This is a genomic window from Paenibacillus massiliensis 2301065 = DSM 16942 (genome assembly GCF_000377505.1).
In the GTDB taxonomy this organism is placed as follows: domain Bacteria; phylum Bacillota; class Bacilli; order Paenibacillales; family Paenibacillaceae; genus Paenibacillus; species Paenibacillus massiliensis.
The window spans coordinates 1-57671 of sequence record NZ_KB898195.1 but is presented as its reverse complement, the minus strand read 5'-3'; the positions used below and the strand labels follow the sequence as shown (position 1 = coordinate 57671).

Genomic DNA, 57671 nt, shown 5'->3' with positions numbered 1-57671 from the left:
ACACGCTCCAAGCGGATGACGGTACATTGTACCAGACGCTGAAGGTAGCGCGGAAGCACGGAGCACTAGTCATGGTGCATGCCGAGAACGGGGATGTTATTGACATCCTGGTGTCTGAAGCGCTCTCGGCCGGGAAGACCGAGCCGATCTATCATGCGCTCACTCGTCCACCGGAGCTGGAAGGGGAGGCAACTGGCAGAGCCGCCTATCTGACGGAGCTTGCAGATTCACAGCTGTATGTAGTCCATGTGACCTGTGCGGAAGCGGCGTGGAAAATACAAGAGGCGCGCAAGAAGGGACTGCGTGTATACGGCGAGACCTGTCCGCAGTATTTGCTGCTGGATCAATCAGCTCTGGAGAAGCCGAGTTTTGAAGGTGCGAAGTATGTCTGGTCACCTCCGCTGCGCGAAGCCTGGAATCAGGATGTTCTCTGGTCGGCGCTCGCCTCAGGCGGTCTGCAGACGATCGGCTCCGATCAATGCTCGTTTCATTTCAAAGGGCAGAAGGAGCTAGGGCGCGGAGATTTTTCGAAAATTCCTAATGGTGGACCTATGATTGAGGATCGGTTCAGCTTGTTGTACTCGGAAGGAGTGCGGAAGGGACGGATTTCCCTGAATCAATTCGTAGATATGATCTCGACAGCCAGTGCCCGCCTGTTCGGACTATTCCCGCGCAAGGGGACTATTGCAGTAGGCAGCGACGCTGATTTGGTCATTTTCGATCCTAATCAGGAGCGGACACTCTCGGCGCAGACCCATCATATGAAGGTGGATTACAGCGCGTTTGAGGGGATGAAAGTAACCGGAGAGCCAGTATCTGTGCTGGTGCGTGGTGAATTCGTCATTCGTGACAAGCAATTTGTGGGCACTCCAGGATATGGGGCCTATCTGCGGCGTGACTCCTTTCGCATTGGGGAGCAGGTCAGAGTCCCTGAACGGATTCCGACAGAGGAGGGGATCATCTGATGTCTGCCTATGAGGAATTCGCAGCGGAAAGAGCAATATTAGATGACCTGCTGAATAGGGGATATGTGGTCCGAAGTGTACAGGAGGGGTTGGACGGAGCGGATGTGGTGCTCATTCAACCTGCACATCCAGACCAGCATGAGCCAGTACATCTGGGTACCGCGGATGCCCGCAAATATCTGGGCACATTGCTGGTGAGTGGGGCGGCCTGTGTACCAATAGTCTGATCCACCCGGTTCGATCAAATATGGATTAAAAGCTCGCACCGAGTAAAATGGGCATCTAGATGAAACTCCGAAACTCCATAGACTCGGAAACTCCATAGACTTGGAAACCAAAAGGTCGAAGATTTGCACTCGAACAGAGTCCATCTTCGACCTTTTGGTATGTTCCAGTTGTGGGTGTGCGGGTATAGCCAACTATAAATTCAAAAATTCAATCTTATTACTGAGTCTTCGGTGCAGCATTGTCTGGTCTGGCTGGCTGCTCGCCGTTCACCAGCTTGGTGACAAGGCTCTTCAGATCGTCAGCTGAAGGTGCTGGCTTGCTCTTGTCGGCAGAGCCGTTAGCTGTGTCGTTAGCCGGGCGATCAGCGGTCTTTTGCGACATTTGGGAGACTAGCAGGCTGATCACCTTGTTCACATCCACACCTTGGGCTGTGGCAATGCTTGCAAGGGATTTATCGGATTGCAGTGCTTTGCTTAGCTCGTCCTGTGTCAAGCCGAGCAATGCTGCCAGCTCTGTATTGTTGGCGAACATGCCTCCTTTACCACCTTCTCCCGGACCGTCAGCCTTGAAGCTTCCCTTGCTCTCCAGGAGCTTGCCAGCAAGCTCGGTATAGTTTGGAGCCTTTGCTGCGTCCTTCGTCGTCGTGTCTCCGGTCTTGTTCACATTTGCTGGACGGTCTGTGGATTGATTATTCTCCAGCCAAGTAGCGATCTTCGTCTTCAAGGCTGCACTGTCCACGCCTTGCTCTGCTGCAATCTCGGCCAGGGATTTGTCTTTCAGCTTACTTTCCAGTGTAGTGCTGTCAAGGGAGAGCCAGCCCTGCAGTTGCGTGGACAAGCCTTGATTGCCGAAGTGCCCCAAGCCGCCACGTCCTTCAGGTGCTTGAGCGCCTTGAGCCTGAGCCTGCTTGTTGCCGGTTGCGCTTGTGGCGCTGGCCGTCGCTGCCTGTGCTCCTTGAGCAGACCAGATCGTACCACCTGCGAATAGAGCAGCTGCCATAGTTCCTGCGAGGAGAATTTGCTTGGTATTTTTGCGCTTCGTTGTATGTTTGTTCATCTTTACTTCCGCCCTTCAGTCATGGATTGTCTTACAAGGTCATTCTAGCCTGTGTATATGAATTCTCTCTAAGTGCCCACTGAATATAAGCTGAAAGTGACAAGCGAGTAGGAAATGGGCTTAGAGCGTTCTGTGTCATCCTGAGTAAAAGAGGGAGAGTGTCTCGAGGAGAGCAAATATGAATTCAGCGACCTTGTGCGAATGACTTGAGCGATCTTGGACAGATGACTTCGTGACGGGTTTATTAACAGAGCAGGCTGCGCTAACTCCCGTTCTGCTCCAACTTACGGTACCGATTGGGAGACAGTCCTACCATTCTTTTGAAAGCCTTGGAGAAGGAGAACAAATCCGGATAACCTACCGTATGGGCGATCTCGGTTAGAGACAGCGTGGTCTCGTTCAGTAGGCGTCTCGCTTGATTCATTTTCAGACGCTGAATGTATTGCATGGGAGACAGCCCATAGCTCTTGCGGAATTGCTTCGTAAAATGGGTACGGTCCACCCCGGCATAGGTAGAGACACCTTCGACAGTAATGCCGCCTGCAAAATGAATATCCATGTATTCCTTTCCCTTCTGCAGCCATGGTGTTCCCTCGCCAGCAGGAAGGGTACCAGCTGGTGAATATTTGGTCATGCAGTCGAAAATGCCCAGAAAGCGCATGAGTCTCCCCAGGTCACGCTCCTGCTCGACAGTAGGTCTGGCTTCCTCCATGAATGAACGCATTCCGTTTGCCATCTCGGAGGTGAGCACACCGGTGCGATGAGGCGACTCTGGCGTTAGTCCGACTCGGGACAGCAGCTGTGGGGCGAGCTCGCCATCGAAGGCCATGAAGATTTTGCGAAGCGGAGCATCTGGATCAGTCACATATTCATGGGTCACATGCGGGAAAAGGCAAAATATATCACGCGGACGCAATGAATAGACCTGTCCGTCCTGATAGAAGGTTCCTGCACCCTCCAGAATGAAGAGCAAGTAATAGTAAGGACTGGTGCGTGGCCCGATATGATAATTGGGTTTGGCAATATTCTGGCCAATTCGTATGGGCCAGGCGCCACTAGCTTTCTCGAAGTCGGATGGAGTGAAGAAAATGATATCCAGAAACTCATGGTGATCCTCTTTCATCAGTTCTGTCATCAAGAGCACCTCTTCGCCGTGTTTTTATAACCAATTATACAGGTGGGTTTTGTAGATATTCAAGAATTTGTATAAAATCGAATTTGAATTGACCACAAATAGACAAAAAAAATCAACGCTTAATGACATGGATCATTGACAAATGGATTGCTATGATACTAATACTTATTATTCCAACTGAAATTATTGGTTTATAAAAAGAATGTTTCAGGAAAGGAAGCGTGTCATATGAACGTACATGTGTCTGAACAGGAGGAGATTCGTTTTGGCTGGTTTCTGCCAACGGCAGGAGATGGAAGATATGTAGGGATCGAGCCAGAAAGACAGCCTACGCTGGAGTATCTGATTAAAGTAGCTCAGGCAGCGGAGCAGGGTGGCTGTGACTTTGTACTGATTCCGACAGGTGGGGCTTGTCTGGATGCCTGGGTAGTGGGATCAGCTATAGCCAGTCATACCTCTACACTGAGGCCATTGGTTGCTATTCGACCAGGCTTGGTAGCGCCTGTACTGGCAGCTCGCATGGGAGCGGCGCTGGATCAGCTATCTGGTGGTCGTGCCATGATAAATGTCGTCACAGGCAGCTCGGTGCGTGATCTGGAGGAGCTGGGTGATCCGCTCGCCCATGCGCATGATGAGCGTTACATCCGTGCGGGTGAATATATGGAGGTCATCCAGCGGGCATGGTCAGCGTCCAAGGGGATGAATGATTCGGAGTTCGCGAAGTTAGCGAGTGCGGGAGAGCCTTCAACTGAAGACTTCGAAGGGAAGTATTATCAGTTCCATGGACCTGTCGGAATGCCGGAGACACTCCAGTCACCGCATCCGCCATTTTACCTGGGCGGCAGCTCCCGAATAGCCAAGCGCATGGCAGCAGAATATGCAGACACCTTCCTAATGTGGGGTGAGCCGCAGGATTGGATTCGGGAGCAGATTACCGAGATGGAGGAGATTCGGACAGAGCTGCAGCGGGAGACGGGACGTGCTCGCGATCTACGCTATGGCATGCGTGCACAGGTGCTGGTGAGAGATACAGAGGAGGAGGCTTGGGAAGCCGCTTGGGATATCATCAGCAAGGTACCTGCTGAAGCGATAGAACAAGCCAGTAAAGCCTTCAGCGAGACTGACGCCACCAACCAGCGTAGACAGAACGAGCTGCGGGAGATCACAGCGAAGCAACGTTTCATGGCAGGGCCTAACCTGTGGACAGGCCTGTCTGTGGTTCGATCAGGCGGGGCCATCCTGATTGTAGGTACTGCCGAGCAGATCACAGACCGCTTGCTGGAATACGTTGAACTGGGTGTGTCTACCTTCATTCTGTCCGGCTACCCCCATCTGGAGGAGGCGGAACGGTTCGGGGCATCGGTATTACCGCTCTTCCGCAGTCGCTTACTGGATCAGCAACGTGCACGAGCGAGTCAATCGGTCTGAGTTGCTTCTGGCCTAGCGTCGATTAGCGTCAATTACAGGACCAACAATGTCATGATCAAGACGCTTCCCCTACCACAAAGCTGCATAAATGCGTGCTTAACGAACTAGGCTCCTCGTCTGGAGCGTATCTGCACTACCCGTTCTGGCCGTTGATCCGGTCAAGGTGATAGTGGCATTATCATTCCGCACATGATTACTACAGGAGGTTATCCGTATGCTTCATAGACAACGTTACGCCTATTCATGGGCACTCGTTCTTATTTTATTCATGTCCGTGGTGCTTGCTGCCTGCGGAGGTCAAGGTGGTGCTACAGGTGGCCAAGATTCCGAGCAAGCAGATGCGTCCGGATCTGCCCCTGTGAAGCTCAGCTTCATTCACTGGCGAGGAGAGGATACGGAGGCCTTGAATACAGCGATTGCTGAATTCGAGCGCGAGAATCCCAATATCACTGTTGAAATGCAGACTCTCCCTTCTGATCAGTATCAATCCACGGTCCAGTCCAAGATTGGCGATGGGTCTGTCGGGGATGTGTTCGCTTCCTTCCCGGGCGCTCAGTTTGAGACCTTTGTGCAAGCAGGGCTGTTCACTGATCTGACGGGGGAAGGATTTCTGTCTTCATATAATCCTCAGCTGATTGCAGCCGGAGAGAAGGATGGACGGCAGTATGCGGTTCCTTATCAGCTTGTGTACAACGATCCCATCTATAATGTGAAGCTGTTCGAGAAATACGGTCTGACACCACCAGTGGACTGGGAAGGCTTCCTGGCGCTCTGCCAGACGCTCAAGGACAACGGGGTGATTCCAATTGCCTTTGCAGGTGCAGATATCGGTCCGGGGCAATTCATGAACACGATGGTCATGAACAATGCACCTACAGATGATGTCTTCACGAAGGTGGAGGCGGGCGAGGCCAAGCTTACGGATGAATTCTGGGTGAAGACCCTGGCGCAGATCAAGGAGCTGAACGACAAGGGCTACTTCCAGCCAGATGCACTGGGGACCAAGGACGCAGCAGCAGGGGCTCTGTTCATTCAGGAAAGAGCGGCGATGCTCGCCAGCGGTTCCTACCAGCTCGCTCAGAACAAGCTGCAGAACCCGGAGTTGGAGCAGCAACTGCTGGCCCCGATTACTGTAAGTGCCGATCAGGCCAGATACGAGGGTGTGCATACGACCACGTTCATGCTCGCAGTGAACAGTAAGTCCAAGCATCCTGAGGAGGCCAAGAAATTTATCGAATATCTGAGTCGTCCCGGAGTTGCAGGAGCCTATGCCAACGCAACAGGTCAAAATGTGACTGTAAAGGATGTTCAATATAATACAACTGAGCTGAAGGCTGCAGGGGCTTGGGCCGACAAGAAGACAGTCTTCCAGCCGCGGTTCACCATTCTGAGTGGAGATAACCAAAAGGCTGTTACGAACTCCATTCAGGCCGTTCTGAGTGGTACATCTCCAACGGAAGCTGCTCAGGAGGCGCAGGCAGTCATTGAACAGCACATAGCCAAGGCTGGGAAGTAGCCCATGAGGACACGGCTTCATTTACTGCTGTTCCTGCTGCCCGGACTTGCTTTGTATGGAGGCTTGTTCATTGTTCCAACCTTAACAGGCCTATATTATTCATTTACCAACTGGGACGGAGTATCTCCGTCCTATCAGTTCGTTGGTACAGCCAATTATGTCGATAGCTTCAATAGCATTGTGTTCCGCAAGGCGTTTGTCAATAACATTAAATTCATGCTGGTAGTCGTGCTCGCGCAGACCTTCATCTCACTGGTGCTGGCTCTGATACTGGTGCGCAATACGAGAACACATATCGCCCTGCGTGCATTGTACTTCCTGCCTGCGATCCTCTCTACGGTATCAGTGGGGATCGTCTGGTCGTTCATGTATGATCCGTCCATTGGAATGGTGAACACTGGGCTTCAGGAATTGGGGGCCTCGGCGGCCACCCGTAACTGGATCGGAGATCCGAAGCTGGCGCTCTACTCTGTCGCTGCGGTTCAGGTGTGGGCCCATGCGGGGCAGATGATGATCGTATTTATCGCGGGGCTGCAAGCTATACCAGTCGAATTGTATGAGGCTGCCAAAATGGATGGTGGTGGGCGCTGGGAGACCTTCCGTCAGATCACCTGGCCATTACTGGCCCCCTCTGCGACTATTGTTGTGGCCTACACAACGATTCAGTCGTTCAAGGCATTTGATCTCATCTTTACGATGACGGATGGTGGACCGAACTATGCTACAGAAATTCTGAGCACTTATATTTACCACACGGCCTTCGGCAGTTATTCGTTCGGACTGGCTTCAGCTGCCTCTATGATGTTCCTTGTGCTACTGGCTCTGCTGACATTTCTGCAGTTCAAGGCACTTCGAGCGGAGCGGGTCAGCGGGTAATACCGGCGTACAGCCAGAGAGGAGGTAAAGCTATGGTGATGCGCTGGTTCAAACGTGTGCTTCTGTCGGTCTATGCCCTGTTGATTGCGGCTCCCATGTATTTTGTGTTGGTATCCTCCTTCAAGACGAGCAGCAATTTCTTTACTAAGCCACTAGCCTGGCCTGATCCGTGGACGTGGGACAACCTGCATCAGCTATTCCGCAATCAGCCGATGTGGGGATATTTCCTGAATAGTCTGCTGGTTACCGCCGGAACTGTCATACTTGAGCTTCTGCTCGGCAGTATGATCGCCTATGCTATCGTCCGCTGGAAGGGGAGGCTGGGGGCTGTCATTTTTGGACTGTTCGTGGCTGGCTTAATTGTCCCCTCCCAGGTCAACATGCTGCCGATCTATGCACTGACTCGTTCGCTAGGCTGGTCTGATAGCCTTGCTGGCCTCGTGATTGTGACTACAGCCATGCTGCTGCCCGTATCTGTCTTCATGTTGACTGGATATATGCGTATGCTGCCGTCAGAAATTCTGGAGGCAGGTAGCATTGACGGCGCAAGTGAATGGAGGCTGTATGCCAGAATTGCCCTGCCGCTTGCAGCCCCTTCACTTGCCGCGACAGCAATCTTCCTGCTGGTCATGGTCTGGAATGATCTCTTGATGCCGATGCTCATGCTGAGCAGCAAATCAAAGCTGACCCTGCCATTGGTGCTGCTACAATTCAGGGGAGAGTATGTAACACAATATCCGATGCTACTGATGGGTGTACTGGTCACGGCGATCCCGATTGTGGTTCTCTTCGTGGTGCTGCAGCGATATTTTGTGGCAGGGCTTGCTGCTGGCTCGCTCAAGGGTTAATGATCTTCTGCACACCTCATTGCAGAGCAGTCTCTTAAGTGCCAAGATACAATGGATATATTAAAGGAATTGAAGAACCTAAAGTACTTAAAGAGCCTGAAGAGCCTGAAGAGCCTGAAGAGCCTGAAGAGCCTCCACCCGGACCAATGTTGGTTATCCAGGATGGAGGCTCTCTATGTTGTTCATGGAGTAGGCTCTGGCTATATTAACCCTGCAAGCGGGGAGCCCTGTCGATCACTACTAAGCTTGCTGTTCGTTGTGAATTAAGTTGATAAGCTGATGGACAGCAAGTCAGGATCATTGTAGGTCATTCCAGCCCGAGAGCGTATGCAGTCAAAAATCACTAGCTGTGTTCTCTGGCATTAGCCGGGTCCATAGCGGTCGCAGAGGCGCCTTTGACAAGGGTGACATAGATACGTTCGTGCTCCACGGCTGCTCCCGACAGAATGCTCAGCAGCTGATCGGCTGCGACAGCTCCCCATTTTCGCTTCGAATAATCAATGGTGGTCAGCCGAGGCTGAATATAATGAGCTAGCTCGATATTGTCGAAGCCAACGAGGTGAAGATCCCGTCCTATGACCCGATCAGTAGTTGCAATTCGGTTGTAAAAGCCTACGGCCATCTCATCATTCAGACAGAAGACGGCTGCTGGACCGTTCGTATGCTGGAGGATATATTCAGCTGCGTGCTCACCGCCAGACTTCTCGAAGTTCCCTGGAATCTCGATGAACGAAGCATTTCCACTGCGCTCAACGGTCTGCCGGACAGCATGGAGCCGCTGCCAGGAATCGTATGAGCCCTCGGGTCCAGTTACCACATAGAACTGCCGATGTCCCAGCTCTAGGAGATGCTCAACAGCCAGTGTAGCTCCGGCCTTGTTGTCCAGTAGCACCTGATTAATATTGGCATGCTGTAATTCCCGGTCCAGAACGACCATTTTGTGCCCGAGGTCGGCGTATTTCAATAGCTCATCACTGTCAAAGGTCTGATCCAATATGATCGCTCCATCAATCATGCGCTCTGGTAGCATACGGTGTGACTGTTTGCCACTACATACGATCAGGTCATAGCCCTTGCGATTCAGAATTTCCTTGATGCCATACAATAGATCACCATACACATCCCCACTGAAATCCGTCAGGAATACGCCGATAATGCGTGTCTCTTGTTTCTTCAGATTTCGTGCTGCGGCATTGGGCACATAATTCAGTTCCTTGGCGATGGCCAGAATGCGCGCGCTGGTCTCAGGGGTCACCTTGTCGCTTCCGTTCAGGGCGTAGGAGACAGTCGATATGGATACACCCGCTTGGCGGGCAATATCCTTAATGCTGACCATATCGCTTCCCTCCCTTATTTCTCTTCTTTATTTCATCCTGATATCCATCAGGTTGTTCTCTTCCCGACAGGCGGCGATAACATCCTCCCGGCAGATACGAATACCGCCAGTGCGATAACGGTTCGACAATGGAGTAGTCGGTAGTGGCTGCCCATTGAGAGAAGCCTGGAGCTGTCCTTGCCCCGTGTGTTGATAGTGGAATAAAATCTCGTGGCCTGCAAAAGCAAAGCGAAGCTCCAGGTTGTCCATTGTCGCCGGCAGGACCGGGTCTAGCACGAGATCGCCACCTTCCTGCCGAATGCCAAGACAGGAGGTGATGAGCTGCCCGAGATAGATGCCAGGTCCACTGGAATAGATTCTCCAGCCTCCCTTGACGGTAGCCTCTCCGGTGCGAAGCTTCTCGAACTGCTGCTCGGCTTCGTAACGATCATGGAATGCGCCGTCTGAGCTACTAAAATAAGCATTGCTCTGACGTAGTGCAGCATTCGGCACGTTGTGATGAAGCCCGACGGGATTAATTAACTGCAAGCCGTTCCAGGCTTGATTGCATCGTCCGAGCTTGGCCATGGCTTCAACATAACGGATGTGTGCATGCACATATTGCAGCCCCACCTCCCGCCCGAAGTTAGCCGCTTGCTCGGCTCGCTTGAAGCGACTGCTGACCCCTCCGTCATAGCTGGCAGGACGCTTCATGAGCCGGACTCCATCGGGGCATAACAGATGCTCGTGAATGATCGCTTCATGAGCCTCGGCTTGCTCCATAGTCAGTAGCCCGCTAATCATGCTGCGCGTCATCGGAAGCAGACGGTACGCAATACCTGTCTCGATATCGGATGGATGAAGCATGCGCTTCATTTGCCCGGGTTGCTTCATATAAATGAACCCTGGAATGACATCATCGCTCAGCATGTAGCGGTCGAAATCCTGGCGAATACCTTCAGCCATGCTCTGCAGCCTCTGTACTAAGGCAGGGAAGCCAGACGCTGCTGCGAGCGCGGAGGCGAATCGTTCCACCGCCTGATATGTGAGCGCTACCGTCCAGCTGCTGGCCATAAATTGCTTCAGTTCGGCATTGGCGGGCTGAAGTGTGTCATCCCAATCACCGTCCCCATAAGCAGACAGATGGGTATCGTGTAGGAAATGCTGCTGGATGTACTCCAGCTCCTTCAGCGCGTGCGCTAGCACGGTTGCCGAGTGCGTCGTGAAGGTCAGGCGCTCTCGGTCCATATAAGGTGCTTTTTCCTCCAGAATACTGTAGTCCCGGGTAGCGGTCAAATAATCAGCCAGCACCTTCAGGGGCCAGACGATAATGTCGCCGTGACTCTCCTCCTGCTGGATCTGTACGTAGTCGTCGAACATGAACCATTGCGGCCAATGACCAGTATCCTCATATTGATGGCTGTACACGGTGCACAGGATGCTTCGGACCTCATCGAACTGCTGAGTAGCCATGAAGAATTCCACAGGTCCCTGACATACATCTCTTGTCCCCCAGGCCGCTCCGCCATACTGCTCCAGCCCATGAGGCACGGAGTAATGGACCAGCATATTATGGGTGTACCACCATGCGACCGCGTTCATGCGGAATAGCTCCTCGCTCTCTTGCCCTGCCTGTGTCAAGCGAAAGCCCTGTAGCAGGTCGCCTATATAACGGCGATATTGCTCACGCTTCTGCTCGAAATGCTTCGCGCTGTCGGGACATGCTGCTGACGGACTGGAACGCTCGGGACTACGCAGTTGAGCGGGACGATAGGGTTGAGCTGATTGCTTGATGAACTCCGCTTGCTCTGCCTGATCTTGATGTTCTGTCAGGGCTGAATCGGCAGGTTGCCTATGACTGATCTCATCATTCCTGTTCTCGCCATGTAGCAGGCCTTTGATTGTGAGCTCCCATTCCGACGAAGGCTCAAGCGCCAGCACGACCAATGAAGCTTCACCAGGCTGGGCGGACGAATGGAGCAGACGCTCGTCACCGATGCTCATGCTCGCACCCTCCAGAAGCAAGCGGTACTCCAACTGTGGGTAGACTCTGCTGCTGGGAGCTTCAGGATCGGCGTGGAACAGGAGCAACCCTTCCTGTACCTTCATCTGGTAAGGTATCTCGTATTCGTTCATATTCATGCTGATTTGCTGGGTGATCAGATGCCGATAGCTCTTGCCTGCCTCGGAGTGCAGGTGCAGCTTAAGCTCAGTTTGATCCACGGTGGTCTCATTCGTCACGATCAGGACATCGTCACTGGTCTTGTAATACCAGCGTGCATAATTGAAGCCCATCTCAAAGGCTGAAGGCATGGCTAACAGGCGGTATTGCCCGTCCAGCTCGACATAGATGCGCTGCCCGGAGGTCTTCGTGACATTAAGCGCGTTACGGGCATGAGTGATGAGCTTGTTAAAATTCGTATTCCCGGTCACGACCTGCGCATTGAAGATCCCGTACATGTACGAGGTTGTCGTCATCCTTGTGCGGGTTGGAGACTTGCGATGACCTCCCATCAGAATATGCCCGTGTGGACGCTCTACGCGCAGCTCTTTGGCCTGGAGTACGACATGCTCATAGGTATCCTTGAAGAAAGACAGAAGTTGTTCATTCTCTCGCTCTTCCTCGTATCTATTGGGGAACAGCAGCTCAATCTCGGAGTCATCCAGCTCAAGAGCGGTGAGGGGGCTGCCGATAAACGTTTGTCCGGGTGAGTAACCTCTCGTCTGCTGATCTCCAGTCTGCTTAGGCCGGCTTTCAGTCAATGTGAACCTGGCGTCTGGATGGATTGCTGTCTCAGCAATGACTGATCGAGTCGTATCTATTGTTGTCGGATGAGCGTGCAAGCGTGGTACAGCAGGCATTCCCTGTCTGGCTTCACGAAGCACATCCGCATACTCGGCTTGGGTCACTGCAGCGGGATGATCAGGTCTGAACAGACCATAAAAGGTGAAGCTAGACGAAGGGGTCTTGCTATCATCTGTAGGGATCATCCGTTCAGACTGCAATGCGATATACGCGAATTCGTATTGATAGATGCGGTTCACAAGGGTCGGCAGCTCCAAGGCAGCAGGCTGATGGGTACGCTTGTAGTCAAGGCCAAAGAACTGGAACCCGTCTGTGGAATAACCGATAGCCGCGCTTAGCGAGCCCTGCTGTAGATATGGAAATCCAGAGCTCTGGGGCTGATTTTGCCTTGAACAGACGATGAAGCCCTGTTGCTCGTGATTATATACGGTATGATCAATATACTGTGATAGATAGGCCTCGTTGCTGCGCACAGCTGCTGTATCCGCAAGACCCAGATCCTGTCCATAAATGAGATCAGCTTCTGTCTGTAGTCCATTCAGCTCTACATCCCAGAACCACACGCCTTGCGGAGTAAGTGTGAAGGTTACACGATAGTGCACCTCATCGGCTTGCCCGTCCCAATATAGCTGCTGCTCTCCGAGCTGCCGAAATTCCTGCATGGTATGGCTGGATTGCGCACCCAGCAGGGGGAATAGCCGAGTGTGATTCGGATCGAACAGACGTAAATAGATGTTGTTCAAGGACCCGTCAATCGGATTGCTTATTAACTGATTAATCATGATGTCCTGATAGGAGATACGCTGAATATCCCCGGTTCGCAGGAATGAGAACGTCAGGTCTCCCATCTGGAGCTTAGTAACATGAGGATTTGTATATGTCGTGGGCATGATCGGACCTTCCTTTCATGTCGTTGAAGTACTGTGAATTGTTGATGGTAACAAACTGAAGGTAACGAGTTGATGGTAATGAGTTAATGGTGTGTGTAACCTGTCTTTCGAAACGTTTCTATAGCGATGTACACAGGATTATATACGCTTTCAAGGGGGGAGTCAAACAGGGTAAACAGAAAAAAATGCAGAAAACCGCTAATTTTCTTCTGTTTGGAATGCTCTGAGAACGGGTATCTAACGAGTATCTAGTTGAGTTGCAAGGACTAAGCTTTAAACTTTTGTATGAAGAGCGAAGTTTATGCTCTATATTTTAGGAGTTCCATCAAATTATCCATATTGAATGCGGTTACAAGTTGGTCTATAATGTTAATCGAAACGTTTCTATTGGTGAAAACTCTAACCTATGTCGTGAAAATCTCTAAACTAAGCTGAACCCAGCAAAAAGCAAAATCTATAGCGAAGTGTGTACATTTTCTGTTGGATATGATGGCATACGAACCTTGTAAAGGCGGAATAAGACGGGAGGATACACTTATGTGGATCAAAAAATGGGGGACCCTCATCGTTGTAGCCACGCTGCTGGCAGGCGTATTGGCAGGCTGTTCATCCAGCGACTCCAACGCAGATCAAGATGGAATTACAACGCTGACCGTATGGGGAATGGGAGCTGAGGCCAAGGCGCTACCAGAGATGGCCGCACAATTCGAGCAGGAGAATCCGGACATTCGGGTAGAGGTGCAGGCACTGCCGTGGGCTAATGCTCATGACAAGCTGCTGACCGCAGTAGGCTCCAAGTCGGGCCCAGATATCGTGCAGATGGGTACATCGTGGGTGCCGGAGTTCGCGCATGCTGGAGCCCTGCTGGATATTACCCCTTACGCCCGGACCTATCCCGAGCTCGGCCAGGAGAACTTCTTTGAAGGTGCAGTATCCACCACGCAGTATGATGGCAAGACGGTGGGCGTTCCTTGGTACACTGAGGCACAGGTGCTCTTTTACCGCACAGACTTGCTAGCCGAGGTCGGCTATGAGGATGGACCCAAGACCTGGGGGGACCTGGCGGATGCAGCCGAGAAGCTCGCAGCCAGGGGAGAAGGCAAGTACGGAATTGCTTTTAGTAATAAGGAACAGTCGCTATCCTTCATGATGGCACGTCAGAACGGCTCTGAGCTGATTGATGCACAGGGAAATCCGCTGTTCAATCAACCAGAGTTCGTGGAGGCGGTGACGTATTTAAATAGCTTTTTCCAAAATGGCTCCAATGCACTGGATCTTGGCATCGACTCTATTCAGGGCTTGAAGGGGGATGGGATCGTGCCCATGTTCATTAGCGGGCCGTTCATGATCAAGCAGATTCAGGAGCAGGCACCAGAGCTGGAAGGGAAATGGGCTGTAGCAGAGCTGCCGACCAAGGAGAACAATCTCTCCGTGCTGGGAGGCTCTAATTTGTCGGTCTTCCAGTTCAGCGAGCATCAGGAGGAGGCTGCACGCTTTCTTGCTTTTATGAGCAAGCCTGAGAATCAGCTGAAGTGGATGGAGTTGGCGAGTGTTCTGCCAGCCGCAAAGGAGGCGTGGGAGGACCCATCATTACAGAATGATGAGCATATGCAGGTGATCCGTGGTCAATTGGATAAGGCACAGCCCATGCCACAGCTAGCAGCGTGGGAAGAGATCGCACAGCAATACCTGAAGAGCTTCGAACGGATTTATCGGGGAGGCGCCGATGTACAGACAGAGCTGGATGCCTTCAATGAACAGGCTGTAAGTATTCTTAAGAAATAGCTTCACAAGCCCAGAAAGTAATGGTCGCCATCTACTGCAAAGGAAGTGAGGATATGAAAGGAAGCTCCAAGCTGGTGCCCTATTTATTCATTGGGCCGTCTCTGATTCTGTTAACGCTATTCTCTCTGCTGCCCATTCTCTTGGCCCTCGTGATCAGCTTCACGGATATGGATCTGGCAGGTCTGGTCGATTATGCGAATATATCGTTCACTGGACTCAATAATTACGTCAACGTCCTGACTGACCCGGCGTTTCATACGGCTATGCTGAACACCTTGTTTTACGTCATCGTCGGTGTTCCGCTGGTGCTGCTGCTGTCTCTCACTGTGGCTATTTTGATCAATATGGGAGAGTCAAAGCTGTTCCAGTCGTTCAGGGTTATCTACTATATACCATCTGTCACGAATGTAGTCGCTGTCGCCGTCATATGGAGCTACCTGTATAATCCATCGCTCGGGCTATTTAACTATGTGCTGGGCCAGGTCGAAATGGACCCTGTAGGATGGTTGACCTCGAACCCGACTCTTGCGAAGATCGCTCTGATCCTTCTGGCCGTCTGGCGCGGGATTGGACTGAACATGATTATATTTCTGGCTGCGATCAAAGGTATTGCGAAGACCTATTATGAAGCAGCTGAGCTGGACGGAGCCAACCTCTGGCAGCAGATTTGGTATATTACGCTTCCGCAGCTCCGTTTTGCCATTTTCTTCGTCTCCATTACGACAATGATCGGCTGGCTGCAGTTTTTTGAGGAGCCCTTTGTCATGACCCAAGGGGGACCACTGGACGGAACGACCTCGGCAGCGTTGTTCATCTATCAGAACGGCTTTCAGTACAGTAAATTCGGCTATGCGGCGGCAGGCTCCTTCGTGCTGTTCTTCGCCATTATTACCATTACGCTAATCCAGTTCAGATTGCAAAATAAAGAAGAAGCCTGAGGAGGGGTGACATGATGAAATCAGCTATTCAGCAAGCCGGAGTGACGAGCGAGCGGACTGCTGGGGGCGTGAGGACCTTCCGCTGGGTTGTTGCCATTCTGTTGACGCTTGGCGGTGTTCTGATGCTGTTGCCCTTCATATGGATGCTACTGTCTGCCTTCAAGCCGGAGAGTGAGGTAACACAGATTCCGCCGACGTTGTGGCCGGAGCAGTTCACACTTGATAATTTCCGTAATTTGTTCGATAACATGGCCTTTGGTACTTATCTTGGCAATACGCTTATTATTGTGTTCTTCTCCTTCTTCGTGCTGTTCCTGAATGCCATGGCGGGCTACGGCTTCGCCAAATTCAAATTCAAGGGCCGTGGCTTCCTGTTCTACCTCGTGCTCGCTACGATGATGATTCCTGGTCAGGTCACGATGATACCGGTGTATCTAATCCTGAACCAGATGAGTCTTGTGAATACGATGGCCGGGGTGGTGTTGCCAGGTCTGGTCGGCGCCTTTGCGATCTTTTTGTTCCGGCAGTTCATGACGACGATTCCAGATGAGCTGCTCGAAGCGACACGCCTGGATGGGGCTGGAGAGTTCAGAACCTTTTTGCAAATCGTATTGCCGATCTCATCGCCGATTCTCGCCGTGCAGGCCATTCTTACCTTTATTGGCGGCTGGAACAGCTTCTTGTGGCCGCTGATCATTGCCAATGATGACAAGCTGTACACACTGTCTGTCGGACTCTCCCTACTCAAGGGCCAGAACGAAAACGCCTATGCGCTCCAGATGGCGGGATCGGCATTTATGGTCATCCCAATCGTCCTGATCTTTATCATGTTCCAGAAGTATATCATCGATAATTACACGATATCTGGAATCAAGTAAATCAGTCTGCGTGAACATCCAATGCAAAGTCGGGAGGTCGCCTAAACAGGCGGCCTTCTTTTACTTTTAAGAAGACTGAGATCCGTATCATTTTCATTTTAATTAATGTTATTATTAAGTATTAATAAAAATATTGACCATCCATCTTCATCATGTTATATTGTCCTTGCAGATAAGAGAGGCTCCGTATCCTCACATTTGGAAAGGATGGTATCCATGGCACAATCTTTAAAGGCAAAAATGATTATTGATAAGTCGTTCCGCATTGCAGAGGTGGATAAACGTATATATGGCTCTTTTATTGAGCATCTGGGTCGTGCTGTATATGGAGGTATCTATGAGCCCTCACATCCGTTGGCAAATGAGAGCGGTTTCCGGAGTGACGTGAAGGAATTAGTGAAGGAGCTGGACGTACCGATCATTCGTTATCCAGGTGGTAACTTCGTATCGGGCTATAACTGGGAGGATGGTGTAGGCCCGGTTGCGGACAGGCCCAAACGTTTGGAGCTCGCATGGAGAACCGTGGAGCCTAACGAGATTGGTACGAATGAATTTTTCCAATGGACTCGTGAGGTCGGCTCCGAGGTCATGATGGCAGTCAACCTGGGGACACGTGGTATTGATGCCGCACGCAATCTGGTAGAATACTGCAATCATCCGGGTGGTTCATACTGGAGTGATCTGCGTCGCAGTCATGGCGTGGAGCAGCCGCATAAGATCAAGACCTGGTGTCTAGGGAATGAGATGGATGGCCCGTGGCAGATTGGTCACAAAACGATGCATGAATATGGTCGCATCGCATTGGAAGCAGCCAAGGTTATGCGTTGGGTAGATCCGGATATTGAACTGGTCGCTTGCGGTAGCTCTAATACAGGAATGACTACTTTCCCTGAGTGGGAAGCTGTGACGCTGGATCATACCTATGATGCTGTAGACTACATCTCCTTGCACCAATACTATGGCAACCGTGACAATGATACAGAGAATTTCCTCGCGTTGACGATGGACCTGGATCATTTCATCCATACGATTAAATCGACTTGTGATTATATCAAAGCGAAGAAGCGTAGCAAGAAGACCATGATGCTGAGCTTCGACGAGTGGAATGTGTGGTTCCATTCCAACGAAGCAGATAGCAAAATGGAGCCATGGCAGATTGCTCCGCCGCAGCTGGAGGATATCTATACCTTCGAGGATGCGCTGTTGGTAGGGAGTATGCTGATCACCTTCCTGCGTCATGCAGACCGGGTACGTATGGCTTGTCTGGCTCAATTGGTCAATGTCATTGCGCCAATCATGACTGAGAATAACGGCAGAGCATGGAAGCAGACCATCTTCTATCCTTACATGCATGCATCTCGCTTTGGACGTGGTGTGTCCCTGATGCCAGTCGTGGATTCGCCGAAGTACGATTCCAAGGACTTCACAGATGTGCCTTATCTGGACAGCGCTGTAGTCTATAATGAAGAGAATGAGGAACTGACGATCTTCGCAGTGAACCGTAACCTGAATGATGCGCTGGAGCTGAACTGTGATGTTCGTAGCTTCGAGGGCTTCGAGATTGTAGAGCATCTGGTCATGGAAAGTGATGATCTGAAGGCTACCAACTCGGCTGCACAAGAGAAGGTTGCGCCACGTAGCGGCGGTAGTGCGAAACTGGATGGCGGTGTCGTATCCGCTAGCCTGAACAAGGCTTCCTGGAACGTTATTCGTCTGGCGAAAAAGTAATGTCAGGCAGGCTGGATAGCTTGTAATCGAATGATGTACAAAGAATAGGTAATAAATGAGTAAATAAACGAGTAAATAAGTGCGGATGCAGAGGAGAATTCCAATGCTGTCCGCACTTTCTGTTTTGGGAGGGATGCTATGAAAAAAGAGGTGTCTGTCACGCCTCAAGAAGGCTTTATTTGATCCAGTCTTGCACCTGACACAGCCACACCATATGCGGGGAATCCGGTCCCCAGCGATCCTTTGCAATTGCGTAGGGAGGCCCGAACTTCCGGGTCCAGCGCACCTGTGCTCGTCGATAGCCGCTATCGAGGCAGAATTGCTCGATCCCCTGCTTGTCCAACTGCTGTACCATTTCACTGATCAGTGCAGAACCAATGCCAGAATTCTGATAGTCAGGTAGAATATAGAGACTTCCCAGTTCCCCAACGTCCTTCAGCTGTCCGTCGGTGCATTCGGATATAAGCTGGCCAGAGGGGCCGTAAGAAATCGTGCCTACCACCTCGTCACGCACTCGGGCGACCAGGAAGTGCAGCGCAGGCTCTTGTGTGTACAGGGCATTAGCCAAGCGTTCCTGCTTATGGCTAATTTCGTATTTGATATCCTCCAGGTGCGCCTCCAGTCCTTCTTGCTTGAAGGCATCCCTGATCGCCAGCTCAAATACGCGGTGAATCTGTCTGATCTCGCCAGCAGCGGGCGGTCCAATGTTCAAATTGTACAGCGGGTTCATGGGTTGTTCTCCTTTGGTTCGTGTGTATTACATTCTTAACTGGCATCAAGCATATCGAATGATTTAGATCGTTTCAACCGTCTAGCCAGTATTCTAGCAGTAGCTGAACACCGTTTGGTGTCCCGCTGTCAGCGGATGTTTGCGAATCACACAATAGGTTTACATTTATTTCATACAGCATGAACATGAATAAGTTACGTTATAGTAAGTACGATTTGGACAAATATATAGACATACTAGTGTATATGAGATGACTGAATCAAAATAGAAACACACGGAGGTATACATAGATGACGACAACACCAATTATTAATTTTGCCCATCGCGGTGCATCCGGTACATGCCCGGAGAATACCATGGTTGCTTTTCGGCAGGCTATAGAGTTGGGTGCTACGGGGATTGAGACCGATGTACAGCGGACAAAGGATGGTAAGCTTGTGCTGATTCATGATGAGTCTCTGGAGCGTACAACCGGTCTGCCACGCTTGGTTAAGGATGTGACCAGTGTAGAGCTGGAGTCGCTTGATGCGGGTAGCTGGTTTGACTCGAGCTTTCAGGGGGAGCGCGTACCGGAGCTACATGAGCTGCTGGAACTGGGGAGAGAGCACGGGATTGTATTGAATCTGGAGCTTAAAAATGGAATAGTTCCTTATGAGGGTCTGGAGGAAGAGGTCATTGCTGCCGTTCGAAGCTTCGGTCTGGAGGAACAGGTTATCATCTCAAGCTTCAATCATTATTCCTTGGTAGAATGCCATCGGATAGCTCCGGATATCCGCACGGGAGTCCTCTACATGGAAGGGCTCTATCGTCCATGGGAATATGCACAATCGCTTGGTGCTACGGCACTTCATGCTTATAAAGAGGCGATCACTCCAGAGTGGGTGAAGTCCGCAGCAGAAGCTGGAGTAGCGTACCATCCCTTTACGGTTAATGATGAGGAAGAGATGAGAGTATTCCTTGGTTATGGAGTACGTGGCATCATCACGGATTACCCGGAGCGTCTGCATTCGCTGCTGACGTTGAGTTAAATGCTTTGAGCTAAGAGTATATCGCTGATGCACGCGTCTGGATCGCATATGAACTATACTGAATTACGTCTAGAATTAAGCTGTGAGTGTGAGGATATCTTTAAAAAAGATAACCCATACTGGAGCAGTCGCACGCACCTGAGGGGCAGATTTACTTCATCCCCAGGCGCATCCGGTAGCTGAATACCACTTCTAGCGTCCGACCTTGGAAATAGTCCTGTACCAGTGCTGCAAAACGAATCAGCTTCTGATCCAGCTCCTTCGAACCCAGCTTGAATACCGTCTGGACACCACCCTGACTTAGCACCAGTCCGATATAACGATCTGCGTCGGCAATCTCGGTGTGATGGAAGCCGATTTCTCGGGTGTAACGGAAGACATGGCTCTCCTCCAGACGTCGCAGATGAGCAGACTTATCCAGCTTAAGCGGACGGTTCTCGGGATCTGCGAGCCGATGAATAATATCGCTGGCGTGGTCCAGAATGTCCATATAGGCTGTCTCAATGTGCCAATTCGCACAAGGAGGCCATTCACAGTCATAGGCTGCAAATATTCCGCCCTCACGAAGCACACGTCCTGCTTCCTTCAGCGTACTTGTCGGCTCCATCCAGTGGAAGGACTGCGAGCATGTGATGATATCCACGGAGGATGAGGGTAGTGGCAGGGTGTTGGAATAGCCCTGTTCAAAGCTGATGTGCGGGGCATCTGTATACAATGCCAGCTTGTGCTTGGCTAAGGTAAGCATATCCGGACTGGGCTCAACCCCGATGATCTGATCTGCAGCATCCTTCCATATAAAAGTAGACAAACCGGTGCCGCAGCCGACATCAGCCACTCGTGCAGGTCGGTGTCCCAGATAGTCTCTAAGAATGCGAGTGACAAATTGAGGCGCCTGCGGACGATTGCGATCATAGCCATCGGCGAATCCGGTGAAACGGTCAATGTTGCTCAGCAAATTTCCTTCGGGAATCAAGCTGTCTCCCCCTTGTTCTGCATATTGAACCGATACGTGCTCCCGCAACAGACTGTTAGATGGTGAGCATTGGCATCGTTCAACACTTATTGTACACGTCCAGGAGACATCCGGCAAAAAGTTCCAAGTCTTCTTTTGTTTACACGCCACTCTAGGTCTGTTCTGTCTCTGCACTTCGTGGAACGAAGACCCATAGCCGGCTCCCTGTGTAGTTGATCATGAGACCGGCAAATGTAGCGAGCAGCTTGCAGATTGGCAATGTCCAGTCGGTGAGCTGATCCAGTAGACTAAGTAGCATCGTAGTGCAGCCTAGTGTAATCAGGTTGAGCACGATGAAAGAGACGAAGGGCTTCCATGTACCAGAGAGATTCCGCTCATGGAACGTCCAATTTCGATTCAATACATAGCTGTTAAGTGTTCCAGCAGAATAGGACAGAGCCTGGGCAAGCACAATGGATACCCCTACCCACGATAACCATAGGAAAATAGTGTAATCTATCGCCGTGTTCAACACACCTACAATCGCGAAGCGAAAGAAGGAAGTAGGCCGGACTTGCAGAATGCGGTCGCGTGTCTGCCGCGGTGTGGGTTCAGTTGACCTTATTCGCTCCATTCGTTCAAGCTCCTCTTCTCGGGCGTGATGAATCCAGACTTCCGTGCGTATACACCATCTTTGCTGTCGCGGGGCTTGCTGTAGGGCTCACCGTTGGACCGTTAGCATCATAGGTATCTTCATTGTGCTGGGCACCGGCAGCTTGCTCAGAAGAGTGGAGCTGTTGTCCACGTTCGAGCCCGACACATTCCCGGACAATGTAGAGCGGACGTGCCTTGGTCTCATCATAGATCCGCCCTACGTATTCCCCGATAATCCCCAGGATGACGAGAATCATGCCGTCAAATATCAGCTGTAGGCTGATTAGTGAAGACCAGCCTCTAACGGCATTATCCGTGAACAGACGGACACACAGTACATAGATCATATACAGAAAGCCAGAGAGGGAGAGAAGAGCACCGAGGTATCCAGCCAGCTTCAGCGGCTTGTAAGAGAAGGAAGTCATGCCGTCCAGACACAACTTGAGCATCCGTTTTAGCGGATATTTCGTCTCCCCCGCAAATCGCTCATCCCGCTCATATTCCACAGCAATCTGGCGAAAGCCCACCCAACTGACCAGACCTCGCACGAAGCGATTGTTCTCTGGCAGACGCTTCAGTTCATCCACGACCCTACGGTCCATTAACCGGAAGTCGCCTGTGTCGACGGGGATTGAGATGTCTGTGGATGCGCGCAGGAGCCGATAGAATACTCGTGCGGACTGCTTTTTGAACCAGGATTCGCCGTGACGCTTGACACGCTGGGCATAGACGACCTCATAGCCTTCCTGCCATCTGGAGACCATGTCCGGGATCAGCTCAGGTGGGTCCTGTAAATCTGCATCCAGAATAATGACCGCATCACCTATGGCATAATCCATTCCTGCTGTAATGGCTAGCTGATGACCGAAATTACGGGACAAATCAACCAGGATAACGGACTCATCAGTAGAGCTATAATCCTTGATCATATCTGCGCTACGATCGCTGCTGCCATCATTTACAAAGATTAGCTCATAAGGCTCGCCTAGCTCGCGCATGACGTGTTTTATTCTGCGATAGGTTTCCTGAATGACAGCTTCTTCATTATACATTGGCACAATTACCGAATAACGGATGGTTGTCAGTTGCTTGGTGTGGGTCATTGTCGTGTCCTCCTTACCAGGATACTTCGTACAGCTGAGCAGAGGCAGACGCAGACGCTGTCGATTGCCACTCCGCCGTAGGGATTTCTCGGCCATGCTCCTTGATCCAGTTGACGAGCTCAGAGCGATCACTGCCCATGCCGCTCGTCACGAGAAAGTATTTTACCTGACCGCTCTCCACGAGCGCCTGCAGCTTATCGGTATCATATACAGGATCAGATTGCACAAAGCCGTGTAAAATGATGACCTTCTCCCCGTAATCAATCAGATAAGGGGCAGCAGCTGTATAGTTCAGGGTTGCTAATAAGTAAGTCCCGTCCGTATTATGCTGGCGAAGATATTGAAGCAGCTTCTCATCTGCCTGTGGTGTACCGCCCATACCCAATCCCCTTGTCGGGAGGCTGGCTGCTCCAGGTAATCTGGTCATCGTACCAGGTGCTTCATCTGCACTAGCTGCTTCATCACTTGCATCTGCTGAGGAACTAAGCATTCCGGGGGGGGTATTTCGGTTCATGGCAGACTGGGTTCCGTCACCCCGCTCACCGTCAGGACCGCCCCTTCCTCCGCGATCACCTAATTGACTTGGGCCTGCTTGCGGAGTCATGCTATTCTGCCCATAAGTAATGGGAGTAGCCGCCCAGTATATAGGCCCGATGAAGAGGGCCATCAAGCCAGTTATGACAGCTAGTCGTCTGCTCCAAATCATATAGCGACGGTCCGAGGTGGCGTGTTGTCCATTGGTGCCGCCAGTAGCTCGCCCCCATAGAAGCAGGGTTGCACCCATCACACCTGTGACCCAAGCGGTATGGGGCCAGAAGCTACCGATGCTCTCGGTGTAGCCCTTCATGATATACCAAGCAAACACGCCTGTAAGGAGTGTAGCTGTGGGCAAAAGCCAGGCTGTCCAACTGCTCCCTCTGGAGCGGTATTGCTCCCACATGCTCACCCAGCCTGCCCCGAGCAGCGCAGCAAGTGGAGGTGCGAGCATAATGAGATAGTAATGATGGAAGAATCCTGCAATGCTGAAGAATCCCGCAATCGGTATGAGCCAGGCCAGCCAGAATAGGACCTCTTTCTGCTGGAGCGACCAGCTCCGTATACGACGACGAGCAAGAATGCTAATCGCTGCGAGCACAGCGAATGGAATTAGCCAGCTCGCTTGACCGGACAACTCGCTCTGGAACAGACGAAGTGGGCCAGGGGTCCCTGTTCCGAACATTCCGCCACTATTCATCCTGTCGCCACCAGGACCTCCGCTGGTTGGGCCTCCACCAGTTGGACCTCCTGTGCCAGGACCCCCACCGGTTGCACCTCCAGCGCCAGGACCATAACTCGCTCGGGCACCACCATTACCGTTGATCTGATCTTGTGCCATCTCGCGCTTGTCTTGATTGTTGTAGTTCGTCTGATTCGAGAGATTAGCAGGACGTGTATTCTCTCTACCATCGCTCTGCCCTGTGCCCCCTTGCCCACGATCTCCGGTAAGACGAGCAATGCCATTATAGCCAAAGGCCAGATTCATGACAGAATTCGTCCCGCTGCTTCCTACGTAAGGTCGCTGATTAGCCGGAGTGGAATCCACTGCTAGCGGCCAGGAGAGGGAGATGATCAACAGGGCTGCGGCGCTCCCAGCAAGAGTAGCTACTTTTCGCTTCCAAGGTACACTCGCCGCGAGAACATAGAAAAGGATGAAGGCAGGAATAACCATGTAGGCTTGCAGCATCTTCATATTGAAGCCGACACCGATTAAGGCAAAGGAAGCGATGATAGAGCTGCCGGAGCTGCGGCGAATGCCACGAAATAGAAGCCATGCCGCCAAAAGCAAGGTGAAGACCAGCATGCTGTCGATATTGTTCGTCCGACTTACGGATACAGCTACCGGCGTGCATGCCATAGCGAATGCGCCTAGCCGTGCTGCCGTCAGGCCAAACGTAGGCTTTAGCAACGCGTATAGCAAAAGTACAGAACCGATCTGAGCCAGGACTTGTGGAAGGATGACGCTCCAGCCATGCAAGCCAAATAGATAGGCGCTAGCTGCCTGCAGCCAGAACGTAACAGGAGGCTTGTCGATGGAGACCGAACCAGCTGAGTCAAGTGACACGAAGAAGAAGTTGTGCCAGCTTTGGAGCATACTTGCGACCGCTGTTGTGTAATATGTGTTCACGTAGTGATCCTGCCAGATGTTATAACCACTGAGGAAGGCTGAGAATAGCAGGATGCACAGCAGTGGGATGTCTATTTTGTTCAATAATGTTGTAAGCCTGCGCCACATATCCGTTCACTCCCGACTCTTGTATGAATTTATTTATATAGTGGACCGAATACCTGAAGTACTCATGAGGCTGCGCTGAAAATTAGCTGAAATGTCTGGTGATGCAGCGACCATCAATTTTTTCAGTGAAAATTCAGTGCCATCGTTAGCCGAGTTGCGTCATAATGGAAATATTAAATTGTAAAGGGAATGGCTAAATGCAGCCATTTGAAGTGGATGCTATAGCAACACAATGGCTTCAGCAGTGTGCCATGGACTAGCTGAGGATTTGAGATATAGAGAGGATGTCGCACGTATGACTACCATGAATGGAATCAAGATATTGCTTGTAGATGATGAGCCGCATATTCTGCAATTTCTGGAATTCGGCCTGATAAATGAAGGCTATGAGGTGAGGACAGCTTCTAATGGAAGTGAAGGGCTGGAACTGGCACGGGAATATCGACCGCATGTAGCCATTCTCGATGTCATGATGCCAGAGATGAATGGCTTTGAGCTGTGCCGTAGCCTGAAGGAGACAGGGGATAACATTGCAGTAATTATGCTGACGGCGAAGGATGAGGTGGATGATCGGGTCAAGGGGCTTAAGCTGGGTGCTGATGATTATTTGGCCAAGCCCTTTAATTTCGAAGAGCTGCTAGCCCGGATCGGAGCAAGGCTCCGCAATCAGTTCCCTGATCTGCTTGGAGAAGTGACCTATGGGCCGTTCCGTGTAGATGATCGTCGCAAGGAGATTAAACATGCTGATCGGGTGCTGGAGCTGTCACCTACCGAATATGAGCTTCTGAAATTTATGGTGCTCAATCATGGTCTGGTGCTCAGCAAGGCACGTATTCTGGACCGAGTGTGGGGCTATGATTTTGGCGGAGAAGATAATATTGTCGAGGTGTATATTCGATCCCTGCGCGATAAGCTTCAGGATAAGGAACATAAGCTCATTCGCACGCTGCGTGGGGTGGGCTACCGGATCGATCTGCCATGAGGTGGAACAAGGAGCGGTGGAGAGACTGGATTAATATGAACTCACTGCGCGCTCAGTTGCTTACGCGAACGTTACTGATCGTGGCTGTGCTGCTTGTGCTAATAGGATTTTTGCAGTATGTATTCATGAAGGATTTCGTCTATCGCAACCGTGCTGAAGTCATGGAAGCGCAGCTGCGCTCCATGCCCGTGGATCTGTTGACCCGAGAGGCTAAGTCGAGTGGGCGGGAAGGAATTCCACCGCAGGGACCACCGGATCGGTATCTTTTTTTCTCGGATATGACACTGGCGATTATCCAGAAGGATGGAACCTTGCGGGATATCTCGCGTGAGGATGGGCTATCCGCTCCCAGACTATCGGAGGATATCTATGATAAGCTGCGTGCAAATGCCGAATCACGGCGACGAATGAGCGATTATTATCTGGTGGAGGATCGTCAGGGGAATGAGCAGCTGGTCGTGGTCCGTGCACCAGGCCCAAAGGGCTCATCAGGTGAGCTGCTGCAGATGGGTACCTCAACAGCTCCGCTCAAGGCACTCCTAATGCGCCAACAATTGACGTTCCTTTCTTTATCGTTGTTAGGGCTTGCTATCGGTGTGGCGTTAATGCTACCCATCCTGCGGCGGACGCTTATTCCGCTCTCCCAGATGGTTAAGACCGTGGGGCGTATTGACGCTGGTAATCTGACGGAGCGTGTGGCTACCGACCAAGGGCAGCAAGAGATAGACAGGCTTGCCGTATCATTTAACGGTATGCTGGAACGGTTGGAGGCTTCGTTTGCTACGGAAAAAGAAGCGCAGCTACAAATGAGGCGCTTTGTGGCAGATGCATCCCATGAGCTGCGAACCCCGCTTACCTCGATTCATGGCTTTCTGGAGGTGCTGCTCCGTGGGGCTGCCTCCAACCCCCAGCAGCTACAGGTAGCACTGGAGAGTATGTATGGCGAATCCAAGCGAATCAAGAAGCTCGTAGAGGATCTATTGCTATTGGCAAAGATGGATCGGGCTCCTGAGATGTTATTGAAGCCGACCTCGTTAGACGGAATGCTCATTTCCATGAAGCCTCAATTACAGATGCTTGCTGGGGAACGTAAGGTGATCTACGATATTACCGCAGAGGTACATGCTCCTATTGACGTGGATGCGATGAAGCAGGTTGTGCTTAACTTGTTCAGTAATGCGGTGCAGCATACCGATAGGTCGCTAGGTATCATTAAGGTGGGCCTGAGCGTGGAGCGGGAAATGGCAGTGCTTGATGTAGGCGATAACGGCCCAGGAATGGAGAAGGAGCAACTGGATCGAATCTTTGAACGCTTTTATCGTGGGGATACCTCGCGTACTCGAAGATCTGGCGGTGCAGGACTGGGGCTGTCTATTACTGAATCCATTGTACATGCACATCAGGGGCACATTGGAGTGAAAAGCGAGCCTGGCGAGGGGAGTGTTTTTACGGTGCGTCTGCCCTTAATGGAGCCTTGAATGCAGAAGCCTCCGTTCCACAGTATATATGTGGGACGGAGGCTTCTTCACTTGATGCAGGTCCGTAGCCTCGCTGGATACTGGCGAAGGATGTGAACCATGAATGATGTCGTTTTGCTGGTGAAATCCTTAGTTAATCAGCTCACCCTGCTGCAGCAGCTCATACAGTACTTTCGCGGCTGCTTCACGCGTTGTAGCTGCTTCTGGACGGAAATAGGAAGTTCCGTTTACAGTCTCTCCACTCATGATACCTGCTTGGGTTACTTTATCAATGCTGAGCTCAGCAAAGTTCCCGAAGGAGGAAGCATCTGCATAAGGTCCACGAGGGGAACCTTGTACAGCTGGAGTGATCTGTAGCAGATCCATAGCTTTTGACAGCATAACGGACATTTCCTGACGCGTAATATGTGCATTAGGATCGAACTTTCCATCATTGCGGCCTGTAATCAGACCAGCATTATAAGCTGCTGCTACATCCCCTGCATACCAGCCACCTGCTTGAACATCAGTGAATGGAGCAGTGTTTGCAGCTTGTAGGCCCAGAGATCTTGTCAGCATGGCTGCGAACTCGGCGCGGGTTACACGCTCTTTTGGCGCGAAGGTCTGCTCCGAAGTGCCGTTAATCAACAGCTTATGTGCAAGCGATTGAATCTGAGATTGTGCGAACGAAGAGGAGATATCCTCGAAATACACGGTTCTCGTTGCCACTGCATAAGTGGACAGCCCTGGACGATTGACTACTACTACGGTTGTGCCATCATCCTGCTTGTTGAATACGGATGGAGTCGGTGATACCTTGCTTCCGCTAGTATACAATACACCAGCAGTGTTACCCTCAATTTGTCCAGGTACGGTAAAGGAGCGCAGGATGCGTTCTTTAGCTGGTACGTTCAATGGTGTACTGAGGTTGCCTGACAGTACATTAACTTCGAAGCTGACAGGTGTGCCGATAATCGTAGCACCTGGGAAGCCTTTGGTGAAGATCTCCAGGTCCTGGTCCTGATCAGCAATGTTGAGCTCCAGGGAAGATCCAGCTGGAACAGAGCTAAGTGCCGACGTTGGCAAAGACAGGGATGATGTCCCAAAGTTCAAAATAATACTGCTATCTACGGTTGACTTGGCGAGCAAGCCAAGCTGATCAGCGGACAGAATCAATTTGGTTGTAGGAGCCTCACTAGTGTTAATAGAGACAACGATGGCAACTGGTTTGGATTCTGCTTCGTTGAGGGCAGCCTGAAGTGCTTCATTGGTAATGCTCAGTGCCTGAATTCCATTACTTACGACTACAGAGGCTTGTACAGGCTGAACTGATTGCCCTTGCTTTACCACACCTTGAATGCTAGGTGCACTCGGTGTAGTTCCATCTGCAGGAGTGGCTGGAGTATCTGTAGCTGGAGTTGTTGGTGGAGTTCCACCTCCACCCCCGCCAGTGCTGCTGTTTCCGTTGTTGCCGCCAGTAGTATCATCACTGCTGCTACTCTTACGTGATGTATCAACTCGCAGAGCCTTGGAGGCATAGTATGTCATGAGTCCATCAGCGTTGTACTTAAAGTTGCCATTCGCATCAAGCTGTGGAGCAATCAAGGTTAGCTTGTAGGTTCCGGCAGTCAACTGGCGTGTAATCAGATTGCCGTTCGCATCCCTTTGAGGGCTCCCTGCTTCGTCAACAGCGAAGTAAGTTCCGCCGTAGTTCTCGAATGCATAGTCCCCTGGCTCCAGGAAGCCTTCCTCGGTATAAATATTATCAACAATACCAATGAGTTGGTCATTCACACCATATACTTGAAGCTCGATGTAGTCTGTATTCTCAGCCGTCAGACGGAATGTTACATCCGTCGTGGCCTTAATGCCGCCCCGGTTAGGTGTAATAATTGGATTGGATAGTTGCATCTCTTGCAGACCGAATCCGGTAGCAGGAGCCTTCTCGCCGACATGCACAGTGAATGGCAGATGGAGTGTTGGGCGTCCTGTGCTTTCCAGAACAACTTTACCCTCATAGACTCCGTCTACAGCACCTTCAACAGGCTGTACTGACAGGAAGAATGGTTGGCTTTTTCCTGCATCAGCACTGATAGCACCGCCGTCGCCAACACCCTGTAATTCTACACGAAGGTTGCTAGGGCTCGGTGTAGAGATCGGATTTGTAGGATCGGAGGTTACATCAGCATGCAATTCTACGCTAGCTTGATAGCGTACGGAGCTGGAGGATACGTTTTTCAGCTGAAGCTGAATTTGCTTCGCTTCACTTCCAGCCGGCAGGACGCCGAAGCTGGCCGATGAGCCATAATTGATCACATCTCGATAGGTCAGATCTTTGTCCAAAATAGTCAGTTGCTCTACAGTTTGCAGCAGAGCTGGAGTATCTGTGGCATGATCTACATTGACTCTGCCTGCCCCTTGGGAGTAAGCATCATAAAGCTTACCTGATTCGTTGAACAGAGAGTCTGCAGTATTGGCAAGAGCTGCTCTGACGTCAAATGGTGTCCAATCCGGGTGCTGCTGCTTCAAGAGCAGAGCCAGACCTGCTACATGCGGGGACGCCATACTTGTACCGTTGCTGCGATTGTAAGCTTCGGCATAGGACGCATCTGGATCGAACTTTCCGTATTTCGGCCAAGTGGACATGATGTTGACACCTGGAGCGGATACATCCGGCTTGATGCCCAGCAGATCATCGCTATTTGGTCCGCGAGAACTGAAGGATGCCATGCGATCACCAGGAACATCAATTTGAGGATACTCCTGGTCAAATGTAATGAAGTGGAGCTTGTCAGGATTCTCGACAATATTGCGAGCCCATGCTCGTCCTTCTCTACCTTTCATGTCAAATGTCGGAATGAAGCCAAGGCTATCGCCGAGACTGGTGTTGATGTAGCCGTCACGCTGTGCCACGCTATCGGACAGATCGGCACTGTTAGGGTCGCTAGGGCTGGTATTGCCGTTGAAAATGATTGCAGCGAGTGCCCCTTGCTCTTTGGCAATCTCGATCTTATCTACGAATGCAAGACTTCCTCGGGAGAGCAGTACGATCTTTCCAGTCACATCTTTACCCACATAATCATCTACTTGACCAAGATCAGCATAGACAACCTCGATGGGGTGTGTGCCAAGGATAGAGGCAAAGTCATCATCGCCTGTTCTCCAGCCCATTAGCTGGTAATCATAAAGGTCGTAAGTATCCGCAGTAACGCTACCATTAGGGTCGACAGACTCATATGTGGCTTGGGATACGGTACCCGCAGCTGTGTACAGGCGACCAGGGATCGTTGTCGCTCCGACGGAGATCGCTAATTGTGCAGAAGCAGGTGAGCCCATTGAGTAGTAGTAAGGGCCAGAATCAGCAGCGTTACCGCTCGCGATAACTGCCACAACACCAGACAGTACTGCATTATTGATTGCAATGGAGTCTGGTGAATTCGGGTCCTTCTCCTGATCGGAGCCCAGGGACAGGTTGATTACATCCATGCCATCCTTGACCGCACGCTCGATTCCATCAATCACCTGTGCAGATGAGCCGGATGAGCGCCCAGTTGCAGGATTCCGCCCGAGCACTTTATAGGCATACAGCTCTGCATCATAGGCGACCCCTTTTTGAACGATATCAGAGGTCGTATTTTTGGCTTGACCAACAATAGTACCTGCTACATGCGTTCCGTGAGATGTTCCGGCAAAGCCTGTTCCGTATGGGTCTTCATCAATGCTGACAGGAGGCTCCTCATAAGGATCATTGTCCTGCTCAAAGGAATCGTAGCCGCCTTTATAAGCATCCTTCAGGTCAGGGTGATTGTAATCGACACCGGTATCAATGACGCCTACTTTGAGTCCTTTGCCTGTGAAGCCTTTGCTCCAGGCCTCAGGAGCGCCAATCAAATCCAGTGGGGCGTTATCGAATTTCACTTCATAGGTATCATCTGCCACTGTGGAAGGATCTTGAACTGGGATTGTAAAATAGGTCTGGTTCTCATGAACGGATTTAACGCCAGGAAGCTTGGCGAGAGCCGGTATTTTGTCGGCTGCAACCGTAACCTCCATGCCATTTAGAACCGTATTGTAGCGGTAATTAACCTGGAGAGAAATGCCTTGTTTTCTGGCAAGCTCTTCGAAAGATGTCTGCTCGCTCTTGATGGAGGATTCTGCAGAGCGCGTCGAGAAGGCACGGAGGCTGCCTGCGCTAAATCTCTCAACAGCTACAGGGTCGCTGCTGAGTTGGACAATGACTCGAACATCCTTGGAAGAGGAAGTGTCCAGATTAGGAGAGATGTAGGTAGGCTCCTGCAACACCTCGTTGGTCAGCTCAGAAAGAATCTGTTGGCTGATATCAGGCGAAGCTAGACTGGCTGAAGGAGCTAGTAAGCTCGCTGCCAGAGCGAAGATGGAAGAAACAGTAGTTACTTTATGCAGCAATGTACGTGTTTTCAAAGCTTCCCCTCTTTTCACAAGATTATAGTCTATTGATTTGTCTATCAGATTTGGCTTGGCAACATTCTTCGTTGCCTGCAGGCCCCCTCCCATATTGGAATATGATACGTAGAATGGTTGAGTATGTAGTTTTGAGGGATATGTTACCATATGACTAGCGGATTTTTCTATATGAATTTAATATTTTTAGAAAATAAAGGCTGTCAATAACAAATAAACCCATGATTCATCAGGTTTTGTCAGGCTTTTTACAGAGAATCTACCTTAGTCACTGCACTCAAAAAATGATAGTTATGCAAGATTGCGGATGCACAGCATGGGAGATTAATGATATAATCGCATTGGAATTGTTGACTATAGTAAAATCAACCTTGATTAAGGAGTCGATTACGATGGCAAAAACACTGGTCTTTGGTCATAAAAACCCGGATACGGATACGATTACTTCTGCGATTGCATATGCTTTTTTGAAACAAAAGCTTGGTGTTGATGCTGAGGCAGTTCGTTTGGGTGAAGTAAGCGGAGAGACTCAATTTGCTTTGGATTATTTCAAGACCCCGGCACCACGTTACGTTGAGAAGGTGGCTGCTGAGGCCGAGACAGTTATTCTAGTAGATCATAATGAACGCCAGCAAAGTGCTGATGATATTCAAGAGGTGCGCGTGGTTGAAGTTATCGACCATCATCGTATTGCGAATTTTGAGACGAGCTATCCGTTGTATTATCGCGCTGAGCCAGTAGGCTGCACAGCGACGATCCTTAAGAAGATCTATAAGGAGAATGGGGTAGAGATTCCTAAAGATATCGCTGGACTCATGCTGTCTGCAATTATTTCGGATTCCCTGCTATTCAAATCTCCTACCTGCACAGAAGAAGATGTAGCTGCAGCACGTGAGCTGGCTGAGATTGCTGGTGTAGATGCTGAGAGCTATGGCTTCGACATGCTGAAAGCAGGAGCTGATCTGAGCCAGCACACCATCGAGCAACTGATCAGTCTCGATGCAAAGGAATTCCAACTGAACGGTAGCAAGGTTGAAATTGCCCAAGTCAATGCAGTTGATGTGAATGATGTGCTGTCCCGTCAGGCTGAACTTGAAGTTGCATTGAATAAGACGATTGCGGATAAGGGTCTGGATCTGTTCCTGTTTGTTGTAACCGATATTGTTAATAGCGATTCTGTGGGAATTGCACTCGGCAACAAGGCTCAGGCGGTTGAACAGGCATACAATGTCAAGCTGGATGGCAACAAGGCGCTATTGAAGGGTGTAGTATCCAGAAAATCACAAATCGTACCTGTGCTGACAGACACATTTAACGCACTGTAAGCACTGTTATTTGGGGAGCTTAGCTTCTGCGCGCTGCAGGGCCAGAGATATTTGACGCTCCCATTCTTCTACCTTTTGCTGAGAGGCATGTACATTGCCGAGCAATTGATAGACGCGGGTAAGCTCAGCGAGCGCAAGGATGGAATTTCCGTTTTTGATACTTGCTCTATACCGTTTGTGTGCTGCTGTACGGCTCTTCTTCACGGAGGCCACTTGCTTGTTCTCCGCTGTAATTTGCTTCTTGATAGCTTGTACAGGAACAAGGGCTTCCTTGACGGCCGCTGCCTTCGCAGTGGCCGTTTTTTTGGCGTCTGCAAGTGCCTTCTTCTGAGAAGCAATGTCCGCACGAGCTGCCGTAACAGAAGGCTTAAGGGAGCCTTGCTTCAATACCAACAGATCCACATTCTTCTTGTCCTTACGCTTGCGGGCATCGGCGAGTTGCTTATTCAGTTCTGAATATTGCGTCAGCAAAGGAGTGTGCTTCTTCTGTGTCTGGTCAACCTTCAGCTTAAGTGACTTCAACAAGGCAGCATCAATCGCACTAATTCTGCTCTTGATGGACTTCATCTTATCGTTGTTGCTCTTGCTGAGGCTACGGATGCGTTGACCCTCCAATGTGATGACGGATTCAAGCGTGGTCATTTGATCATAGACTGCCCCGATTGAGCTGGCGGCCTCACTGGCCTGAGATTGACCTGGTACTAGGAGCAGAGCTGTGCAGCACAAGAGCACGATAAAGGGCTTCCATAGTGTATGGATGAATGCCGAAGATAATGGGTGAACGTTCTTCTTGGTCGAAATAGGTCTCATGAACAACACTCCTGTCTGAATTAGTATAGGTGTCCGGGATGAGGAATTAGGTTATTTGAGTACACTCCGCTCTCTCGTACTACAAATAAAAGAAGCACCCCGCAAGTATGGCTGATAGCCTCACTTGCGGGGTGCTTCGCCCGCATCACCTATGAATTTGTAGTTAACTATACCTTCTTTTGGGATATATGTCAATCAATTTTGGGAACGTATATTCTAATTTGCTGGTCTGGGTGCGCTCTGTTTCGCTCTTTCGACCTCCCTTCCTATCGCTATCAATCCGTCCTTCCGCTTACCTTTCACTCTTGCTGTAAAGTACAATCCTGGGCAGGAACATGAGGTGCCAAGCCCTCTATGACAGGATGGCGCATTGTCCCTCCTGGTGTCCATTCCAGGAAGCTTACCTTCACGACGTACTGAGGGTGCAGCCACTGGGTATCACGCAGCAGTGGGGGAGTCGTGCGGAATGGACACGCTTCTACCACTGACTTCTGGACCTCTGCTGTGAGGCTGCGCCAATCAGCCGCCCCCCATTTTCCCGTACCTGCGTGACCGATATACTCCAGAGTTCCATCCGTATTCATCAGCCCGAGCAATAAGGAGTTTACCACCTTATCCCGGTAGGTGACCCCACCAATCAGTGCATATATATCTCGGCTTATCTTATGCTTTTGCCAACGATTGTCCTTCCCCTGAATCAGATATTTGCTATCCACTCTCTTCAGGATGACACCCTCCATTCCCTGGTTGGATATAGCCCTGAATAAGGCTTGTCCATCCGGAAAGTTCTCGACCAGGTGTAGATACGGTTGTGGTCTAATTAGATCTGATAGAAGCTGCTGGCGTTCTATTAGCGGGAGCTCGGTCACCCATTGGTCATTAGCGAAAAGAATGTCGAAGACCATATATACGATTGGAATCTGTGTGGCAGCGTGCTGAATGGAGCGGCTACTGCGGAGGCTGTCGCGTTTCATAATTTCATAGAAGGATGGCTTGCCATCCTGGAAAGCAACCAGTTCACCGTCAAGTATGAAGGAAGTTGCATGGCAATGTTCGTTCAAGTGCTGTAGCTCCGGGTATCGTGCAGTTCGATCATGCAACCGCCGATTCACCAGCCTTACCTTGGTCCCGTCATAATAGCTCAACATTCGTACCCCGTCCCACTTGACCTGGGCAATCCATGAGGGCCCGACAGGGATCTGATCCATTCGGACGGGTTCAAAAGGAATAATAGGCTTCAAATTTGCATTTCTCCTGTCTTTCATATAGTCCGCCGTATATTAGCTTATACAGCAATATCATTAGGATTCCCAATTAGCTGTGCAATAACAAGTCCTTATGAACCGACGCGGTGACAATTGGTGCGCATACTGTCATCGACTGATTTTCAATACAAAATTGTGTTATATATTCTTACATAAAATCATAAAAATCATTGAGGTTTGTTTAAAATCCTGATAGAATCACAGTAAATTGTTACTTTTCGGGACATATACCAATGAATCAGTAGGGGGTTTTGGTATTGAAAAAGATTTATTTGTTAAGTTTAATGACATTAATTATGGTTCTACTAGCTGCATGTGGGCAGCCACCAGCAGTGAGTGAGCCGACACCAGCTACAGGTGGAGAGACAGCTTCTGGGGGAAGTGGGCCGATCAAGATCGCTACAGATGCATCTTATGCGCCTATGGAATTCATGGATCGGGACCAGGTTACAGGCTTCGATATTGATTTTCTGGACGCTGTGATGAAGGAAGCCGGTATTGACTATGAGGTCGAAAATGTCGGCTGGGACACGATGCTACTGAGCGTTAAGCAGGGTAGTGAATATCAGGCAGGGATTTCGGCGATTTCTGTCACCGAAGAGCGGAAGGAGAGCTATGATTTCTCCCTTCCCTATTACGAATCAGCCAATATGATTGTTGTGAAGGAAGGCAGTGATATTCAGAGCGCAGCAGACCTGGCAGACAAGCAGGTTGCTGTTCAGGCGGCTACGACCGCTGACACAATCATGTCAGAGCTGATGGGAGCCAGTAATCCTAAGCTCAAGAAATTCGATAGTAATACATTGGCGTTCATGGAGCTTGATAAAGGTGGGGCCGACGCAGTCGTAGCCGACAATGCCATCATTCAGGAGTACATTAAGAACAATCCAGATAGCAAGCTTGTAGGCATTACAGATAGTGAAGCGTTCCAGCCTGAATATTATGCTTTCCTGATGCCGAAGGGCAGTGAGTTGAAGGCGGAGCTTGATCCTGCAGTGAAGGCTGTAATTGATAATGGAACCTATGAGGAGATCTATGAGAAGTGGTTCGGCAAAAAGCCGGATCTATCCAGTCTTAAAGCTGAGATGGCCAAATAACAATCGTAGGTTCAGCGGCCACGAAGTGCGGAATTGAGCTGGAGCGTGAATGGAAGGCTTCTCACTGGTTCGTATGCGTCTGCGCTATGCAGAATTGTGGGCAGGATATTGCGCAGGCGCACGGGATCTAGTATTGAATCTCTCAAGAGAAGGCATGTGTTTGCTCTGGCAGGCGCATGCCTTCTTTGTCAGTGTCTGACGGGATCAGCCGAAGGCCTAAGTGGTAAGTACAGGGTGTGCTGATGCAATGTAGCTACTTAAGGAACAGGAAAGGAAGAACGACATGGATTTTAGATGGGATATCATCGTGTACTATTTTCCGTTACTAATGAAAGGAACGCTTCTGACGATTGGCATATCCTTGGCCTCAATTCTTATGGGTGCTGTGCTGGGTCTGGGAATTGGCTTTGGGAAAATGTCACCCAAGGCATATATACGGCTGCCCATGGCCTGTTACATTAATTTTTTTCGCGGTACGCCGCTATATGTGCAGATCCTTCTCGTTCACTTTGGGGTTGTGCCCATGCTCATGGGAACTACGAATGCCGCAGTGGCGGCAGTTCTGGCCCTGACTCTGAATTCGGCCGCTTATACAGCTGAGATCTACAGAGCCGGCATTCAATCCATTGACAAAGGGCAGTGTGAAGCGGCATTGTCTCTCGGACTGACCCAGCGACAGGCTATGCGATATGTGATACTGCCACAAGCGATCAAGCGTATGATTCCTGCCTTCGGCAATGAATTCATTGTGCTGATCAAGGACTCTTCCTTGGTTGCGGTCATCTCTGCGCACGAGCTAATGTTCTATAGTAACGTAATGAAGTCTCAGTACTACAGAGTATGGGAGCCGTATCTCACAGCATCACTCATTTATTTTGTCCTCACATACTCCTTAAGCAAGCTGCTTGAATATATCGAGAAGAGGGTGAAGTGACGTGGAGCCGATCATTCGTGTGTCTGGATTGGGAAAATCGTACGGAGCTCATGTTGTACTAAGGGACATTCATACAGTGATCCATCGCAAGGAGGTGGTGGTCGTAATTGGGCCATCCGGCTCAGGAAAATCTACGTTTCTTCGTTGCCTTAATATGTTGGAGGTGCCGGACTCGGGAGATATCGTGGTGGAAGGTCATTCATTGATGGACCCTGGCATTTCAATTTCCAGCATTCGTGCTGATATGGGTATGGTATTTCAGTCCTTTAATCTATTTCCACATATGAAAGTAATAGATAACATTACGCTCGCTCCTCTCAAGGTGCGTCAATGGTCCGCCGAGCAGGCTCGTGAGAAGGGAATGGAACTGCTCAGCAAGGTGGGATTGGCAGACAAGGCAGATGCATATCCCTCCTCGCTATCAGGTGGTCAATCCCAGCGTGTGGCAATAGCGAGAGCTCTTGCTATGGAGCCCAAGGTCATGCTGTTCGATGAGCCAACCTCTGCACTTGATCCAGAGATGGTGGGAGAGGTGCTTGGCGTGATGAAGGAATTGGCGGCAGAGGGTATGACGATGGTGATTGTGACGCATGAAATGGGCTTTGCCCGCGAGGTAGGAGACAGGGTAATCTTCATGGAGGAAGGCATCATTCTGGAAGAAGGCCCGCCCGGCATGCTCTTTGAACAGCCTAGACATGAGCGAACACAGAGCTTCTTGTCCAAGGTGCTGTAGAGGACTGGAAGAACGCGGCATAGCATGCTCGTGTGAGGTTCCAAGTAGTGCTCGCTCAAGGCCGAGGGACTAATTAGAAGGCTTGAAGATAGCTAGTGGAAGAGCCCATATAAGAGTCCATAGTAAGAGTCCATAGTAAGAGTCCGGATAAAAGTACGTATAGGAGTTAGTGTAAGAGCTCGTCACCTCTCTCGTCATATGACGTTTCGTCTCGCCCATAATCGGGGAAACTAATGAACGAGTCGTTAAATTATAGAGAAGAGGAGCTGAAGCGGGTATATGCACGACATTCGAAAAGAAGATCATGCCTTCGTAATCATTGACGGCGAAGAGATTGTTGCCGAAGTGACCTTTGCGCCTGTAGATGAACACTCTATTGTGATCGATCATACCTTTGTGGCTGAAGAGCTGCGCGGACAGCATGTCGGTAAGGAGTTGATCGAGCGTGTAGTGCAGATGGCCCGAGAGGAAGGGAAGAAGATTGTCCCATCGTGTCCGTATGCCGAGGCTTTGTTCAAGCGAACACCAGCGTATCATGACATATGGAAGAAGGATTCGTGAATCATATCCTGATATCGTGGAGGGATGATGAATGAGACGGAAAATTCTGATTACTGGTGCGGCTGGCAGCATTGGTCATTGTCTGCTGGAAGGCCTGCGGCAGGTAGAGTCCTACGATATTGTCGGAGCAGATCTGAATGAGGACCTTGAACGGGGAATCACAGCTTTGAACATAACCGATGGAGAGCGCCTCAAGGAGCTGGCCCGGGGGATGGATACGATTGTGCACTGTGCCTGGGCGAAGGATGAGGAGGATTTTCTGGGCAAAATTTTGCCTGTCAATATCACCGGGGCTTATTTGCTATACGAAGCGGCTCGCGAACAAGGCGTAAGAAGGATTATTTTTGCCAGTTCCAACCATGCTACGGGCTACTACAAGCTTCATGAGGAGGTCGAGCCTACAGATCCCTATCGTCCTGACAGCTTTTATGGACTGAGCAAGTGTTATATTGAGCTATTGGGGCAACTGTACGCTGATAAGCACGGCTTGTCCTCTATCAATCTCAGAATTGGCAATTTCACAGCGGATAATCGTCCGCATAGTGAGCGCTCGGCGCATATCTGGATATCACACCGGGACATGGTACAGTTGGTGCATCGCTGTATTGAGGCCGAGGATAGCAGGCGCTTCATCTCGATGTATGGTACATCAGCCAATGAACATAACTATTATGATATTTCCTATTTGAAGGACCTCATTGGATATGATCCGGTTGATAACGGTGCAGACTGGCTAAGAGAGGCAGCTAGACGCGGAGAGCCGTTGAAGCATGACGAGACCCGATACCAGGGTGGGGGTGCTGTGCACAAGCATCAACCGTGAACCAGAGTCGTGAACCAAACAAGACCATCCGCGTTCGAGGGAACGAGATGGTCTTGTCTGTATGCGTGACTAACTAATTAACTAATTGTATATAAAGCTCAAGATGCGATCCATATGAAGAATTCCTACAAGGGAGGTCTCTCCTTGTTCCTCTTGCTTGGCATAGCCCATAATGTAGCCACTGTTGTTCCAGCCGGAGCGGGTCGGGAGCAGTTCACGATACTCTGAGATCTGTATGACCTCATCCACCAACAGGGCGGCATAGTTCCCGTCTATGGACACGATAATAATGCGTGCGCGATCATCAAGCTCTGCTCCGCCCAGGTCGAACAGATGCCGCAGGCTGATCACGGGTACAATCTTGTTCTGCAGCTCGATTAATCCCATCACCTCGTAAGGTGCACCTGCGGGCCTGGTAAGGGCAGGAACGGTCATGATCTCATGAGCAGAGGTCATAGCCATGCCATACAGCTGATCATCAATGGATATTACAATATACTGCGATGTGTGTGTGGGAGATGTCATAAGTCACGTCCTGTAGATTTTGGGATTTGAAATACAGATACTGATTCATTAAGCTCCTCGGCCAAATGGGCCAAAGCTTGGCTAGTGGATGCCGTCTCCTCGGAGGCTGCAGCGGATTCCTCGCTTGCTGAAGCAATGGTCTCCACAGACAGCATGACATCGGAGGCTTGCGCCGCTTGCTCCTCGCATGCAGCAGCAATCTCATTTACCTTCAGGGAAGAACTGCTTACCATATCCATAATAGTCTGGAATACTTCCTCGGTACGGTTAGATTGTACGACATTTTCTCCTACAATGGAAGCGCTCCGCTTAGTATTTGATTGCATGGTTTTAATAATGCTGGTAATCTCCTTGGTCGCACTACCACTGCGCTCTGCCAGCTTACGAACTTCATTCGCGACAACGGCGAAGCCTTTGCCTTGATCGCCTGCTCTTGCCGCCTCAATAGCAGCGTTAAGAGCTAATAGGTTCGTCTGGGCTGCAATGTCATCGATAACTTCAATAATCTCACCGATCTTATCGGAATCGCCTTCGAGCAAATTCATCGTCTGGCGAATCTCATTCATCCCTTGCTTCGAAGCTTGAACGACCTTCTCGCCTTCCTGGGCTACACTCAGGGTCTGGTTGGATAGCTCGGCCGCTTCCTCAGCGCTGCTTGCTACTGAATTGACCGCTTCAGTCAATTCCTTGAACAAATCAGATATGGAGGAGGCTGCATCGGCCTGACTGGAGCTGCTTCCGGCGATTTCCTCGCTGCTGGCTGCAATCTGCTGCGAAGAGGCTCCGACATTTTGAGATGTAATGATGATGCCTCCGATCAAATTACGGAAATTATCGATCATTTGATTCAGGGATCTGGATACCTGTCCGATCTCCTCTTTGGAATCCAGTACGGATTTCTCGGTCAGATCGCCCTTTGACACCTTTTCGATCAAGGCGACCATATAATTCAGCGGCTTGGTGATGGAGTTTGCTACAATAAGTCCAATCAGGATGCTCACAACTACGGCTCCGATAATCAAGGTAATCGTAAGAGTCATCGCGGTGCCGTAATCTCGGTCGGCCAGATCGTTGGTATCTTGTGCGGCTTCGACATTAAGCTTGATTAGATGATCCAGACTTGCGCTGACCTCATCTCCAATGGCGAGGAGAGTCTCATTATTGAATTGGTTGAAGGCAGCGATATCGTCGCTTGCAGCAAGCTGCTTCGCGGTCTCGTATCTGTCTACATATTGCGCATATATCTTTTCGAAATTAGCGAGCTCTTCCATCTCTTCTTGTGTAGTGGCTAATGGACGGTATTGATCAATAGCCGACTGGACATCACGGGCCCGCTCATTCATGCGGTCCATAATTCTCTGCTCGTCAGCATCTGTCTGTGCAGCAGTGAGATCCACAATGTTCACGCGCATACGTTGGTACAAGCTCTCGACGTTGGATACCAATCGTACGGAGGTGAGGTTCTTGTCATACAACTCATTCATGCTGCTGTTCATGGATTCAAGGTTTTTGATCGAATAAATGCCCATCACCCCAAGAATAACACATATGGCTAGGAAAGAAGTAAGGATTTTCACAGCAGTCTTGAGATTATTGAACCATTTCATAATCGTGATCTCCTTTTTAAATGAGTCTTAAGTAGTATTTTGTTGCACATATATATGTATCTCGACAAATTCTAACAACAAATGAAGTATGATTCGACAAAATCGCATTAATTTATCGACATTATGTATAAAAGATAATAGACAAGAATACAAACAGGGTGTGATGAGAGTAGGTGTGTTTTGAGGAGGAATGGGTTAGAATAGCAAGATGGCTTATCAAGATGACTAATGGAAGCCACATTGTTCATAGTGTTGTCACTTCACAGTGATGGATGGCGTTCAATATAATAGAATTATTACAATTTTAAAATAACTAAAGGAGAATCCATTCTCATGAGCAAAGCGTCCAAGGACAAGCTCCAGCAGCCTACGACCAACCGGAATTTTACCGGACTGATTGTCACGGTATCTCTGGTAGCCAATGCTATCATTCTCGCGTTGTTCTTTACTCCGCTGGGATATCAGGGCGAGGTACACTTTGATCTGTCCCTCTTGCCACGCATGAACGCTATTTTCAACAGCTTCACCTTTATCTTTTTGCTAGCGGCTTTGTTTGCTATCATCAAGAAGAATGTCACGATTCACAAAAGATTTATTATGGCGGCATTCACAAGTACACTCTTATTTCTTGTCACCTACCTGACCTTCCACTACATGTCCCCTGGGACAGCGAAGTTCGGTGGCGAAGGAATCGTTCGGCCGATTTATTTCTTTATTCTGATTACACATAGCTTCCTGGCAGCCATTATTGTGCCACTGGCACTGTTCTCTGTTGTATGGGGATGGACGATGCAGGTGGAGAAGCACCGCAAGATTGCCCGTTGGACGATGCCGATCTGGCTGTATGTCAGCTTCACAGGAGTAGTGGTGTACCTGTTCATGGCTCCGTATTATTAATGGACTGTACAGTTCCTTAGCTAGCTTCATATCTCATAGTGATCTCGGAATTATGCTCTTGAATCCAATCATTCTGTAGTCTAGAGCAGTACGCTTGACCTAGATTCCTCCTCACGCAAAAAAAGGGTTGTCCTATTGTCATTGAGATGACAAGGGACAGCCCTTTTACTATTTTGGCAGCCAATAGACTGGAAATCTTGCTGGAATAGAGTGTTCAAGTACCATACTCTGCTCTTATCCCTTGACTAGATTTCGGGGAAACACCAGCTGGCCATATGCTTCAAATCCTTGGCGTTATGAAACGGTATGCGATCAGGCTCCGGCAGTTGTGAAGCTGGACAAGGCAGCTCTCGTGCCACCCTTCTGACCCAGCTCGTGGAATCAATGGCAATCACCGAGCATTGCCAACGTCCGTCCTTCCTTGGGCGAAAGGTCATCGTCAGATCGGTCTTCGCCGGCATTTCCTGATAGACCCCATCAAGATATTCGACCTTAACCCGCTGATCCATGAGCTCATGGCAATACACTGTAATCCATACCCCATCTCTGACGCGAACGGCGTATACATCGCCTGCCTGCACCTTGCCGGTTCCTGCGTCGGGTGAAGCCTTTGGTACTTTTGCCCGCGGCTTTTTTTTATGCTCCCAAGCGCCTAATATCGTTTCCTTTATATCCGGGAGTTGCTGAGGTCTGTCGTCCAGTGATACGTTGGAGAGATCGTAATCCCCAAAAATCCGAGCCAAGGTTGTCTCATTAATACCAATGGAGGAATCCCACCACGCCAGCGGTGCCTGCACCTCAACCCGAATGTTGGGACGCTGGTCACGCTTCTGGTACGATGTGAATTCGGTTGCCATTCCGGGATAATCCGTCGTATCCAAAATGCCAATTAGCCCCAAAGTCTCTAATAGATTGAGGTAGGCGTACTCGCTACGTGTGGGCAGCAGCCGTTCTTTTTTGAGTGCCAAGGCTGCCTTGCTATACCGTGTATTGGCTGGTAGCGAGCGAAGCACCGTCAATATGGCACGGAGTGTCCAGCGATCATATTCGTTAGGGGTGGGGAGCTCTTGTCCCGTCATTTCCTGAAGTGCCAGCACATGTCCAAAAAGGTTGCCGTCCAGTGGAGTCCCACTAGTCATTCTCCAATACCACTCCAGACTCGTATCCGTTGCCCCTGAGACGCTCAAACCACAAATTTGGCAAGTACTAGAGGAAGGGTAAGGAGCGAACTCGTGATCAGGAACGGCCTCTGCAATCAGCTTGCCAGTAAGCAATGAACGCCAAATCATCGGCGCTGACCATAATGAGGCGACAAAGGCTTGCGCTGACTGATTCAATGTCCAGGGCTCCGCGAGCTGTCTTAATTCGGTCAATGTCTGTTCATGCTGCGGATTTACAAAGTGGATAGGAGGGTGGCCACTGATCTGAAGTGCTTCTAAATCCACCTCTGATATCTCTGCCGGAATGGGATGCCGCGAAGTTTTAAACTCCTCATCCCAAATTGTGCTCTGATGATAGATTTGCTTCAACAGCCATAGCTGATGGACAACATCCATAAGATCTACCTACCCTTCAAGTGAGTGATTGTCATTTTATAGGGAGATTACTGGTAATAACTAGATTATTATTAGTTTAATATATCATAATTGCAGATAGTGGGCTGAATCGTATAATCGTGCCAGTTTTTAAATCAACAATTTAGAAAATAAAAAGGACAAAGCAGGGTGCGCTCTGTCCTCCATATTCATATAGATCTGCCGCTATAAATCTACTCTCCCAAAGGTGGTATCACTCTTCAACGTACTGCTGCTGGATTCATTCACCGTGTCAAGCCGCAGCGCATAATCATAATGACGGATGTAGCTCCCGGGCTGGTTATAGGACTCGAAGGAGAGCTTATTGCTCTCTGCCCAACCAGGAACAATCCGGAAGGTGGCATCACCTTTATAGCTGTCGGTGTTACTATAAGCCCCCAATATGATTTTGTTGCTCGAATCACCTGAATCACGCTTTAGAAAGTAACCGGGAAAATTAATAGATTCCAGAGATACACCATCTGTATTGGCGAGGCCAGGTATTACGCGAAAGTGTGAGTCAAGCTCAGGGGAGACGTTGGTATCAATCCGTGCGGCAAAGTTCGCATGGCGAATATAGCGCTCTGGATAATTGTGTGAGCTGAAGCGGCTGTGAGTTAAGAATTCAGGCTCAGCAGGTCCGAGTAATTTGACCTCATGGAGTGTAGGGGTATACCAGTTGCCAGGGTTGTTCCATAGTACCGCGTTCACCATCTGAATGCGTACATAGCGTGCAGTGAAATGGACGGCATCCGTAGTGAAGCCGTAGGTGAGATTGTTAGTACGGTCGATGGTGGAGTAATTGACCCCATCGTTACTGACTTCAATTTTATACTTATAATAGCCCTCAGAGCCTTTGTACATGAACCACGAAATGTCGACCTCCGTGATGGTCTGAGCCGAGCCGAGGTCTACCTGCCACCAGGCAGGCCAGGTGTTGGATGAAGCCACCCATGAGGTCTGATAATTGCCATCATTGACATGGGAGGGTGAGGAGCCTGAGGCAGTCGAGATGGCGGTTGCTGGTTGGCCTTGAGCATGATTGACCAGTTCAGGGAGGGCTACTGTACCGGTAGTGGCGTCGATGTCCCATTCCTTGTACCAATCCAGGGAGGCGGTACCGTCTGCATCATTCAGGGAAAGTGGAAGCCAAATATGCTTGTGCTCGCCCAGCTTCATCGGATTCCAGCGATCGCCCATATAGATATAGGAGGTAGTGCTCTCGCCAGTGATTGTAGCGATATCGTGAATCTGTGAGGCAAAGGCCGATGAGTTACCGAATGGCTTCAGCGCTGACCAAGGCCCAGTCATGGACGTAGCGGTGGCATACGCACCTTGATTCGGATACCATCCCGAAGCTTGTGAGGTGAAGAGGTAGTAGCGAGTCCCCTTTTTGACAATGGCAGGAGCCTCACGGTAGGCGTTCTCGAAGAGCCAGCCCTCGAAGGATTCCACGTTTGTATAGTCCGCATTCATTTTGAAGATGGCCATGGTGTCATTGGCCCCGCCATTCTTGCGAGAGGCCGTCACTAGATAGCCTGTCCCATCCGTATCTACGAACACGGTCATATCTCGGGATTCGTAGTTCAGGGGCCGGAAGCTACCCACATAAGTGAAGGGGCCGTCCGGTGTACTGCTGGTCGCGACTGCGACCCGTCCGAGGTTGTAATCCGTGCCATTCTCGTAATGTGCCCAAAGTACGTATTGTTCAGTTGAGGCATTATAAATGACTTTCGGGCGTTCGATCTTGCTGGAGCCTAGCTCGTCTGCCGAATGCTTGGTCAGAATTGCGTTGTTGAATGTCCAGTTCTTCAGATCCGTAGAAGTGTAGACATTCACACTGTCGAACTTGCCGTTCACTGCATGCTCACCGTACCAATAATATGTGTTTCCTACCTGCAGGATGTTGCCGCTGTTCGCCTGAATGGGATTGCCAGCCGTGTCGAACCAATCTGTTCCATTTGTGATGGGGGTACTTGCTGCTTGTGTCCTCTCAGGTGGGCCAGCCAATACCATAAGCGTGAATACGAGTACAAGAATCCAGACCTTGTTCCTTTTCCTCATCTTCATACACCTCCCTAATATTCACAAGAAATCAAAGCGCTTACATTTACTATTTTATGTAAAAATCTGGACAATTCAAGTGGATATTTCATTTGGATGATGCCTTAATTCCATGAACAGCCTCAGGCGCCTTCAGCACAATGCTATAATGTACATATAGAGAGAGGACGGATAGAGAAATTGCGGAGAAGAGAAGGCTCGCCTACTTGATTCGCATAAGTGGAAGGAGACTGTTATGCAGAAGAAATGGAATGAAGGGGCCTGGCGCTTCTTCATTTATGCAGGTGTGACCGGACTTGCAGGAGGGACGCTGTTCGCATGGCTAGGCGTACCGGTGCCCTGGCTACTGGGGCCAATGACTGCTGTATTGATCGTATCCAATGTACTGAGACAGCCTTTGCGGTGGTCGTCTCAGCTACGCGATGTAGGAATTGGTGTGGTGGGATATTCGATAGGGATAACGCTCACCCTCGAATCTTTGCGACAGATGATGATTCAGCTTCCGTTGATGCTGCTGTTCACTACATTACTGTTGCTCATGACGATGATCCTTGCCTATGTGTTCAGCCGTTGTACCGAGTATGATCTACCCACGCTTATGATTGGAAGTGTACCGGGGGGACTATCGCAGATGGTGACACTGGCTGAGGAGATCCGAGGAGTAAATATTAATGTAGTTACGATGATGCAGGTAACCAGGCTGATTATGATTGTATTTTGCGTGCCGCTTCTGCTCTACAGCCCTTGGCTTGGAGGTGGCAGTGCTTCTTCTGAAGGCGTAACTGTAGCGTCTGCTACCGCTGCTACAACGGAGGGGGCCTGGTCGGATCTGTTCCCGCAAATATTGGTCTATGCGCCGTTGTGTGTGCTGGGTGCACTCTTGGGGCAGAGGCTTCGTGTACCTACAGCTTTTCTGCTAGGACCGATGCTGGTGACCATGATTCTACATTTGTCCATGCTGGAAGCACCCGTTCTGCCAGACGCGCTTCTGAATGCTTCGCAATTTTTGATTGGCACTCACGTAGGCTTATCATTCAAAAAACAGGCTTCAGGTAATTTGGCCAAGACAGCTGGGCTGGCGCTTGGTAGTGGTACGTTGCTGATTATCGGCTCCTTGGGACTGACATGGCTGTTCGAGCATTGGCTAGGGACATCTACAGCGACGGCTTTTCTTAGCATGGCTCCCGGTGGGATGGATCAGATGGCGGTAATGGCCCATGAGGTCGGTGCTAATCTGCCGATGGTATCAGGCTACCAGATGTTCAGATTATTTTTCATTTTCTTCGTGGTATCTCCATTATTGGGTCTGCTGCTGCGTCGATTCACTGCTATTACACCTAAATCGCGCTTGCATACGAAAGAGTCAGCCTAAACCTTCGGAGTGCCATCATACAAGTAACATCATACAAGTAACGCTTATCCTATCGTTGTTCTAGTATCTTACCCTAGTTCTAGCGCCTTGAAGGGAGGGAGTGTGGGGACAGACTTGTTGTCTGCTAATGACTATGCTTCCCAGATCATCATTCTGAAATCATATTCGTTCAAGGTGCTAGGCCCGAGGTATTGTTCTAAGCGGTAAGGTCACTAAGGCATTCCGTGAGGTGAACGTCTTTGGTGTCAGCCTCTTGTTACCTATAAAAGAAAAAATATACCGCTAAATTATATTTTTATGGAGAAATTATTCTTTTTGTGAGATAACACTGCTATAATTTGGTTAATTCATTATGCAATTGTGTATTTTCTATATTCGAAACAAGGGGGCAATGGTATGAAGGGTCCTAATAAAGGCTTGCTGCTTACGCTGTGCTGCCTGCTTCTGGTGTTCGTCATCAGCGGCTGCAGTGGAGGGGGGGCGAAGTCTCCAAGCCAGAATGATGGTAGCGGTCAAGTGACGCTGGAATTCTGGACTATTGCGCTGCAGCCAACGTTTACGGATTATTTCAATCAGGTCATCGCCGATTATGAGCAGGCCCATCCGAATGTCCGTATTGAGTGGAAGGACTACCCGTATGATGCAATCACCAACAAGCTGCTGACCAGTATTTCGGGTGGGGACAGCCCTGATGTGGTGAATCTGAATACGGAATTTGCCAGTCAGATGGGTACGAAGGGTGCCGTGCTTGACATGAATCAGTACCTGACCCCTGACGAGAAGTCTGCTTATTTCGAGGGGATTTTCGAATCCACGGTCATCGGTGACAAGGCATATGCGCTGCCATGGTACACCGGAACCGAGGTGTTATTCATGAACAAAAAGCTGGTTGAGCAGGCTGGTCTTGATCCTGCAGCGCCACCACAGACGCGTGAGGAGCTCATTGAATGGGCACGCCAGATTAAAGAGAAGACAGGTAAGGCCGGCTATGCCATGCAGCTCGTATCGAAGCTATTCCCGATTGATGGAATTCCGATTCTGAATGAAGACAAGAGTGCTGCTGCATTCAACAATCCCGATACAGAAGCGATGATTCGGAATATACAGCAGCTCATGGATGAAGGCATAGTCATCAAGGAGGATGCGGATTTCGCTAAGCAGGTTCAATATTATGCAGGCGAGCAGGTCGCCTTCGAGCTTGCTGGACCAACCTTCATTAACTTTATCAAGACGGCAGCGCCTGAGGTGTATAGCAATACGATTGCAGTTCCATTGCCTACGGGCAAAGGGGGAGTGCGGATGTCCAATTCCATGAACCTGGTCGTCCCTGCCAAGTCGGCACATCCCGAGGAAGCAGTCCGATTCGCCGTGTTCCTGACCAATGCAGATAGTCAAACGGCGTTCTCGAAGGTGGCCAACACTCTTCCTTCTACCAAGGCTTCGATAGAGGACCCATTCTTCACTGAATCGGATCAGTCTCTTGAGGCGGAGGCCAAAATCGTATCTGCTCAGAGCCTTGATAAAGCTACGGACTATATGGTAGGTGTCCCGAATGCCAAGGATATCAACTCTGCGATCACACGGGCATTACAGAATATTCTTCTGAACGGAGCGGATATGACCAAGACGCTGAATGATCTGGAACAGGAGGTAAACGGAATCTTACAGCAATAGTCGATAGTCCCCAAGGATACAACCTAAGCTGGAGTTCATGCAGTAATTCAGCGGACTTTTAAAAAAGACATACAAGGTGGTGATGCTTATGAAGCGGTGGCTGCGGTCAGAGGCTTTTGCTGCCTGGGCGTTCATGACACCGGGATTAGCTTTATTGGCAGTCTTTGTATTCTGGCCCATCCTGTACAGCATTCCGCTTGCATTAACGAATTACTCGGGGCTTACAGATGCCAGCTATGTGGGCTTCGATAATTTTGTGCGGGCGCTCAAGGACCGTAATTTTCTGATCTCCCTATGGAACTCTCTAGTGTACGTGCTTGTGGTGCCCTTCATTCAGATTTTCTCTATCCTAATGGCGGTGTTGGTTAATGGAAGAATTCCAGGGATTCGAGCCTTCCGTGCCGCTTATTATACGCCAGTAGTGACATCTATGGTTGCTGTAGCCTTGATCTGGAGCTGGCTGCTAAGCAACAACGGTGTGGTGAACTATTTGCTCATGCAAGCTGGTGTGCTCTCTGAACAGATCGCTTGGCTGTCGGGCAGTGCTACGGCTCTGTATGTACTGATGTTCATTACGATGTGGAAGGGTCTGGGCTATTATATGATGCTGTATTTGGCTGGTCTGCAGAACATCCCTTCTGATCTGTATGAGGCGGCTAGAGTCGATGGAGCGGGGCGTCTACGTCTGATGCTTCATATCACCCTACCGATGCTAAGACCATATGTGCTCTTCTGTACATTGTTCTCTGTCATGTCGGCCATCCGCGTATTTGATGAGGTGTATATTCTGACTAAGGGCGGGCCGGGTACCTCGACGTTGACCTCAAGTCTGTATATTTTCCAGAAGGGTATGGAGCAGTTCGAATTCGGATATACGTCAGCGCTTGGACTCATTGTGAGTCTACTCGTTGGGGCACTTAGTGTTCTTGTATTTTGGTTGAACCGCAAAGGAGGTATCAACTCCTACTGATGCTGAACAGCAAAATGGATACACCAATTCGTCCTCTTGCCGAGTCCCGAGGGATGCGCTTATTCAGGCGAACTATGGGGCGACTGGTAGTCTATGCATTGTTGATCTTGCTGGCGTTATTCATGATGGGCCCATTTCTGTGGTTACTGAGTGTGTCCGTGATGCCCGGGCGAAATGTCTTTTCCACGCCACCTGCCATTTTTCCGACATTCGTGGACTTCAGCAATTACGTACAGGTGTGGCAGTTCATGGATTTTCCAAAGTATATCTACAATACCGTAATCATAACCGCTCTGGGTGTGGTTACGAATGTGGTGTTGGCCAGTCTGACGGGCTACCCACTTGCAGTCTTTCGCTTCCGGGGCAGGAATCTTATCTTCGGGCTACTGATTGCGACCATGATTATACCTTCCTCTACAGCAATTATTGTGCACTATTTAACGATCCGAGCCATGAATCAGGTGTTGCCTTTCAATAATAGCTTCATGGATGTGGTGTTGCCTGCGGCGATCTCGGTTTTCAATGTATTTCTTATGAGGCAGACCTTTCTCAACATTCCACCAGATGTTCGTGATTCGGGCAAAATGGATGGTGCCTCCGAGCTCCGAATCTGGTGGCAGCTGGTACTTCCGCTGGTGAAGCCTGCAATTGCAGTCATCTCGTTGCTAGAGGTGATGGCTTTCTGGAATAACTTCTTGTGGCCGATTGTCATTATGGATGATCCGCAGGATTATCCGCTGGCGGCTGCTCTGACCTATCTGAACGGGCAGTTCTCTTATAACTTCGGCTGGATTGCCGCGGGTACGATGATTTCGGTATTGCCGATCATTATAGTATTTCTGCTCACGCAGCGATATTACATGGAGGGTCTGGCCGGGGCTGTGAAGGGGTGATATCTTCAGTTCTCGTTGGCCGTTTTAAGCCGGATCAATCGAATGATGATACTTCAGCAAAAAAAAGGCAGGTGGCAACCGTATGAAGTCACGACAGCGAATCTTGTTCATTCCGCTAGACGAACGTCCGTGCAATTACGAATTTCCATTCTTGCTCAGTCAGGGCACCGAGCTGGAACTGGTGCGTCCGCCAAAAGAAGTGCTGGGCAATAAGAAGCTTCCAGCAGATCTGCCCCGACTATGGAGGTGGTTGGAGCAAGAAGCGGCTACTGCTCATGGAGCGATCCTTGCACTGGATACACTGCTCTACGGTGGAATCGTGCCTTCACGTCTGCATGATCAGAGCCCAGCGGAGCTTGCAGAGCAATTGGAAAGATTACGAATGCTTAGGGAGCGTTGTCCGAACCTGCAGCATATGTATGCTTTTCAGTTGATTATGCGCTGTCCGCAGTATTCGCTGGCAGATGAGGAGCCGGACTATTACGCGAACTGGGGACGGGAGATTTTCCGAAAAGGATACATTGAACACCGTCATCTCTTGGGTCTAGCCACAGATGAAGAGCTGATAGAGCTTAAGCATATTGATACTGCCCTGCCTTCTGGGGTCCTTAAGGATTATCTGGATCGGCGCGAGGTGAACGCACTACTGAATCGGGCGGCTCTGGAGCTGGTAAGCTCAGAAGTTATTGACTTTCTCATCATTCCTCAGGATGATTCCGCGCCTTATGGATGGACGGCAAGAGATCAGCAGAAGGTCCGAGAGCGTATTGCGGAGCTTGATCTGGAGCTACAGGTGTATATGTATCCTGGAGCAGATGAAGTAGCCTGTACGTTGCTCGCCAGAATGCTGAACCGGGTCAAAGGGGTTACTCCGCTGCTCTATCCGCGAATGTCATCTGATCTGGGGGCGCTGGTTACGCCTTTGTTTGAGGATCGGCATTTCAGCGAATCTCTGAAATATCAGATTCTCGCTGCTGGAGGCTTGATGGTCAGCTCAGCCGCAGAGGCTGACGTCATCCTGCTTGCGAATACTCCGGGAGATACAATGGTCGAAGCTGTGGATCAGCAGCAGGCTTCAGTAGGGTACGATGTACAGCGCAATATAATCGAGCTAATTGAATATGCGGGCTATGTGCAGCGGCACTGGGGCAAGCCAGTAGCCATCGCAGATGTAGGCTATGCCAACGGTGCGGATCTCAAGCTTTTGAGATTGTTGCGCCGCCGGGGGCTACTATTCAAGCTTGCAGGGTACGCAGGATGGAACACGAGTTCTAACACACTTGGCACCGTCATTGCACAGTCCGTGGTGTACGCTCATTATGGGGCAACTCAGGAGCATCTTGATTTTCTGGCTCTTCGTTATACCGAGGATGCCTGCTATTGCGCTGTAGTGCGTATGGTCATGAATGAACGTATTGTGGATGGAATGGGATTGAGCAAGTTCGAACTGGACGGTCCGCGAGGACGTGCAGCAACGATCGTGCGGGAACAATTGGAGCTTGTGGTTCGTCAAATGCTGCTTGGTCCCGATGAGCATATTCATATTCATGATTGCTACATGCCTTGGAACCGGACATTTGAGGTGGGCTTGCGTGTGAGTTATGAAGGTATGGCTGCAGTATCGCAGCAATCTGGCTGATTACTTGCTGATTAATAGTACTGCTCAATTCAGTTGCTCTCAATAAATCAGTCATTTCCGTTGGGAGAGCCTGCTCATTCATGGAGCCATACTATTACCAATTCACATGATTAGTGTGATTATTTTCTATATAAAGAGAGAGGGTGTACGAATGACCCCTGTTATCTACGGTATTCGCCCAGGACTTATCGTATCGTGCCAAGCGTTGCCCGGAGAGTCCCTGCATGGTTCAGACATCATGGCCAGAGTAGCCGATGCTGCCGAGAGAGGTGGAGCCGTCGCGATTCGTGCAAATGGTGCAGAGGACGTTCGGGTGATCAAGCGGACTGTGTCTATTCCAGTGATTGGGCTAATCAAGCGCGACTATCCTGATTCCGAAGTCTACATCACCCCTACGCTGCAGGAGGTGGATGAGCTTCACGAAGCGGGAGCAGACATGATAGCACTGGATGCTACGAACCGCCCCCGGCCACAAGGGTGCACATTGGTAAGTGTATTACAACATGCAGCAGAGCTGAATCTGCCTTGTATGGCAGACATCTCTACATTGGAGGAAGCTGTCCAGGCTGAGGCGCTGGGAGCGGCGTGTATTTCTACCACGCTATCTGGTTACACCTCCTACTCTCCGAAGATGATAGGCCCTCATCTGGAGTTGGTAAGGGAGGCTGCGCAGGCCGTCGGTATTCCTCTTATGGCAGAGGGGAGAATTAGCGAGCCAGCTCAGGTAGAGCAGGCACTGCGACTGGGAGCTTATGCAGTTGTGGTAGGCAGTGCAATTACTCGCCCACAGTGGATTACAGCGAGATTCGCCGAAGCGGCCGCTAAGGTAGTGACATTAGAAAGGCAGTGAGCATGTATCAATGGACATGAACGATCGAATTCGGACGTATTATCCCTCTTTGACCAAATCTGAAAGCAAGGTGGCCTCCTGTGTGTTGGAGCGCTCCCATGATCTGATTTATTTATCCGTGACGGAGTTGGCTGAATTTGCTGGGACCGGGGAGACCACGGTGATGCGCTTTTGCCGGAAGATTGGCTTCAAGGGATATCAGGATTTCAAGCTGGCTCTGGCTCAGGATCAGACCGCACGCAGACCATATGAGCTACAGCCTCAGGAAGGCCAGCCTGATCAGGAGCCTGATATGATTCAGACTGTGTATGAGGCTATGGTGAATATATTGAACTCCAGTGTGGGCTTGCTCGATCGGGATCAACTGGAGCTAGCCGTGGAAGTGCTTGATCAGGCCGGCTATATTCAGTTTTTTGGTGTGGGGTCCTCGGGGATTACGGCCCTTGAAGCCAAGAACCGCCTTCTACGCATGGGCCGCAGAGCGGAGGCAGTAGCTGACAGCCACATCCAATCTATGATGGCCGTAACTATGGGGCCTGGGGATGTCGCCTTCGGGATTAGTGTGTCGGGAAGTACACTCGATACGAATGATATGCTGCATAAAGCCAAGCAGAACGGGGCTACTATCGTCGCAATTACGAATTATGCCAAATCGCCGATAACCTCTATCGCTGATATTGTACTCCTTACCGCTGGTAAGGAGGCTCCGCTTGAAGGGGGATCGATTGGGGCGAAGATATCTCAGCTCTTCATCATTGATCTGATCTGTGAGGGTCTCGCGCGGAAGAATCTGGACCGCACCAAGCAGATGAAGGAGAAGACTGCGAGAGCCGTCATTGAACGTAGTTATTGATTCAGGTGCAATTTGTAGCCTTATAACCGAACGCAAACCGAACCGTTCAACTCAAACCTAACAAAAGGAGCATTCCATGGATAGAGTCATCGGGCTGGATATTGGAGGTACTTCCGTTAAAGGAGCAATCGTGGGGAGGGATGGAACGATCTTCGAGACAGCAATTTGTCTAACCAAGCCAGAGGCGGGACGAGAACTGCTACTGCAGCGGATGGAAGTTCTAATGTATAAGCTGCTGAGTGGGCAGCCGGATGGAACGATACACGCGATTGGAATAGCTTCGGCTGGTCGGGTGAACTTTGGGAATGGTGAGGTTGTATATGCTACGGAGAACCTGCCGGGCTGGCAGGGAGTTCAACTGAAGCAGTGGGCTGAGTCTGTGTTCGGCCTGCCGACGATTGTTGATAATGATGCCAATGCCGCATTGCTTGGTGAAATCTGGCTAGGCAGCGGTTCCCCCCAGGAGGAGCTTGTGATGCTCACTCTTGGCACAGGAGTGGGAGGCGCCTATTCCTTGCATGGGCGTCCTGTAAGAGGGAAGCGCTGGTACGGCGGAGAGTGGGGGCACAGTATTCTGGTACCAGGAGGAATGCCATGTAATTGCGGTAAGAAGGGCTGTGCAGAGCAATACATCTCAGGAACGGCACTTCATCGGCGGGGTCGAGAATCAGCAGATAAAATCTATCCATCAGCTCATGATTTGATTAAAGGTGCCGAGGCGGGTGAGGAGGAGGCCCTAAGGGTACTGGAGGAATTTGTGTCAGATCTCGCCGTTGTCATTGTCAATATTGGGATTACCCTGGACCCGGATGCCGTCATTGTGGGAGGGGGACTCATCGACTCCAGCGATGTCTGGTGGCCTTTGCTGGAGCGGCAAATGGGTCAATGGGATGCTACATTGGAGATTCGCCGAGCTGCACTTGGCAACAGGGCGGGTTACCTTGGTGCAGCAAATTTGGCGTTGGATGTGAGTAATTCCTGTATCTGAGTATTTCCTGTAGATGTCCTGAAAGATGAAGATTACCAGGTTGATCAAATAATACTCGGGAGGAGCTATCATGGAACAGCGGAGAATGCAAGTGGATGTCGTCGTTGTTGGCGGTAGTCTGGGTGGGACGGCTGCTGCGCTGTCTGCAGCGGAATGTGGCATGAAGGTCATTATGACGGAGGCGACGGACTGGATCGGTGGGCAGCTGACATCACAGGCTGTACCCCCTGATGAGCATCGGTGGATCGAACAGTTCGGATGCACTCTTTCCTATCGAAAGCTCCGTGAACGGATTAGATCCTACTACAAGAGTAATTATCCCCTGACCAAGGATGCTCTTGACGACCCACTTCTGAATCCGGGAAATGGGTGGGTAAGCCGGCTCTCACATGAGCCGCGTGTGGCTCTAAGCGTATTGCAGGATATGCTGGCTCCATATGTAAATAGCGGGAGGGTGCAGATCCTATATCATACTGTGCCAGTAGCGGCCGATACTGTTGAGGATATGATCACTGGAATCGAAGTCCTGCATCTTAAGGATCAGACTCGTCACTATCTGCAAGCCTCTTACTACCTGGATGCCACAGATTGCGGGGATCTATTGCCACTAGCTGGAGCGGAGTATGTAGTTGGTGCGGAGTCGCGTCAAGATACTCACGAGCCTCATGCGCCGGAACATGCGGATCAGCAGGATGTGCAAGGCATTACACATGTGGCCGCAGTAGATTATACAGGGGGCTGGCAGTGCACTATAGAGAGGCCTGCTGACTATGAGTTCTGGAAAGGTTTTATGCCTCGATTCTCAACAGCTCCTCTGCTAAGCTGGTATGCCGCTGATGCAAATGATACTACCCGACTCAAGGAATTTACGATGTTTCCCAATGAGTACGGAGTTACATCCCTGTGGGATTATCGGCGGATTGTGGACCCGAAGTTGTGGAGTGTTCCTTTATTTGAAGGTGAGGTTACACTCCTGAATTGGCCGCAGAATGACTACTTTATAGGATCGATTATGGATGTAGCTGATAAAGATCGTGCAAGTCATCTGGAGGCAGCGGTGCAGCTGACTTTGTCACTCGTGTATTGGCTTCAGACAGAGGCGCCGCGTCTGGATGGGGGAATTGGATTCCCAGGCGTCCGTTTGAGAGGGGATGTGCTTGGGACTGTAGACGGGCTTGCGAAAGCTCCATATATAAGAGAATCCCGTCGGCTCAAAGCGATGCAGACGATTACAGAGCATGATGTCAGCAAGCAGCTTCGTGGAGAAAAGGGGATCCGCCGCTACGCGGATAGCGTGGGCGTCGGAAGCTATCATCTAGATATACACCCTACCACGATAACTCAACGAACGTATTATATCCCTAATTACCCATATGAGATTCCTTTGGGTTCTTTGATTCCGATTCGTATGAAGAACCTGATCGCGGCCTGCAAAAATATAGGTATGACGCAAGTAGCAAATGGCTGCTACCGACTTCATCCGACGGAATGGAACATTGGCGAGGCAGCAGGAGTGCTGGCTGCGTATGCTATACAGCATCAGATCTGTCCGGCACAGGTTAGAGAATCGAATAGTCATCTCAGTCGTTATCAAGAATGGTTGCTTGCTCGGGGCGTTAAGCTACACTGGCCATTAGGAATGGAATTTACGCCTGATTTCGACATGTAAAAACATGGTGCGAAAAAAGATTTATTTTGGGGTTGATAATAAAGTGAAGTTCGTGATATATTATTACGGCTGACACTGATTCAGCATTCGAGATTGAAGTCGAAAAAAAGTTTTTGAAAAAAAGCTTGCACTTCTCTCGGGGACATGATATGATCTTATAGCTGTCGCAAAAACGACAGGAAAGAAAAAACGAAGTTGATCTTTGAAAACTGAACAACGAGTGAGCGAATTTCACGCAAGTGAGATTCAAATAATGAGATATTAAATCTCGTCAGATTCAAAATGAGCTATCGCTCTTTTCAATAACTTTATTGGAGAGTTTGATCCTGGCTCAGGACGAACGCTGGCGGCGTGCCTAATACATGCAAGTCGAGCGGACTTGATGGGGAGCTTGCTCTCCTGATGGTTAGCGGCGGACGGGTGAGTAACACGTAGGCAACCTGCCCTTTGGACTGGGATAACTACCGGAAACGGTAGCTAATACCAGATAATTCACTTCTTCGCATGGAGAAGTGAGGAAAGACGGAGCAATCTGTCA

The 57671-nt window shown here is 50.1% G+C and carries 45 protein-coding genes and 1 rRNA gene (1 of these 46 running past the window's edge); 30 read left to right on the top strand and 16 right to left on the bottom strand.

Annotated features, from left to right (window positions below; genetic code table 11):
* A protein-coding gene (gene hydA, locus D328_RS0120615; RefSeq protein ID WP_026281300.1) for a dihydropyrimidinase crosses the window boundary here: on the top strand, nucleotides 1-965 show its 3' portion. 469 nt of this gene lie to the left of the window's left edge; the window shows 965 of its 1434 coding nt (coding positions 470-1434); its start codon lies beyond the left edge, outside the window; the stop codon is at nucleotides 963-965.
* Entirely contained in the window at nucleotides 965-1192 is a 228-nt protein-coding gene (locus D328_RS0120610; RefSeq protein WP_018886935.1) for a hypothetical protein, read from the top strand. Before hydA ends, D328_RS0120610 begins: the two co-directional genes overlap by 1 nt.
* Before the next feature lie 217 nt (nucleotides 1193-1409).
* Here D328_RS0120610 and D328_RS30400 read toward each other — a convergent pair whose 3' ends face one another.
* Both D328_RS30400 and D328_RS0120600 read right to left on the bottom strand, forming a co-directional pair.
* Nucleotides 1410-2249, bottom strand: a complete 840-nt coding sequence (locus D328_RS30400) for a hypothetical protein (RefSeq protein WP_018886934.1) — start codon at nucleotides 2247-2249, stop codon at nucleotides 1410-1412.
* A 262-nt stretch (nucleotides 2250-2511) separates the two neighbouring features.
* Nucleotides 2512-3384: an AraC family transcriptional regulator gene (locus D328_RS0120600; protein WP_018886933.1), complete on the bottom strand. Its 873-nt coding sequence runs from the start codon at nucleotides 3382-3384 to the stop codon at nucleotides 2512-2514.
* A gap of 228 nt (nucleotides 3385-3612) precedes the next feature.
* Between D328_RS0120600 and D328_RS0120595 the strand changes: the two genes are divergently transcribed.
* The 4 genes from D328_RS0120595 (at nucleotide 3613) to D328_RS0120580 (ending at nucleotide 8052) form a co-directional block, all read left to right on the top strand.
* Entirely contained in the window at nucleotides 3613-4812 is a 1200-nt protein-coding gene (locus D328_RS0120595) for an LLM class flavin-dependent oxidoreductase (protein ID WP_018886932.1), read from the top strand.
* A gap of 214 nt (nucleotides 4813-5026) precedes the next feature.
* Nucleotides 5027-6328, top strand: a complete 1302-nt coding sequence (locus tag D328_RS0120590; RefSeq protein ID WP_018886931.1) for an ABC transporter substrate-binding protein — start codon at nucleotides 5027-5029, stop codon at nucleotides 6326-6328.
* A 3-nt stretch (nucleotides 6329-6331) separates the two neighbouring features.
* Nucleotides 6332-7204 carry a carbohydrate ABC transporter permease gene (locus tag D328_RS0120585; RefSeq protein WP_018886930.1) on the top strand — a complete coding sequence of 291 codons (873 nt, stop codon included), beginning with the start codon at nucleotides 6332-6334 and terminating at the stop codon, nucleotides 7202-7204.
* 32 nt (nucleotides 7205-7236) lie between these two features.
* Nucleotides 7237-8052, top strand: coding sequence for a carbohydrate ABC transporter permease (locus tag D328_RS0120580; protein ID WP_018886929.1), 816 nt, complete (start codon nucleotides 7237-7239; stop codon nucleotides 8050-8052).
* A 343-nt stretch (nucleotides 8053-8395) separates the two neighbouring features.
* Here D328_RS0120580 and D328_RS0120575 read toward each other — a convergent pair whose 3' ends face one another.
* Together D328_RS0120575 and D328_RS31100 are read right to left on the bottom strand one after the other, a co-directional pair.
* On the bottom strand, nucleotides 8396-9388 hold the full coding sequence (locus D328_RS0120575) for a LacI family DNA-binding transcriptional regulator (protein ID WP_018886928.1): 993 nt from the start codon (nucleotides 9386-9388) through the stop codon (nucleotides 8396-8398).
* Between the two features lie 27 nt (nucleotides 9389-9415).
* Entirely contained in the window at nucleotides 9416-13063 is a 3648-nt protein-coding gene (locus D328_RS31100) for a GH36-type glycosyl hydrolase domain-containing protein (RefSeq protein ID WP_018886927.1), read from the bottom strand.
* 537 nt (nucleotides 13064-13600) lie between these two features.
* Here D328_RS31100 and D328_RS0120565 point away from each other — a divergent pair.
* The 4 genes from D328_RS0120565 to arfA all read left to right on the top strand — a co-directional run bounded on the left by D328_RS0120565 (nucleotide 13601) and on the right by arfA (nucleotide 18392).
* Entirely contained in the window at nucleotides 13601-14848 is a 1248-nt protein-coding gene (locus D328_RS0120565) for a sugar ABC transporter substrate-binding protein (RefSeq protein ID WP_018886926.1), read from the top strand.
* A gap of 53 nt (nucleotides 14849-14901) precedes the next feature.
* Nucleotides 14902-15786, top strand: a complete 885-nt coding sequence (locus D328_RS0120560; RefSeq protein ID WP_018886925.1) for a carbohydrate ABC transporter permease — start codon at nucleotides 14902-14904, stop codon at nucleotides 15784-15786.
* Nucleotides 15787-15800: 14 nt separating this feature from the next.
* Complete coding sequence (locus D328_RS0120555; protein ID WP_033413397.1) at nucleotides 15801-16664, top strand: carbohydrate ABC transporter permease; 864 nt, start codon at nucleotides 15801-15803, stop codon at nucleotides 16662-16664.
* A 216-nt stretch (nucleotides 16665-16880) separates the two neighbouring features.
* A complete protein-coding gene (gene arfA, locus D328_RS0120550) occupies nucleotides 16881-18392 on the top strand; it encodes an arabinosylfuranosidase ArfA (RefSeq protein WP_018886923.1) in 1512 nt (503 codons plus the stop codon).
* A gap of 175 nt (nucleotides 18393-18567) precedes the next feature.
* Here arfA and D328_RS0120545 read toward each other — a convergent pair whose 3' ends face one another.
* Nucleotides 18568-19122 carry a GNAT family N-acetyltransferase gene (locus D328_RS0120545; RefSeq protein WP_018886922.1) on the bottom strand — a complete coding sequence of 185 codons (555 nt, stop codon included), beginning with the start codon at nucleotides 19120-19122 and terminating at the stop codon, nucleotides 18568-18570.
* A 290-nt stretch (nucleotides 19123-19412) separates the two neighbouring features.
* Here D328_RS0120545 and D328_RS0120540 point away from each other — a divergent pair, with 290 nt between their 5' ends.
* Nucleotides 19413-20150, top strand: coding sequence for a glycerophosphodiester phosphodiesterase (locus D328_RS0120540; protein ID WP_018886921.1), 738 nt, complete (start codon nucleotides 19413-19415; stop codon nucleotides 20148-20150).
* Between the two features lie 151 nt (nucleotides 20151-20301).
* On the opposite strand, the gene D328_RS0120535 is transcribed toward D328_RS0120540, so the two are convergent.
* From D328_RS0120535 to D328_RS0120520, 4 genes are all read right to left on the bottom strand, one after another.
* Entirely contained in the window at nucleotides 20302-21123 is an 822-nt protein-coding gene (locus D328_RS0120535; RefSeq protein WP_018886920.1) for a class I SAM-dependent methyltransferase, read from the bottom strand.
* A 151-nt stretch (nucleotides 21124-21274) separates the two neighbouring features.
* On the bottom strand, nucleotides 21275-21736 hold the full coding sequence (locus D328_RS0120530) for a GtrA family protein (protein WP_018886919.1): 462 nt from the start codon (nucleotides 21734-21736) through the stop codon (nucleotides 21275-21277).
* Nucleotides 21737-21740: 4 nt separating this feature from the next.
* Nucleotides 21741-22859, bottom strand: coding sequence for a glycosyltransferase family 2 protein (locus D328_RS0120525; RefSeq protein WP_018886918.1), 1119 nt, complete (start codon nucleotides 22857-22859; stop codon nucleotides 21741-21743).
* 13 nt (nucleotides 22860-22872) lie between these two features.
* Nucleotides 22873-25131 (bottom strand): glycosyltransferase family 39 protein, encoded by a 2259-nt coding sequence (locus tag D328_RS0120520; protein WP_018886917.1) that lies wholly within the window; start codon nucleotides 25129-25131, stop codon nucleotides 22873-22875.
* Between the two features lie 295 nt (nucleotides 25132-25426).
* On the opposite strand from D328_RS0120520, the gene D328_RS0120515 reads away from it, so the two are divergent.
* Nucleotides 25427-26113 (top strand): response regulator transcription factor, encoded by a 687-nt coding sequence (locus tag D328_RS0120515; RefSeq protein ID WP_018886916.1) that lies wholly within the window; start codon nucleotides 25427-25429, stop codon nucleotides 26111-26113.
* Nucleotides 26110-27591 (top strand): sensor histidine kinase, encoded by a 1482-nt coding sequence (locus D328_RS0120510; RefSeq protein ID WP_033413376.1) that lies wholly within the window; start codon nucleotides 26110-26112, stop codon nucleotides 27589-27591. Before D328_RS0120515 ends, D328_RS0120510 begins: the two co-directional genes overlap by 4 nt.
* 129 nt (nucleotides 27592-27720) lie before the next feature.
* Here D328_RS0120510 and D328_RS31835 read toward each other — a convergent pair whose 3' ends face one another.
* Nucleotides 27721-32010 carry a S8 family serine peptidase gene (locus tag D328_RS31835; RefSeq protein WP_018886914.1) on the bottom strand — a complete coding sequence of 1430 codons (4290 nt, stop codon included), beginning with the start codon at nucleotides 32008-32010 and terminating at the stop codon, nucleotides 27721-27723.
* A 392-nt stretch (nucleotides 32011-32402) separates the two neighbouring features.
* On the opposite strand from D328_RS31835, the gene D328_RS0120500 reads away from it, so the two are divergent.
* Nucleotides 32403-33335, top strand: coding sequence for a manganese-dependent inorganic pyrophosphatase (locus tag D328_RS0120500; protein ID WP_018886913.1), 933 nt, complete (start codon nucleotides 32403-32405; stop codon nucleotides 33333-33335).
* Nucleotides 33336-33341: 6 nt separating this feature from the next.
* Here D328_RS0120500 and D328_RS0120495 read toward each other — a convergent pair whose 3' ends face one another.
* The gene (locus tag D328_RS0120495) at nucleotides 33342-34145 is read right to left on the bottom strand and encodes a hypothetical protein (protein ID WP_018886912.1); all 804 of its coding nucleotides are present in this window, start codon (nucleotides 34143-34145) and stop codon (nucleotides 33342-33344) included.
* A gap of 299 nt (nucleotides 34146-34444) precedes the next feature.
* Nucleotides 34445-35386, bottom strand: a complete 942-nt coding sequence (locus D328_RS0120490; protein WP_018886911.1) for an ATP-dependent DNA ligase — start codon at nucleotides 35384-35386, stop codon at nucleotides 34445-34447.
* A 281-nt stretch (nucleotides 35387-35667) separates the two neighbouring features.
* Here D328_RS0120490 and D328_RS0120485 point away from each other — a divergent pair, with 281 nt between their 5' ends.
* The 5 genes from D328_RS0120485 (at nucleotide 35668) to D328_RS0120460 (ending at nucleotide 39558) form a co-directional block, all read left to right on the top strand.
* Nucleotides 35668-36507, top strand: coding sequence for a basic amino acid ABC transporter substrate-binding protein (locus D328_RS0120485; RefSeq protein WP_018886910.1), 840 nt, complete (start codon nucleotides 35668-35670; stop codon nucleotides 36505-36507).
* A 283-nt stretch (nucleotides 36508-36790) separates the two neighbouring features.
* Nucleotides 36791-37441, top strand: a complete 651-nt coding sequence (locus D328_RS0120475) for an amino acid ABC transporter permease (protein WP_018886908.1) — start codon at nucleotides 36791-36793, stop codon at nucleotides 37439-37441.
* A 10-nt stretch (nucleotides 37442-37451) separates the two neighbouring features.
* A complete protein-coding gene (locus tag D328_RS0120470; protein ID WP_026281294.1) occupies nucleotides 37452-38174 on the top strand; it encodes an amino acid ABC transporter ATP-binding protein in 723 nt (240 codons plus the stop codon).
* A 279-nt stretch (nucleotides 38175-38453) separates the two neighbouring features.
* A complete protein-coding gene (locus tag D328_RS0120465) occupies nucleotides 38454-38735 on the top strand; it encodes a GNAT family N-acetyltransferase (RefSeq protein ID WP_018886906.1) in 282 nt (93 codons plus the stop codon).
* Nucleotides 38736-38766: 31 nt separating this feature from the next.
* Nucleotides 38767-39558 (top strand): NAD-dependent epimerase/dehydratase family protein, encoded by a 792-nt coding sequence (locus tag D328_RS0120460; RefSeq protein WP_018886905.1) that lies wholly within the window; start codon nucleotides 38767-38769, stop codon nucleotides 39556-39558.
* Nucleotides 39559-39639: 81 nt separating this feature from the next.
* On the opposite strand, the gene D328_RS0120455 is transcribed toward D328_RS0120460, so the two are convergent.
* Nucleotides 39640-40083: a chemotaxis protein CheW gene (locus tag D328_RS0120455; protein WP_018886904.1), complete on the bottom strand. Its 444-nt coding sequence runs from the start codon at nucleotides 40081-40083 to the stop codon at nucleotides 39640-39642.
* Nucleotides 40080-41690 (bottom strand): methyl-accepting chemotaxis protein, encoded by a 1611-nt coding sequence (locus tag D328_RS0120450; RefSeq protein ID WP_018886903.1) that lies wholly within the window; start codon nucleotides 41688-41690, stop codon nucleotides 40080-40082. Before D328_RS0120450 ends, D328_RS0120455 begins: the two co-directional genes overlap by 4 nt.
* Before the next feature lie 333 nt (nucleotides 41691-42023).
* Here D328_RS0120450 and D328_RS0120445 point away from each other — a divergent pair, with 333 nt between their 5' ends.
* The gene (locus tag D328_RS0120445; protein WP_018886902.1) at nucleotides 42024-42587 is read left to right on the top strand and encodes a DUF420 domain-containing protein; all 564 of its coding nucleotides are present in this window, start codon (nucleotides 42024-42026) and stop codon (nucleotides 42585-42587) included.
* A gap of 245 nt (nucleotides 42588-42832) precedes the next feature.
* Here the strand turns inward: D328_RS0120445 and D328_RS0120440 are convergent, their stop codons facing one another.
* Together D328_RS0120440 and D328_RS29485 are read right to left on the bottom strand one after the other, a co-directional pair.
* Nucleotides 42833-44143 (bottom strand): hypothetical protein, encoded by a 1311-nt coding sequence (locus D328_RS0120440; protein ID WP_018886901.1) that lies wholly within the window; start codon nucleotides 44141-44143, stop codon nucleotides 42833-42835.
* Nucleotides 44144-44347: 204 nt separating this feature from the next.
* Nucleotides 44348-46177 (bottom strand): AbfB domain-containing protein, encoded by a 1830-nt coding sequence (locus D328_RS29485; RefSeq protein ID WP_233426225.1) that lies wholly within the window; start codon nucleotides 46175-46177, stop codon nucleotides 44348-44350.
* A 283-nt stretch (nucleotides 46178-46460) separates the two neighbouring features.
* Between D328_RS29485 and D328_RS29480 the strand changes: the two genes are divergently transcribed.
* From D328_RS29480 to D328_RS0120385, 10 genes are all read left to right on the top strand, one after another.
* Entirely contained in the window at nucleotides 46461-47597 is a 1137-nt protein-coding gene (locus D328_RS29480) for an AbrB family transcriptional regulator (protein ID WP_018886899.1), read from the top strand.
* A 396-nt stretch (nucleotides 47598-47993) separates the two neighbouring features.
* The gene (locus D328_RS0120425; protein WP_018886898.1) at nucleotides 47994-49271 is read left to right on the top strand and encodes an ABC transporter substrate-binding protein; all 1278 of its coding nucleotides are present in this window, start codon (nucleotides 47994-47996) and stop codon (nucleotides 49269-49271) included.
* An 88-nt stretch (nucleotides 49272-49359) separates the two neighbouring features.
* The gene (locus tag D328_RS0120420; protein ID WP_018886897.1) at nucleotides 49360-50241 is read left to right on the top strand and encodes a carbohydrate ABC transporter permease; all 882 of its coding nucleotides are present in this window, start codon (nucleotides 49360-49362) and stop codon (nucleotides 50239-50241) included.
* Nucleotides 50241-51134 carry a carbohydrate ABC transporter permease gene (locus tag D328_RS0120415; RefSeq protein WP_018886896.1) on the top strand — a complete coding sequence of 298 codons (894 nt, stop codon included), beginning with the start codon at nucleotides 50241-50243 and terminating at the stop codon, nucleotides 51132-51134. The genes D328_RS0120420 and D328_RS0120415 overlap by 1 nt, the downstream gene beginning before the upstream one ends.
* An 82-nt stretch (nucleotides 51135-51216) precedes the next feature.
* On the top strand, nucleotides 51217-52773 hold the full coding sequence (locus D328_RS0120410) for a DUF4127 family protein (protein WP_018886895.1): 1557 nt from the start codon (nucleotides 51217-51219) through the stop codon (nucleotides 52771-52773).
* 151 nt (nucleotides 52774-52924) lie between these two features.
* Complete coding sequence (locus tag D328_RS0120405; RefSeq protein ID WP_018886894.1) at nucleotides 52925-53623, top strand: N-acetylmannosamine-6-phosphate 2-epimerase; 699 nt, start codon at nucleotides 52925-52927, stop codon at nucleotides 53621-53623.
* 10 nt (nucleotides 53624-53633) lie between these two features.
* Nucleotides 53634-54476 carry a MurR/RpiR family transcriptional regulator gene (locus D328_RS0120400; RefSeq protein WP_018886893.1) on the top strand — a complete coding sequence of 281 codons (843 nt, stop codon included), beginning with the start codon at nucleotides 53634-53636 and terminating at the stop codon, nucleotides 54474-54476.
* 76 nt (nucleotides 54477-54552) lie between these two features.
* Nucleotides 54553-55464, top strand: a complete 912-nt coding sequence (locus D328_RS0120395; RefSeq protein ID WP_018886892.1) for an ROK family protein — start codon at nucleotides 54553-54555, stop codon at nucleotides 55462-55464.
* Nucleotides 55465-55534: 70 nt separating this feature from the next.
* Nucleotides 55535-57133, top strand: coding sequence for an FAD-dependent oxidoreductase (locus tag D328_RS0120390; RefSeq protein ID WP_018886891.1), 1599 nt, complete (start codon nucleotides 55535-55537; stop codon nucleotides 57131-57133).
* Nucleotides 57134-57441: 308 nt separating this feature from the next.
* Nucleotides 57442-57671, top strand: a 16S ribosomal RNA gene (locus D328_RS0120385); the annotation flags it as partial.

Bases quoted from the DNA above. Each gene is read 5' to 3' on its own strand.
- D328_RS0120410 (WP_018886895.1), top strand. From the start codon at position 51,217: ATGAAGTCACGACAGCGAATCTTGTTCATTCCGCTAGACGAACGTCCG.
- D328_RS0120510 (WP_033413376.1), top strand. From the start codon at position 26,110: ATGAGGTGGAACAAGGAGCGGTGGAGAGACTGGATTAATATGAACTCA.
- D328_RS0120575 (WP_018886928.1), bottom strand. From the start codon at position 9,388: ATGGTCAGCATTAAGGATATTGCCCGCCAAGCGGGTGTATCCATATCG.
- D328_RS30400 (WP_018886934.1), bottom strand. From the start codon at position 2,249: ATGAACAAACATACAACGAAGCGCAAAAATACCAAGCAAATTCTCCTC.
- D328_RS0120450 (WP_018886903.1), bottom strand. From the start codon at position 41,690: ATGAAATGGTTCAATAATCTCAAGACTGCTGTGAAAATCCTTACTTCT.
- D328_RS0120440 (WP_018886901.1), bottom strand. From the start codon at position 44,143: ATGGATGTTGTCCATCAGCTATGGCTGTTGAAGCAAATCTATCATCAG.
- D328_RS0120405 (WP_018886894.1), top strand. From the start codon at position 52,925: ATGACCCCTGTTATCTACGGTATTCGCCCAGGACTTATCGTATCGTGC.
- D328_RS0120520 (WP_018886917.1), bottom strand. From the start codon at position 25,131: ATGTGGCGCAGGCTTACAACATTATTGAACAAAATAGACATCCCACTG.
- D328_RS0120565 (WP_018886926.1), top strand. From the start codon at position 13,601: ATGTGGATCAAAAAATGGGGGACCCTCATCGTTGTAGCCACGCTGCTG.
- D328_RS0120390 (WP_018886891.1), top strand. From the start codon at position 55,535: ATGGAACAGCGGAGAATGCAAGTGGATGTCGTCGTTGTTGGCGGTAGT.
- arfA (WP_018886923.1), top strand. From the start codon at position 16,881: ATGGCACAATCTTTAAAGGCAAAAATGATTATTGATAAGTCGTTCCGC.
- D328_RS0120415 (WP_018886896.1), top strand. From the start codon at position 50,241: ATGCTGAACAGCAAAATGGATACACCAATTCGTCCTCTTGCCGAGTCC.
- D328_RS0120560 (WP_018886925.1), top strand. From the start codon at position 14,902: ATGAAAGGAAGCTCCAAGCTGGTGCCCTATTTATTCATTGGGCCGTCT.
- D328_RS0120495 (WP_018886912.1), bottom strand. From the start codon at position 34,145: ATGAGACCTATTTCGACCAAGAAGAACGTTCACCCATTATCTTCGGCA.
- D328_RS0120590 (WP_018886931.1), top strand. From the start codon at position 5,027: ATGCTTCATAGACAACGTTACGCCTATTCATGGGCACTCGTTCTTATT.
- D328_RS0120500 (WP_018886913.1), top strand. From the start codon at position 32,403: ATGGCAAAAACACTGGTCTTTGGTCATAAAAACCCGGATACGGATACG.
- D328_RS0120400 (WP_018886893.1), top strand. From the start codon at position 53,634: ATGGACATGAACGATCGAATTCGGACGTATTATCCCTCTTTGACCAAA.
- D328_RS0120465 (WP_018886906.1), top strand. From the start codon at position 38,454: ATGCACGACATTCGAAAAGAAGATCATGCCTTCGTAATCATTGACGGC.
- D328_RS0120395 (WP_018886892.1), top strand. From the start codon at position 54,553: ATGGATAGAGTCATCGGGCTGGATATTGGAGGTACTTCCGTTAAAGGA.
- D328_RS0120455 (WP_018886904.1), bottom strand. From the start codon at position 40,083: ATGACATCTCCCACACACACATCGCAGTATATTGTAATATCCATTGAT.
- D328_RS0120445 (WP_018886902.1), top strand. From the start codon at position 42,024: ATGAGCAAAGCGTCCAAGGACAAGCTCCAGCAGCCTACGACCAACCGG.
- D328_RS0120585 (WP_018886930.1), top strand. From the start codon at position 6,332: ATGAGGACACGGCTTCATTTACTGCTGTTCCTGCTGCCCGGACTTGCT.
- D328_RS0120420 (WP_018886897.1), top strand. From the start codon at position 49,360: ATGAAGCGGTGGCTGCGGTCAGAGGCTTTTGCTGCCTGGGCGTTCATG.
- D328_RS0120540 (WP_018886921.1), top strand. From the start codon at position 19,413: ATGACGACAACACCAATTATTAATTTTGCCCATCGCGGTGCATCCGGT.
- D328_RS0120555 (WP_033413397.1), top strand. From the start codon at position 15,801: ATGAAATCAGCTATTCAGCAAGCCGGAGTGACGAGCGAGCGGACTGCT.
- D328_RS0120525 (WP_018886918.1), bottom strand. From the start codon at position 22,859: ATGACCCACACCAAGCAACTGACAACCATCCGTTATTCGGTAATTGTG.
- D328_RS0120545 (WP_018886922.1), bottom strand. From the start codon at position 19,122: ATGAACCCGCTGTACAATTTGAACATTGGACCGCCCGCTGCTGGCGAG.
- D328_RS0120610 (WP_018886935.1), top strand. From the start codon at position 965: ATGTCTGCCTATGAGGAATTCGCAGCGGAAAGAGCAATATTAGATGAC.
- D328_RS0120475 (WP_018886908.1), top strand. From the start codon at position 36,791: ATGGATTTTAGATGGGATATCATCGTGTACTATTTTCCGTTACTAATG.
- D328_RS0120600 (WP_018886933.1), bottom strand. From the start codon at position 3,384: ATGACAGAACTGATGAAAGAGGATCACCATGAGTTTCTGGATATCATT.
- D328_RS0120595 (WP_018886932.1), top strand. From the start codon at position 3,613: ATGAACGTACATGTGTCTGAACAGGAGGAGATTCGTTTTGGCTGGTTT.
- D328_RS0120530 (WP_018886919.1), bottom strand. From the start codon at position 21,736: ATGGAGCGAATAAGGTCAACTGAACCCACACCGCGGCAGACACGCGAC.
- D328_RS0120515 (WP_018886916.1), top strand. From the start codon at position 25,427: ATGACTACCATGAATGGAATCAAGATATTGCTTGTAGATGATGAGCCG.
- D328_RS0120580 (WP_018886929.1), top strand. From the start codon at position 7,237: ATGGTGATGCGCTGGTTCAAACGTGTGCTTCTGTCGGTCTATGCCCTG.
- D328_RS0120425 (WP_018886898.1), top strand. From the start codon at position 47,994: ATGAAGGGTCCTAATAAAGGCTTGCTGCTTACGCTGTGCTGCCTGCTT.
- D328_RS29480 (WP_018886899.1), top strand. From the start codon at position 46,461: ATGCAGAAGAAATGGAATGAAGGGGCCTGGCGCTTCTTCATTTATGCA.
- D328_RS0120460 (WP_018886905.1), top strand. From the start codon at position 38,767: ATGAGACGGAAAATTCTGATTACTGGTGCGGCTGGCAGCATTGGTCAT.
- D328_RS31100 (WP_018886927.1), bottom strand. From the start codon at position 13,063: ATGCCCACGACATATACAAATCCTCATGTTACTAAGCTCCAGATGGGA.
- D328_RS29485 (WP_233426225.1), bottom strand. From the start codon at position 46,177: ATGGTATTGGCTGGCCCACCTGAGAGGACACAAGCAGCAAGTACCCCC.